The following is a 40,670-nucleotide window of genomic DNA, read 5'->3' as shown; positions in this document are numbered from 1 at the left end:
CCCCTATCTAGGATTTAATTATTTCCTTGTCCTAGATAGGGGTAGCATAGCATTGTCACAGCCTCGTGTATTAATCGTTCTTTTTGATACTTTCCGCTGCAAGTTTTCCAGAGGTCAATGCCCAAGCATTGTTTGCACCAGATGGAGAATCAGTCCCCATAACACCTCCGACCACTTCACCGGCGGCATAAAGTCCTTGGATCGGCTCCCCAGATTTATTGATTACATTTAGCTGATCGTTGGCGACCAAGCCACCCATCGTCGTAGCAAATCGTGGTTTTTGCTCGATCAAATAGTAGGGACCTTCACCTACAGGCTTCTTCATAAATTCTGGTTGACGACCGAAATCTTCGTCGACACCATTCTCAACAAATCCGTTATAGCGTGCCACTGTGTCTTCTAAGCTGCTCCCCGGCATACCAGCCCGCGCGGCTAGATCCAACAATGAATCTGCACGAAAGGCTTTTGGTGTGCCCATTCCGTTATTAGAGATCCAACGCTCTAGATCTTCGTTCGTGATTCCACCTTCTGCGACTGCCTCGCTGAATAATTCAAAATGCTCCTGATCCATTAAGATATACAGCATTTGTGGATTTTGTTCGAGCAATTTTTCTAAGACCTGCTTATTACTGGCGCGTTCGTTTACTACACGTTCACCGTCGATATTGACAAGTAGTGCATTCTCTTTCAAAACGGCGATATTTCCGCCGATCGTTGATTTTGCATACCCTTTTGAGACCTCAACCCCATTCGGATAGATCTTTCCATAGTCCATCAAACGTGTGGCCGCATCAATTCCTGGCGCAGTTGCCATCAATAAGCCGTCGCCTGTCGAAGATTTTGTTCCATAAAACAAGATCTTTTTTAGTTCCTTGCTCAGCAGGTTCGGATTGTTTCCATAGCCTCCAGTAGTTAGGATGACTGCTTTTGTGGAAATCTTATGCGTTTTTCCAGTTTCTTCTTTGGCGGTGATCCCGATGATCTTCCCGTTTTCATCCACTGACAATTCCTCAGCCTTTGTTTGAAGATAGATTGTTACGTTACTGCTATCTAAAGCTTTGCGAGCACTTGCTGCAAACCCATGGCCGCCATCTTCATAAGCCAGTTCACGGTTTTTACGATATTCGGCCAAAACGTGCAGGCCGCCTTCCATATCGTACTTAACACCCATATATTCATGAACCCAGTCTGTCGCTTCACCTACATTTTTCGCCAATAAGTTTAGCAGCTCAGGAACGTTTTTACCACTGCCGTTTTCCAAGAAATCTTCCACCATCAGCTCCACTGAATCATCCGTGACTCCCGCTTCAGCTTGCAGTTTTGATCCCATTACGACTTGGTTGCCTCCGCTAATCGAAATTGCTCCGCCGACGAAGCTCATTTTTTCAAGCATGATCGTCTTTAAGCCTAATTCATCCGCACGTAAGGCTGCAGAAATACCTGCCGCACCAGAGCCGACGACAACAACGTCTGCTTCTTCTTCAACAACTTCTTTGGACCAAACGATCGTCGGTTTTGGACGAGCCAGCAAGACTTCTGAACTAGCTCCAGCAAGCTCCACTGCTTCAGCGATCCCATCGATAACACCCTGACTTGAAGCAGAGGCACCAGAAATGACATCCACGTTCAGGGTTTGACCATCAATGATCTGTTGAGGCAGACGTTCAAATACTTGATCTGACAATCCTTCTGACTCTCCACCAGAATCAATCTCGATACTTTCGATCCGCTCTTTTGTGAAGATCACTTTCATTTCAATCTCGCTGTTATGCCCCTTAGCTGCCACTGTATAGGTGCCAGGTTTGTATTCCAGCTTCATTTTTTGTAATTCTTTTAATCGTTCATACTTCCGCTTTTCTTCTTCAGGGTCTTTGACCATTACCATGGAATCCATAAAATCCCACAATGGAGTTGGAATCAGCAATTCCTTTTGCTTGGCGATATGTGCGTATTCCGGAACTGGTTTGTTATCCTTGATCGTTTGTACCCAATTAGGTTCCACCAAGAAACCTTTTCCGACTGCTAAAAGATCATATCCCAGCTGCAAAGCAGCCTCAGCATCTTCTCGCTGCAGGATCGCTCCTACCCCCATGATCGGAATCTCAGCTAAATCAGGCGAACGCAGCGCCAAGTATTTCGTAATCAACGGTTCTGGATCATCCGATTCTACGATTGAAGGGCGTGTATAAACTCCCATAGAAAAATGGAAGTAATCTGGTTTTAGCGTAGCCAGCTGATTCAGTAAATACATCGTATCTTCAAAGCGAATTCCCGGCTCTTCCAATTCTTCAGGAGAAAAACGATAACCAACCACAAAATTCTCTGCCTTTTCTTCCGTGATGACTCGTTGAACTTCCTTCATCACTTCTAAACAAAAGCGCGCTCGATTTTCTCGACTTCCTCCCCATTGGTCATGGCGACGATTTGAATGCGGAGAAAAGAACTGCTGCAATAAGAACGTGTTCGCTCCGTGGATCTCTACGCCATCAAAGCCCGCAGCGATCGCACGACGTGTTGCATCTCCAAACAATTTGATCATTTCTTCAATTTGTTCAACAGTCATTTCTCTTGGCACAGGTGCTCCTGGCCGCAACGCAGCAACTGGACTTGCAGAAATCGGTACTGCACCACCGTTTAGTTCAGGCCATGCCATCCGTCCAGCATGATAGATCTGCATGATTGCTTGCGAGCCTTCTTCTTTGATTGCAGTTGCTAATTCTGATAGTCCTGCAATCTTCTTATCTGTATCTACACCAACAGCTCCTGGAAAGCCTCGTCCCTTATCTTCAACGAAGCAGCTTTCTACGATCACAGCTGCTGCATCTCCTGAACGGAATTTGTAATAGTCAATGATTTGTTGGGTAACCTCACCATCATAAAATGCTGATTGTGTCGTCATTGGTGACATAAACAATCGATTCTTAAATGTTGCACCTGAATTCAGCTGCACTGCGTCAAATAAATTTCTTGACATGTTTTTTTCCCCTTTCGATCTTTCGCCGATGAACGATTTCTGTATAGCTATAAATGAATTATCCGCAGAGGGATAATCTTGCCTAAATTAATTTTCAAGTCTGTGAACCTGATGTTGGATTTGATTTGAAATCATGATCTCACCTTTTTTTGTAATAATTATGCCATTCAATTGAGGTGACTGATTCAACCAAATTAACGCCTTTTCTGGTGATTGACTGAACAAGACAGTCGTCCAAATTTCTCCATCGATTGATTGATCCGACACGATGGTTAAACTAGCTATTTGATTGTTCACTGGATACCCTGTTGTTGAATCAAAAATGTGATGATAGGTCTGGTTACCAATTGTTAATGACCGTTCATAGATGCCAGAAGTAACCACCGATTGGTTTCGACTTTTTAGCACTGCTGATAGTCCCCCACGTGATTCGACGGGATTCTGGATACCGATCGCCCAATGACCATCTGCCGATTTCGGCGAGTCTCCGATCGTCAGTACATTTCCTCCTAAATCGATGATTCCTGAAGTCACGCCTTGAGACTGGAAAAAGGCTTTTAAACGATCTGCAAAGTACCCCTTTGCAATAGCTCCAAGATCAATCTCCATACCTGTCTTTGGTAGAAAAACCGTTTTCTTTTGAGGATTTAGTAAAATTTCTTCAGGATCGATCAACGGCAATGTCTGCAAGATCTCTTCTCTTGAAGGGACTTGTGCATCGTCAAACCCGATACGCCATTTTTTTACTAAGGCGCCGATTGCGATATTCAGCCGCTTATTGGAGGAGATTCCGATCTCTCGACCCTTTTGGATCAGATCAAACAAATCTTGATCCACCTTTACGGATGAAACTCCAGCGTATTGATTGATTTTCATTAAATCAGAATCAGGATCATTGGCACTGAAGCGTCGTTCAAAGTCCTCAAGCATTTGCTTTGCTTGTTTGATCAGTAAATCTGCGTTTGAATGGAAAATAGTTAACGTGATGGTTGTCCCCATCATATGAAAACTTTGATTGACTGCTTCCATTATTCAATCCCCACCTCAACGCTTGTTACCTTGTGAGCATTCCGGAATAAGACAATTCCTTTAGTACTTATTTATCACCGAAAACAAATCCGCATCCGATTTCACGGTCAGCACAGTTAATAAGTAATTTCACAAGATTTCATAGTTATTGTATAGAACCCAACCTATAAAATCTAATGCTTTATTTCAATAGCATTGATAAATCGTTTTTATCCTTAAGTTTGAGACTTCTTAAAAGGTGATTACCTCGGCCTTTCTTCGCCATCGAAAAACGAACACAGCAAAAAAGACACATTCTATTGAATTATTCAATAGAATGTGTCAGTTTTACCTATAGATTTCTACTACAATGGTAGGCTACATCATTCCGCCCATCATTGATGGATCCATAGCAGGTGCAGCAGGTGCATTTTCAGCTGGTTTATCTGCTACGACCGCTTCGGTGGTTAATAGCAATGCCGATACTGAAGCAGCATTTTGCAAAGCAGAACGAGTCACTTTTGTAGGGTCTACGATACCAGTGTCAATCATGTTTACCCATTCTCCGGTCGCTGCATTGAAACCAATGCCTTGTTCTGCGTTCTTCAATTTGTCGATTACGACAGACCCTTCATAACCAGCATTTTCCGCGATTTGACGAACTGGTTCTTCCAACGCACGTACAACGATATTGATACCAGTTGCTGCATCACCATCTGCTTCTAATCCGGCAACTTTCTTGATCACGTTCACTAGCGCAGTTCCCCCGCCTGAAACGATTCCTTCTTCAACTGCTGCACGAGTAGAGTTCAACGCGTCCTCAATACGCAATTTCAGTTCTTTCAATTCTGTTTCTGTAGCCGCACCAACTTTAACGACAGCTACCCCGCCTGCCAATTTAGCAAGACGTTCTTGTAATTTCTCGCGATCGAAATCAGAAGTCGTGTCCTCAATCTGACGCTTAATCAATTCAACACGTTCTTGTAATTTTTCTGATTCGCCAGCACCTTCAACGATCGTTGTATTGTCTTTATCAACAACGACTTTGCTTGCAGTACCTAAATTATCAACTGTGGTATCTTTTAATTCTAAGCCAAGTTCTTCAGTGATCACTGTTCCACCTGTCAAAATAGCAATATCTTCCAGCATCGCTTTGCGGCGATCGCCGAAGCCAGGTGCTTTAACCGCCACCACATTGAAGGTTCCGCGAATTTTGTTCAATACTAACGTTGGCAATGCTTCGCCATCAACGTCATCTGCAATGATCAGTAATGAACGAGATTGTTGCAGCACTTGTTCTAACAATGGCAGGATATCTTGAATGTTAGAGATTTTTTTGTCAGTAATCAAAATATATGGATTTTCTAAAGCTGCTTCCATTTTGTCATTGTCAGTGACCATGTATTGTGATAAGTAGCCACGGTCGAATTGCATTCCTTCAACAACATCTAATTCGGTATCGATCCCTTTTGATTCTTCAATCGTGATTACACCGTCATTGCCTACTTTTTCCATCGCTTCAGCAATCAATTTACCTACTTCTTCACTTCCAGAAGATACAGCAGCAACTTGTGCGATTGCGTCTTTTGAATCAACTTCTCGTGAGATGCTGTGCAGCTCTTCTACTGCTGTTTTGGTTGCTAGTTCGATTCCACGGCGGATACCCATTGGATTTGCACCAGCAGTCACGTTTTTCAAGCCTTCCCGTACGATCGCTTGGGTCAATACAGTGGCAGTTGTGGTTCCATCACCAGCGATATCGTTTGTTTTAGAAGCAACTTCTGAAACTAGTTTAGCGCCCATGTTTTCAAAGTGATCTTCTAATTCGATATCTTTAGCGATCGTTACACCATCATTGGTGATCAATGGTGAGCCATAAGATTTCTCTAAAACGACGTTGCGTCCTTTTGGTCCTAATGTTACTTTCACTGTATCTGCTAATTTGTCGACCCCGCGAAGCATTGCTGCACGAGCGTCTTCTGAAAACTTAATTTCTTTTGTCATGATTATTCACCTCAATGATTTTTTTATTCAACGATTGCCATGATGTCTTTTGCAGAAAGAATGAGATATTCTTTGCCGTCATATTTAACTTCTGTTCCTGAATATTTTTCAAACATTACTGTGTCGCCGACTGCAACTGGCATTGGACTTTTTTCACCGTTGTCTAAAACATTGCCTTCACCTACAGCCACAACCTTTGCTGTTTGAGGTTTTTCTTTAGCAGCAGAAGCTAGAACGATACCCCCCACTGTTTTTTCTTCTTCCTGAGCGACTTCAAGAATGACGCGGTCACCTAATGGTTTTAACACGATAAATCCCTCCAAATAGTAATGATAATAAATTGATTAGCACTCTTTAAGTTAGAGTGCTAACTCACAATTCATATAATACCCATTTTTAAATTCTTTTGCAAGTCATTCGGACAGTTTTTTTAAATTCTCTTAGACTATTTACTTTTATTTTTGTGTTATAATGTCAGTCACTACCAACGATTGAAGGGAACCTGTATGACAATAAAAAAATATAGTTTTTTTACCATCCTCACTTATGGTTTTATCCTGATTTCTCCAATTCTGCTTCAACCTCTTTTAGGAAATGATCCTCAACAAGTGATTCAAGTCTCTACATATAGTTTCATTGTAGGTGCAGCGGTTTTGGCTGTGTATCACTGGAAAAGCCGATCGTTATCAATCGAACACGTACAAAGAGGCGTACTTCCTTCTGCGCTTTTTGGAGTCGCAGGGATTCCAATGTCTATGGTTTTGCAGTTGCTTCTATTGCAAATCGAACAACGGATCAGCAATCAGCCTTTAGTATCGGAGAACACACAAAATATTGTTCAGTTGATATTGGAAAACTCAATATTTATCATTGCCACAACCATCGCTGGCCCCATCATGGAGGAATTTGTCTTTCGGCGTGCGATTTTTGGTGCTTTACGAGAGCGTTTCGGTTTCATTGTACCGGCTTTGATCAGTTCAATTCTATTTGCTTTTGCTCATCAGGACGGTCATTACCTGTTATATGGTGGTTTAGGGTTCTTCTTCTGTGGACTTTATGTCCTTACTGGTCGAATCTGGACATCCATGATCGCGCATGTTGGTATGAATCTCGTCGTGATTCTCGCTCAGTTAGCTGTACATCAAATGTAAAAACGAATCTTTTGCCTTTTTATCTGATTCCTCCTACACTGAGAGAGAATCAATAAGGAGGTTTTTTTGATGAAAATAGCAATTATCGGCGCAACCGGGCACGCAGGTTCACTTATTTTAAACGAGGCCATGGAACGACAAATCGATGTGACCGCGATCGTTCGCGACCCTAATAAATTAGTGGCAGATGTTCCATTTATCACTAAAGATCTTTTTGATCTGACACAAGAGGATCTGGCTGGATTCGACGTGGTGATCGATGCCTTTCGACCTTCGAATGGAAAAGAAGAAATGCACCAAACGTCTTTGGAGCATCTGATTGCCATCTTAGCTGGTACATCCACGCGGCTACTTGTTGTAGGAGGCGCCTCGTCGTTATATCTTGATGAGAAACGGACAACACGTATGATTGATATTTCAGACCCTAAAGCACCCTATTACCCAACTGCCTACAATATGTACCAAGGTTTCCTAACTCTGACCAAAGCCAAAAATCTTCACTGGAGTTATTTAAGCCCCGCCGCTAATTTCGTACCTGATGGAAAACGAACAGGCCGCTATCAGCTGAGTGATGACCTGTTAAAGAAAAATCACGCCGGTCAAAGTGAGATCAGTATGGCTGATTACGCCATTGCGATGGTAGACGAAGCTCTTCATAACCAATTCAACAATCAACAGTTTAGTGTCGTTAGTTTATAGGCATAAATGCCGATTTTATTTACTTAAAAATGCTCACCGATGCATCTGGTGAGCATTTTTTTGATAGTCGTTTTATTGATTTGGCATTTCTATATTTGGTATTAATCCTCGATCAGCCCCAAATGAACACAAGCCTTCCAAATGCCGTCTTCACCTGCACAATCTGTGACATGTTTTGCCTTATCCTTTACTAGCTTCGTCGCATTTCCCATAGCCACTGGCATTCCAACGACTTCAAACATCGTAAGATCATTTTCTTCGTCACCGAAAGCTACTGCTTCCTCAGGAGAAATATTTAGCAGCTGCAGCATTTCCTTTACTCCCGTTGCTTTTGAAACGTGTCCCATATGGATATTTGCTGCGATTGGTGCTACTTTTTCAGCAATAACTTCAGGCTCTTTTACATCGATATGCTTAGAGTCCGACACCCGACAAATCAATTGCAGAATTTGATTTGAATGTTCGACAATAAATTTTTGATGATCGACTTCATCAGCCAGTTGAACTTTTTCAGAGGTCTCAAAAAGAAATGTGATTTCCTTTTCCACCAGTTGCTGCACCAACCGTTCAACCAGTTGATCTGACATTGGATGCTTCGCCAAGACGTGATCTTCATGAGTAACATAGGCACCATTCGAAGAAATCAAACTTGTTACTCCAAGCTTGTGAGAAAAATCAGTAATAAACTTCATATGGCGACCTGATGCAATGACCGTGATGATGCCGTTCTCGCCTAATTTTTTTACCGCCTCTCTTGCCGATTGAGGAATACGGCGATAGATCCCCCATTCTCGAGGCAGCTCATTGTCAGCCAACGTACCATCGATATCAAAAAACGCAATTTTGTAGTTCCTCATAGACTCTCCTTTGAACTGCTAGAATACCTCAATTATACCATAGTTTTGAAACACGAAAAAAACTGTGAGACTAGTCCCACAGCTCGTTTAAATCGCAAATAGTTCAGTTGCACTGTCCGGATCAGTGTCATACACATGAAACTGGTGATTGACCCCTAAATCATAGCGCATCAGGGTTTCTTCCATTGTCATATGCGCCAATTCCTTCAAGTTGTTTTCTTTGCTTAAATGACCCAGATACACTCGTTTCGTATGATCACCAATAATATCAGTCATAACGATTGCACCATCTTCATTGGAAAGATGCCCACGGTCACCTAGGATTCGCTGCTTCAAGCTCCATGGATACGGCCCCATGCGCAGCATCTCAAGATCATGGTTGCTTTCAACTAGATATGCATCGGCATCACGAATGGTCCCGCGTAAATGATCGCTGGCGTATCCAGTATCCGTCAGCATCACAAATGAACGATCACCTTTATTGAAACGATAGAATTGGGGAGCAGCTGCATCATGAGAAACACCAAAGCTAACGATATCCATATCACCCAGTGTCAAACATTTTCCCATATCAAAGATGAATTTTTGTTCATCTGCTATATTCCCGATCAAAGGCGCCATCGCCTCCCAGGTTTTTTCATTGGCATAAACGGGAACTTTATATTTTCTTGCTAAAACACCGACACCATGGATATGATCCCGATGTTCGTGAGTGACTAATATGGCATCCAAATCCTCAGGTTTTCGATCTACTTCCGCTAGCAATGAAGTGATCTTTTTCCCACTTAATCCAGCATCGACTAACACTTTTTTTTCTGCGGTTTCCAAGTACAGCGAATTTCCGGTACTCCCGCTAGCTAAAATGCTGATATTAAAGGAATGGTTCATTTCTAACATAAGTCGTGATCCTCTCTTTGTTCAAACTTCCCCTAGTATACAACCCTTTCTACGGATTTTCCACCTTTGGCACCAAATTATTCGTGATCACCTGATTGCTGATGGCGTTAACCTTTTCTACTTGCACGACATTGTCGGGATTTTTGATCCGAACGAACCAGACAGGGACGTAAACATTCTTTTCGCGAACCTCCAAGGTTCGAAAATAACCTAAGTAGATTTCCTCAATCGTGGCTTTTTCTGGAATATTGTTATTGATATACAAAGTATTTAAAATTTCTTTTTCTGAATACAAACTCATTTTTTCTCGCAGAGGCTCGATATCTTTCAGGAGTGTCTGCGTATATTGCGAAACTTGTGAACCATCTCCGTTCTTTTCGATATCCATCGTGATTCGAGACGTTTCATCAATAAATGGAACGCCTTCGTAGGACTGTGATCCAACGATTTTCGAAGCTTCGCTGTCTTTTTTTGAAATACTAGGTACATATTGATACTCTGTTCCGGCCGCCACAAATCGTTGATCCTTCATCAATGCATTGAAGCTTTCCTTGATTTTTTTCATGTTAAAGGACTGCGGAGTGGTAGGCGTATTGGTCAATACTTTATCGGAAACATAAGCAGAATCCCGAAGTGACGAGTTTAGTTCTTCTGATAGATCGACCTGTTCTGCACTAAGATAATATCCTTCTAAGTGTTCATCTGAAATTTCACCTTTGTATCGAATCTCATCATTTGCTAAGCGCTGAGTCAGGTCGTCTCGCTGATTGGAGCTAGTCACTAGGCTTTGTTCATGCTGACTGCTCCAATAAATACTGAAAAGAAAAATGTTGATCCCTAGGAAGGCCAGAAAAAAGATCCATTCGATTTTTCTAAAATCCATCAGCTCGCCTCCATTTCAGGTGGCCCTTGCATCAATTCTCTCGCCGGATACCATTGATCGTTGTACTTTACATACCATTCAGGAGTCAGTGCGACCACCTTATTTACGCCATCCACATCCTGCCAGGTATAGCCGATGATATAGCTTTGAAGCAGACTAAGATCTATACCGACAGCCTGAAGATTTCCTTCCATGACTGCTGAACTTGGCAGTTCCACCTCTTCTTCAGAAGGGATCGGTACTTGGACAGTATCCATACTTGTCGAAATTTGAACCTTATTGTTTGAATTCCCCTGATCTTCTTCGATCGATACAGTCATTTTCCCTTTGGAAGATTGGCTGAAGATCGGATAGCCTTCAACAAAAATCCGATAATTGATTTGATTATTTTGACGATCGAAATAACGTAAATTCCCTACCGCAGTTCCTAATCGACTAACGTAGCTGAAGCTCTGATTGTATAGGCTTTGATTTTGAAGATCATCTGCCAGTTTACCGTTAAAGGTAACCGTTCGTTTTTCTTCGTCCATCACCATTTCTTCTTGCCCACTGATAAACGAACGCGCACCGTTATCCTCTTCTTCCCCACGAGCCTGTTCAGGGTCTTGGAAAAACGCATTTCTGAATAAGGAATAGGTCTGGGTCGTCAGGATATAACTATATTTTTTTAAACGCACGACCTCTTTTGTCTGCAGCAACCGAGGAATCAACTGCTGATCCGTCGTCATTGGTAGAAAACGTTGAGGATTTTCTGCATAAAGCTGCCCTATCTGTTTAAAGTCCAGCGACAGATCTGCTTGATAAACAAGATGTTTGCGAAAATTCAAGAACCGAATTTTTTGGTCTCCAAAATCAATTTGAATTTTATTAAACAAAATTTGTTGGCTATCCTTTAGATGCTCTAAATTCAACGGCATATCAAAAACCTTAACATATTCAGCCAACGAAAACGGACCTTCATAATTCAATTCCACTCCGTGAGACAGCAGATAATAAGGAATCATTTTTTCTTCATTGTCAGCTACTAATTCCAATTCCCCGTAAGTTCCCTCAGTTAGTCTTGCCTGGGCAGTCGCCAGCAGGTTCTCGCTGTTGGTTTGAAAATGATCCCCGTCAATATTCCAAATTCCCCGGATCGGAAGAAAGGCATCCGTTGCCTTCGCATAGTTTTGTTCACTCTGAACAACGTTCTTTCCAGAATCTAAGCTGCTCACATTTCCAGCCGGGCTGACCCAGATCGAATAAGTGAAAAAGAGACTCAGCAAAATTAGAAAGCCTAACGCGACTCGTAAAAGTTTTTCTGGAATCTTCATTCCCACCAATCCTCCTCGTACGGTTCATATGGCAAGGAGATGTAGAACGTGGAGCCCCTTCCTTCAATACTTTCCACCCAGATTGAACCTTTGTGAGCTTTAATGACTTCTTTGGAGATCGCCAAGCCCAAACCAGTTCCTCCTTGTTCTCTTGCGCGTGCCTTATCGACGCGGTAGAACCGTTCAAATACTTTATCAAGATCTTTTTTAGGAATACCCAACCCTTGATCCTTCACACTCAGAACAACATTATTGTGTGTTTCAACAAGATGGACAGTAATCTTTCCCCCGTCAGGAGAATACTTGATCGCATTGTTCATAATATTATCAATCACCTGCATGATCTTATCTGTATCAACTTCCACCCACAGGTCTCGCTCCGTAAAATCACGAATGATCTGATATTTTTTATCTTGGTTTGTCACCATCATGTCAAAACGATCCAACACGTAATCCACTAACTCATTAAAGTTGACGAATTCTAAGTCCAGTTGCTGATTTCCGGAATCCATCCGTGAGAGGTTCAGCAGATCATTGATCATGCGGATCATTCGGTCTGTTTCACCGAGAGTTACGTTGATAAATTGAGGTGCGATCTCTTTTTCTTGCCAAGCACCTTCGTCTAAAGCTTCTAAATAACTGCGTACACTAGTCAACGGTGTCCGTAGTTCGTGGGAAACGTTTGAAACAAATTGACGCCGTTCCTCGGCCGTTTTTTCCTGCTCGGTGACATCATGCAAGACGACTACCAATCCGCTGATAAACCCAGATTCCCGACGAATCATTGCAAAATCTGCGCGCAGAATCATGCGATCTTCATCTCGATCCGACTTCGAACGATCCAATTGCAGTTCTTCCTGTGCCTCTAAAAGTTTTCGCAGCGTGTATTCCTCTTCAAGATCCAGCAGTGTCAAAATGGAGGAGCCGATGGCGGTCTCATTGGTGACGTCTAGCAAAGATAAAGCCATCTCGTTGATCGTGATCACTTTTCCACGACGGTCAGTCGCAATTACTCCGTCTGTCATGTGGGTTAGGACACTATCTAAACGATTTCGTTCTGCTTCCATCGTATCCTGTGCGTCCTCGATTCGATCAGACAATTTATTAAACGTTTCTGCCAGTTGGCTCAACTCATCATGACCATGGACTTCCACTTTGTCCGAATAGTCTCCTTGAGCAATCCGAATCGCTTGTTTGCGCATTTCTTCAATGGGCTTTGTGATGGAGCGCGCTACAAGCAGCGCAACTACCATTGAAATCATTCCAGCAATCAATGATGCCGTGAAAAAAATGATTGCCGTATTGCTTATCTCGGTATATTTTTGCTCAATGTCGCTCTTAACATAAAGAGCCCCGATCACGGCAGAATCGCCTGTCGGGGACTGAATTGGCTGAACATTGATATATACCCGTTTATTGTTATCATCTAGTGCTACATATTGCTTGATGGAAAAATCATCAATATCGCTGTATTCGTTTTTCTTTCCGACAATCGAATCCTTCTGAGCAACATCATTGGTCGCCAAAACGATCCCTTTGTCATCGACCACCCACATCTCTTCAATGTCAGAAGCTGTGTTGTTCTCCAGCAAGCGCTGGATCATTTCAGCTTCATTTTCATTGTCTTCGGCCATCGTCGATCCTAGCGTCGTCGCCAAATAAGCGACGCGCTGATTCATATCTTTGGTAAACGTATTGATGGTTTCTTTTTCCAATCCACGAATAAAGTAAGCACCGATGATCTCGATAGAAATCAGCAAGATCAAGATGAAGGAAAAAGCAATCTTGAAATTGACTGACCGATAAAAACGGACTTTATTCTTCATGATTACTCCTGTTCAGGGTTACGTAGATAATAACCAACGCCTCGTCTGGTCACTAGGTACGTTGGATGACTCGGATTGTCTTCGATTTTCTCTCTGAGACGTCGCACCGTCACATCAACTGTGCGTACGTCGCCAAAATAATCATAGCCCCAGACCGTCTGAAGCAAATGTTCACGCGTCATTACTTGACCAATGTGTTTCGCCAAGTAGTGCAGCAGTTCAAATTCACGATGGGTCAATTCAATCGTGTCACCGCGCTTGGTCACCATGTAGGCGTCCGGATGAATCGTCAAATCACCAATCGTCAAATCACTTTGAGTGGTGTCTTCCTCTTCTTTTGGTGCTTGTCCGCGACGGCGCAAATTGGCTTTGACTCGTGCAACCAATTCTCGGTTGGAAAATGGTTTAGTGACATAATCATCTGCTCCCAATTCCAATCCCAGCACCTTATCGATCTCTGAATCTTTTGCAGTTACCATAATAATTGGCATGTCATGGGTCTTTCTAACTTCACGTGCTACCTCTAAACCATCTTTTTTGGGCAGCATCAAATCCAATAAAATCAAATCCGGCTGGACCTCTTCGACTTTCTCAAGAGCCTCTTCGCCATCATAAGCAGTAAAAACTTCATAGCCTTCCTTCGTCAGATTAAATTTAACGATATCTGAGATCGGCTTTTCATCGTCCACGACTAGAATTTTTTTCACTAAGATTCACCTCAAACTTTTCCATCATAATGTATATACCTTTTTATTATACATTATTTTTCTGTTGGTTTCATCCTCGCATGATCTGTTTGCTTGTTTCGCAAACTTCTTTTAACATCTAATAACATCTAAAAAAACCCACTAAAAAGTGAGTTTAGTTTAAAATCTGTACGGCAACGCCTAAGCTATTAGGGCCTGTGTGAACAGACAAAGCGGGAGAAACATTCCCAAAGTAAATTTGTTTAACCTTAGGAAATGATTCCTTCAGTCGAATACGCATTTTTTTTGCATTTTCCATCGCGTCCGCATGGGTCACCGCTAAATTAAAATGTTGATGGGTGCCTACATGCTCTTTGATCAACGCGATCGTTTTATCAAAGCTCTTGTTCAGGCCTCGTACTTTGGCAACAGAGTAATAAATGCCCTCTTCATTGCACGAGATAATCGGTTTTAATTTCAATGCACTTCCCAGCAAAGAAGCAACTAAACCGATTCGCCCGCCTCTTTGCAGATATTCCAGCGTATCGACGTTAAAGAAAATTTTAGTCCCTGGTAAATGGGCTTCCACTTCTTGGATGACTTGATCGAAAGAAGCGCCTTTTTCCACCAAATCGGCTGCTAGAATCGCTGAAAACCCAGCAGCAATCCCAATATTTTTCGTATCAACGCTATGAAACGTCAACCCTTCATATTGATTGGACAACACCCGCAACGCATTAAAAGTTCCACTCAAGCCGCTGGAGATGGTAATGATTAAAACATGTGTGAATCCTTGTGCTTTTATCTCATCTAACACCTGAACAATTTTTTCGCCATCCGGCAAAGAAGTCTTAGGCAATTCGTCTTTCAGCATTGGAAAAATCGTATCTGAACTGATCTCGATTCGATCAAGAAATTCCTTGTCTTTAAAAATCACTCGCAAGGAAACCATAAAAATGGGCGCACGGTCTACGACTTCCTGTGGGACATCCGTGCCCGAATCTACTAATATCGCAATTTTTTCTTTAGTCATTGTCTTCACCCTTTTTCAACTCGATTATTTTTTCTACCAACATTTTGTTGGCAAATGAAGAGATCGCACTCTCCATCGCTAAATAACGTGGATCTCTGACGGGTTCTTTCGGCAGGTCCTTGTCTTTTGCCAAAACCAGCTCAGCAATATGATGCACTGCTTCTTCTTGTTTCTGGCAAAAATTATTGTAAGCATTTTTTGGTTTTTCCATTTTTAACTGCAAAACGATCACTTCTTTTATATCAGGAATCGTCAACACTTGCTTTAATAATGTGATGGCGATCAAGTAGGCCAAGTGGTTTTTGTTGTAACGTTTTTTTTCTGGCGGAGGAACTAACTTGTGTTTTACATAGTTATTGACCATGGCACTTGATAAGAGATGGTGCTTGTCAGGCTCAATAAGCGGAGATAGATAACGATCAACTAAGGTGATCACCTGATCCATATACAATTCGAGCTCTGGTAGTTCTTCCCAAAGCGGCATATGAAAGTTTAATAATTCTTCAGCCCATTTTTTTAGTGCTTCAGTATTCATTAGAACGCTCCTTTCTACTCTATTATAATTTAATTTTTGTGATTATACAACATAGTTTTGATAACTAGATATTTTACATTCATTTTTCATAGGTTTCTTCTTGCATTTTCAATTTGCTAGTGCTAACATATTGAAGTAGCTTATTTGGGCCGTTAGCTCAGTTGGTAGAGCAGCTGACTCTTAATCAGCGGGTCGCGGGTTCGAGCCCCTCACGGCCCATTGGGTGCCAAACCCACGAGAATGGTACTCTGTCGGCGTCTTTGGACGTTTAGAAGACGGAGTACGCATTCTCTTTTTTTGTTTTTTAAGGACTGTTCAGCTGAGGATCAAGTCTGATTGTTTTTCATTTTCCAAGAAATCGCCTATCCTAAGAGAGAACAATCCTATGGATAACTTGCTTGTTTTCTGTAAATACTAACAGTCGTTTTCGCGAGGTGATTAACAATGAAAAAATCAATACAATGGACATGGCGAGATGTCGTAATTTTACTGATCGTTCCAGCAGAACTTTTATTAGGTTCACTTATCAACACTCTGGGGGTCACTCAAAACCAAATGATCGCCACGATTGCCGCTTTTTTTATCTTTTTTTCTGGTTTTTTAACAGCAGTATTGTTAAGAAGGGACTTATTAATCGCTGATTTTCGTAGATATAAACAGCATCTGCTGAAAAATATTGGTTTAAGTCTGCTTGGTGCAGTTTCCTTTGGCATAATAATCTTTTTAGGCCGTATGTTATTGATGAAACCAACAGGAAGTCTAGCTCTTGGATCGTATGCGGCAGCGATTAGTCCTAGTACCACCTTGTCGATTTTAATTTCTGGAGTTATTCCGGTCTTAGCGCCATTTACTGAAGAGATTGTATTTAGACATGAATTGTTTTACAAGTGGAAAGATTCAAAAAACCTGAGAGTAGTCATGTTGCTTGTTTCGTCCATTTTGTTTGGACTAGTTCATTACAATAATTACTCTGGCACTCCGATCATGATGATCCCTTTGATGGTCGCAGGATTAGCTCTGGCTGGACTTTACTATTGGAGTAAAAATATTTGGGTCAATATAATGGCTCATTTCTTTTACAATGCTGTGCTTTCACTGATACCATCAATTTTCTTGATCATTGTCCAACTGATCAGCGGATAAACCTATGACAAAAAGCCATCCTTTTTTAGGATGGCTTTTTGTCATAGGTTATACAAGTTCAAATGTATCTTGTGCAATCTTCAACTCTTCATTTGTAGGAATTACCATTACGTAAACGGACTTTCCATCTTTTTGGATGAATGATTGTCCCTCTTGATTGCGATTTTCATCTAATTCAATGCCTAAGAAAGCTAGATCAGAACAACACAGCTGGCGAATCTCAGCAGAGTTCTCGCCAATTCCCGCTGTAAAAATCACAACATCGATTCCGCCCATTTCTGCAGCGTAAGCTCCAATTGTCGTTTTAACTCGATTCGTAAAAATATCTAAGGCCAATCGTGCTTGTGGGTTGTCTTCACTTGCGGCCTTTAAAATATCGCGAGAATCGTTGGAAAGCTGTGAGACACCTAAAAAGCCTGATTGCTGATTCATCATTGCTTCAACATCTTCTGGTGTCATTTTTTTATTTTTTTGCAGATAAGTCAAGATTGAGGGGTCGATATCCCCGCAGCGCGTCCCCATCATTAGTCCAGCTAACGGAGTGAATCCCATGCTGGTATCGAACGATTTGCCATTTTTGATCGCACAAATGCTTGCGCCATTACCCAAGTGGCAGGAAATGATCTTAAGTGATTCGACTTGCTCCCCTAGCGCCTTCGCCGCTTCATCCCCTACGTATTGATGGCTCGTTCCATGAAACCCATACTTTCGAATCCCATCCTGCGTATAATAATCATAAGGGATTGGATAAATATAGTTTTTTGACGGCATCGTTTGATGAAAAGCTGTGTCGAAAACAGCAACCTGCTTAACCCCAGGAAGAGCCTCCTTAAAGGAACGGATCCCTACTAAATTTACTGGATTATGCAAAGGAGCCAGTTGACACAGCTCATCAATCACTGCTTCTTCTTGAATACCAATCACACACGAATGAGGAAAAGCCTCGCCTCCGTGAGCTACTCGATGTCCAACCCCTTTTAACTCTTCCAACGATGAAAGGATTTTTTTCTCAATCAAAAAATTCAATAGAAAATCTACCGCCTCTTTGTGAGAAAACCGGTTCAGTTCCTTTTTCTCCTTTGCTGTGCCAAACGAATAACTAAATACAGCGTTGTCCTGACTTCCCAGCCGTTCAAAAAGGCCTTTGGCAACTGTTTTTTCAGTCGGCATTTCAAATAATTGAAATTTCAAAGAAGAGCTTCCCGCATTGATGGACATAATTTTTGTTGGCATTCTGTCACCTCTAACTTACAGCTTTTACTAATAATGTTGCGATACAAGCACCAATGATCGGGCCCACGATCGGTACCCAAGCATAGCCCCAGTTTGCCCCGCCTTTGTTTGGAATCGGCATAATCGCATACATTAAGCGTGGACCAAAGTCACGACAAGGGTTGATTGCGTATCCAGTTGTCGATCCGAATGAAAAACCGATCCCAGCAACTACAAAGACAAGAATCAATGGCTGTACCCCAGGAGGAATATCCGCTGCTGGCATCAATTGGATCGCTAAAACAAAGAAACAAGTAGCGATAACTTCACTAATTACATTGAAAGGTGTATTTACGATTGCTGGACCTGTCGCAAAGATACCAACTGAATTGCCTTCTTCCACGGTTGTATTTTGAAAATGCGGCCAAAAATGAATCGCCGCAATCAGCGCCCCCACGAATGCACCTGCAATCTGGGCTAAAATAAATGGCAATACTTGTGCCCATTCAAAGCTCCCCGCAACTGCAAAACCGATCGTAACAGCTGGATTCAAGTGCCCTGGCGAACCAAATTGACCGCTGGCAAACACTCCCAGCATCACGGCGATCCCCCAGCCAAAAGCGATGTAAACCCAGTTTGCGCCAACAGCTTTTCCTAAAGCTCCTTTTAAGTTCGTTGAACAACCAACACCAGAACCAAAAGCAATTAGTACGATTGTTCCAAAGAATTCTCCAAACACTGGACTATTCATTTCAAGTCCTCCTCGCTCTTTATTATTTTTTTCGTTTGCTTCAAATGATGACGAACAACTCGTCAAGACTTGGCTGATACTTTAAATAATTTTTTTGTAGACTCGGATCAGGTCTTCCTTACTTGCCGTTATTGGATTAAATGGATAAGTGCTGTCGTTCAATGCATTTTGTGCAATGATTTCCGCACGCTCCTTAGCCTCTGTTGGATCAATCCCAAACTCTCTCAGGGTCATAGGACACTTGACTGCTTTGCAAAGCTGAATGATTTCTTTTTCCAGCTTCATCACTAATAGATCCTTACTAAGCGAAGGATTTCCCAATCCTAAATGAACAGCAATTTTTGCATAGGTTTCTTTTGCTCTTTTGTCTTTTCCGTTGAAATCAACGACATGTGGCAATAGCATCGCATTTGCCAATCCATGAGGCACCTTAAACTGACCGCCCACCTGGTGAGCGATTGCGTGATTGATCCCAAGACCGGCTGCATCAAACGCTAAGCCGGCTAAACAAGAGGCTTCATGCATTTTTTTACGTGCATGCAAATCTTCCCCATGTGTAAAGCAGCGTTCTAAATAGATTAATACAAAGCGAACGGCTTTTTCGGCCAAGGCATCTGTAAACGTTGTCCGATTTTTTGCCACCAACGCCTCTAACGCGTGAGTCAATACATCCAATCCGCTAAAGGCAGTGACAGAGGGTGGACTGGTCACGACCAATTGCTCATCCAACAATGCCTCGTCTGGAATTAAACGATCATCAAACACGGGGTATTTGATTTTCTCTTTGTTATCTGTCACCACAGAAGCGCTAGTGACCTCTGAGCCAGTTCCGCTGGTCGTCGGTATCGCTATAAAGCGCTGGATTTTGCCATATCCGGTAACCAGCATGGTAAACAACATCGCTTTAGCCGTATCGATGGCAGAACCACCTCCCACGGCTACTAAAACTGATGGCTGATGCTCCTGCATTCGAGCAACACCCTCAGCAACGACCTCGATCGGTGGATCTGGAACGATCTCCGAATAAGCCGTCACTTCATTTTTTTCTTCTAAATGAGACAATACTCGTTTTAAATTTTCACTGCCGATCAAAAAAGGATCACAGACTAAACACACTCGTTCATTTTCAAACTGCTCAAGTCTCGCTAAGCAGTCCTCCCCTGAATAAACCTGCGGCAGCATCCTCCATTTTTTCATTCTGCTGCCTCCTATCGAATGGAAAAGCCATCGGTCAATACACAGCGTCTCCGTCGAGCGAAGTCTTTCGCTGTAGTGGTACACTCTCCGGTAGGTGTTGCGATCGTAAAGGTTGTCGTTCCCTCACCACCATAGCCTAAACCAGCGAATGACGGACCATTTTTCACAAAGATTGATGTTTGCAATTTTTTGCCTGCTCTATTCAAGCGGCCAATATTTTGCGAATGCATCGTAGCTGTATGATGCAGCTTTTGTTCGACAGCAAGAGCAGTTTCCAATGCCTCATCAAAGTTTTCCACCGTTACAATCGGTAGAATCGGCATCAGCATTTCTTTGACGACGAATGGGTGATCTTTTGGCACGTCCATAATGATCACTCGTACATCATATTCGACTTCTACACCAGCTGCCTTCAAAATGCAATTGGCGTTCTTCCCAATAAACTCTCGACTAGGACTGCCGTTTTCCATCAACGTTGCCTGAAGCATCTTTTGAATGATCGTTGGATCATCTACATAATAGGCTCCATTTTTTTCCATTTGTAAAATCAAGTACGAAACAATATCTTTCACGGCAATGACACTTTTTTCGGCAATACATAAAATATTATTATCAAAAGCTGCTCCTGCAACGATATCAGCTGCAGCCTTTTCTATATTTGCCGTTTCATCAACGATTGCGGGTGGATTTCCTGCTCCTGCACCAATGGTCTTTTTCCCAGAGGTCATCGCTTGATGAACTACACCAGGTCCCCCAGTAACCACTAATAATGAAATATCAGGATGCTTCATCATGGCTTGAGCCGCTTCAATCGAAGGCTCTTCAATCGTCACGACTAGATTCTGAATACCGCAGGCTTGATAGACCAATTCATTCAGCTTTTCGATCGCCAACTTGGAAACCTTCTTTGCTCCTGGATGAACACTGAAAAAGATGGCATTCCCCGCTGCTAACATCCCGATCGCATTGCAAATCAAGGTTTCCACAGGATTGGTACTAGGTGTCACAGCACCGATCACTCCATAAGCGGACAACTCATACAATGTCATGCCATTGTCACCAGTCTCTGCCTCGGTTTTCAAGTCTTCCACACCAGGTGTTTTATCAATAGTTAATTGAAGTTTTAGGATTTTGTCTTCGTAACGGCCCATCCCAGTCTCTTCGAATGTTTTTTGGGCAAATTCCTTGACCAGCGGTTCCATTCCGCAACGAATTGTCTTGATCACCTTTCGTCGAGTCGCTAAGTCCATTTCTTCGTACTTTTCTTGTGCGCTTTTGGCAGCTGCGATTGCTTCGTCAACTGTTGCAAAAACGCCCGTCTGAGTGATTGGTGTTTGCAAACTAGTTGGATCAGCAACGTATTCTTGAAGCAGCTGCTTAATTAATTCTTTTATTTTATCGTCTTGCATAATCAATCTCCTTCATACGATCTAATCCAGCCTGTGCGATCAATTGATCCTCTGTCACGGATCCTCCGCTGACGCCAATTCCTCCAATTACACGATCCTGCTGGTCAAAAATCGGCAAGCCTCCGCCAAAGGTGACAATCTTTCCATCCGTTATGGTTTCAAGTTGGTAAAGGTCCCCTTCTGGAGCAACAATAGTAGACAACGCATGTGTGGGACTCTTCATTGCCACCGCGGTGTACGCTTTCTTTTTCGAAAGATCAATACTCACTAACAAAGAATCTTTCATTCGATAGGACCCCACTAGATTTCCCGACTGATCGACAACAGCAATCGTCACAGCGATACCTAACTCTTTGGCTTTTCTCACACAGCTTTCAAAAACCAATGTCAGCTTCTCCAAATCACCTGTTTCTTTACCTTCAAACAGTTTGGCTTGATAGCGTCGCAAGATGGTTTCTATCAGCTCATCTTGCTGCTGATTAAAGTCTTCCACTCTAGCAAGGACATATAAACAATCTGAAAGTCGATTCACAAATTGCAGCAATTCCGGACGAACATCCGCCTCCTCCGAAAGCTCGATCAGACGCCGTTCCCCCCGGCGACAAATCGTTCTGGCCACGTGCAATTGTGCACTGGATAAAAAGGATCCTGGCAGGATAAATTGATGAATCTCGGGCAATGTTGCCAGATAAGCATCGATCCAGCTTTCCAATTGTTCTGTATCTTTTTTTTGGATCAACGTGCTTTTTTCTTTTAATTTTTCTTTGTTTGCCGAAGTAGCGACTTCAGCATTCAATAAAAATAGTTTTTCCTGTATCCAGTTCAGTATTTCATCTAACTCCTGAGTGAAGAGCTGTTTTTGTGCCACACTAATTTGAGCGAGACATTCATCGAATGTGCCGTACGTGTCCACTCGTAACGAATATTTTTTTACCCGAACACTGTCAAATAAACTAGTACTCCCTTTGTCTCCCGTTTTGGTGTAAATGCTCATTGCCCCACCTCCTACAGGTCAAACGTATCAATAATTCCAACGATCGCGTAATCCACTGCATCTGAAGGTTCTTTGAACAGTCTCCGTGCTGCAGAACCGCTGGATAGCAATACATAGTCTCCGATACCGGCTCCGACCGTATCTGCCGCGACCTGCTGAAAACGAATATCCTGTTGTTCGCTGTTAATTGGTTGGATAATCATTAATTTTTTTCCAACGAGGGAGGGATCCTTTTGAGTGGAAACAACACTGCCCACAACCTTTGCCATTAACATAGCTAAAACCTCACGATCTGTTGAATTTTGTGTTTCTTTAAATAATCTTCCGCCACTGCTGTAACTTGCTGCTGGCGAAAACGGATTAGAAGGTCTGTCTGCTCTAGCAAAGCCACGTCTGAATAAGTGATAATCTTATTCGGAACAACCCTCAACCGCTTATTCTGGTTGATGTTCAACTGAATCGGCCATTCAAACAATTCATTAGGAATCAAACAAATTGCCGAAAAGCCTAAATGTAAAACAACATCACAGCCAAATTCCAAGCCGCTCAACAACCAAACAGTGAGCGGATCCTCGTCATCCATCCTAGCCAGTTTCGCCAATTGGATCGCCCCAACTTGATGAAGATGGATGGTTTGGTGCTGGATGAAGTCACGATCCGTTCGTTCATCGGTTTTAAAATCTTTACACGAGAGTGACAGTTCTTTCGTTTGCCGCTCAACTAAAATTTTGACAATTGCTTCTATCAGCTTCTCCATCCTATCCCTCCCCATAAATAATCGTTGAACTCATGGCGATCCCGATGGGTGTCACAAATTGAGGATAGATCGGTTTATACACTTCTTGATTTAAATAAACCGAAAATTCTTTTTCAATTTCTTCAAAGCTGGCGGCTCCACCGACAACGATCAGCGGTTCCGTCGGATATTTTGCAAGTGCGCAACGTGTAATCTCAGCCATTCGCTGTACGACCGGTCTTACGATAGTAAAATTCTGTCTTTCTTGCTTCTTGTCACGCTTGCGTTTCTCAGCTTCTTTCACCGTTTCTTGGTAATAACCAGCAATCACCAGCGTCATATGGGTTCCACCTGTTGGTTCATCGACAACATAGATTGGCGAACCCTCTTTAAAAACACTAATACCGGTCGTCCCGCCGCCTACATCGATAACGGCCCCCTCTGAAAGCTCTAGAAGCAAGGCAGCAGCAGTCGGTTCATCAATCAACTGATCTGCACGCATTTCAGCACTTTCGATGATATTGGCGATGACACGTTTATTATTCCCGACGGTTCCTGGCGGTACGGCTCCTGAAGCAGCGGCTAGAGAAAATCCTAAAACTTCTTCTGCCTGCTGCTTCAGACGCTTAACTATCTGTACCGATTGCTGATAATTGACTACTAATCCATCACGCACGACATCAGCAAATTCAAAAGCTCCAAAAACAGGCTGATTTCCAGCATCCAGTACCACAAGTACGATCGAAGATGTCCCTAAATCTACTCCAACTTTATAGCCCTCTTTAGGATCAATCGGATTGGTCGTGTTTGTATTGGCCAGCTGCTCAAATTCGGTCAATACTAAATTAGCCTTCTCTAGGGATCTCACTCTTTCTCATCCTTTCCTACCTGCGGATCAAGCTGCCTACAGTGTCTGGTTTGATATTTGCCGCATTTGCTTCGTCGGTATCTACATGCATTTCTAAGATAAATTTTTCTCCTGGACGTATCTCAACATCTTCAAATAGTGTCGTGCGTTCTTCCGTTTTTACTCTGACACTTACCGTGTCTCCCGCAGAAAGCTTGAAACGCGCCATATCTTTAAAGCTCATATGGATGTGCCGTTTGGCAACGATACAGCCTTTGATCGTCACACAATGCTCTCCATTTTTTAACGTTACTTCCGCAGCATCTTCCAAATGACCGGATAAACGAACAGGTGCTGGAATCCCAAGTGTCCGCGTATCCGTCATCGAAATTTCAGCCTGTGATCGTTTGCGAAAAGGACCGAGGATTCTGACCCTGCTTTGCTCACCTTTTGATCCAACGATCGTTACCGTTTGTTCTGCAGCAAATTCACCAGGCTGCTTTAATGGTTTCATCGGGGTAAGCGTTTCTCCAGGAAACAATTGCTGAAAGTCCTGCTCCGTCAAGTGAACGTGGCGATTGGAGATCCCAATCGGAATCGCCTCCAATTCGATCTCGTTAAGAACCTCACTGACGATTTGCTGGATCAGTTCAGGCGTTGCCTTATGCATCCTTGATCCCGGCTTCGATCATTTTATCGACATCCGTATGAGGCCGAGGAATCACATGCACAGAAACAACATCGCCAACTTTTTCTGCTGCTGCACTTCCGGCATCTACAGCCGCCTTTACTGCTCCGACATCTCCACGGACCATGACTGTCACTAATCCGGACCCAATTTTTTCAGTGCCTAATAAAGAAACATTTGCGGATTTGACCATCGCATCGGCTGCCTCAACCGCTCCGACTAATCCTCGTGTTTCAATCATTCCTAATGCATCATTCATTTGAGTTGCCCCCTATTTTTTCTTTGGATTTTTATTTTTTGGTTTTTTCTTTGCTTCTGGTTTTGGTTTTTGATCCTCCACGTCCTTGGGAGCTACCTTTTCCGTTTTTTCCTCTAACGTAAGCTCTTTCGATCCGTCAGTTGGTTTTGGTTCTTCTTTTGGTTCTTCTTTTGGTTCTTCTTTTGGTTCTTCTTTTATTGCTTCATCCGATTGCTTTGTTTCCTCCACAATTGGTGCTTCCGGTTTTGGATAATCGATTCGGTCGATCACGACCTTGTCTAAGGCAGTGGCTGGCCGAGGGATGACTAAGGCAGAGATAAATCCATTGACTTCACCGGCCTTGGCTTTTCCAGCATCAACAGCAGCTTTTACTGCTCCGACATCACCAGCAACTTCGACTGTCATCCAGCCATTGCCTCTTGCTCTTTGAACACCCAGCAATTCGACAGCTGCAACCTTCAGCATGGTATCTGCGATCGTAATTGCTGTTCCATATCCCTTTACTTCAATTAGACCGATAGCTTGATTCATTCTTTCACCTCCATCTCTTCCAGCGATTTCAACGGAATTCCTTTGATTAGTCGTGCACAATTCGATCCGAAGTCCTTTAGATGTTCATTGGGTTTCGTTTGATACCGATCGATGACCAAATAAGGCTTCTCTGGTTCAAGATTCTTGTAATGCAAAACAAGTGTTTGACCGTCACAGCCGACTCCTGTAATCAACGAGGAATCTTTTGCTGCTTGATATCCCGCCTGGACAGCGTCACGATGTTGCGTCGTTTTTACTTCAAAGGGGATCCCCTCTTCTTCAATTCCATATAACAAAAAAGGAATGCTTTTTTCCAAATCGGAATTGGTCAAATAGATAAATATTTTTGGCTGAATCGAAAAATCAAGTGCCATGGCTACCCCTCCTTATAAGAAAGGATCAATCCAGTGGCAACTGCGTTTCTTGGTCCCTCAACGCCACGAATATTTCCTCTGCCGGCAACTAATCCAAAATGCGACAAAGCATCTGTTACGATCTGCGGAATCTCAAAATCCAACGCTGAACCGCCAACAATAACGACAAATGGGATATCTCGAATATTTCCAGTCGGGCTGACGTATTCCAACGAGCGAATCGCATTCGTGACAAAAACCCGCGATTTTGCAGTTTGTCGGATGAATTTTACTCGTTCAATCGATACATCGCCAGGAATCGGAACAAACCCTTCCTCCTTAACGATGACTACCTTTGCGAATAAATGTGCCTCTAATGGTTTATCGAAAAATTGGACAGTTCCATCTTCATGACGAATATGAAAAACACTTTCCACTTTTGCCAATGGGTACTTTTTGATGTCTTCCGCCAAATAGCGATCCTCAATTCCTAGTTCAGAACCAATCAGCATCGTTACCATATCTCCTGCACCAGCTAAATGCGTTGCCACCATGTCCCCATTGTTTTTGATGATCGAGGCATCGGTAGATCCAGCTCCCAGATCAAGAATGGCCAGCGGCGTATTAGTCCCAGGCGTTGTCAGGGCGCCTAAGATCGCAGCCTCTGCCTCCGCCCCGCCAATTTCGACTGGAATATTCAAGTCTTTTTCGATTTCCTCAGCAATCCTCGACATTTGCAGATGGTCCGACTTCACCATCGATGCGATTCCCACCGCTTGCTCCATTGAGAATTCGCCGGCTAGCCCACCCTGAACCGAAGTTGGTACAAAGGTATCTACTGCCAGCAAATCTTGAATAAAGATTTCTGCTGGAGGACGCTCTGTCAGCTGTGCCATCGTATGCCTAACTTTTTCCAGCATCCCACCAACATTTGTGCCAGCTTCACCCGTGACATTGTCGATTTTTCGGAATTCTGAAATCAGCTCCATGATCTTCTCTGCACCCTCGGATACGCTGATTTTTTTTCTTTTATTGTCGCCGAGGACTTCGATATTTCCAGCAGGGATCGTTCGAGCCTTTACATCACCTTTCGGCGTTTTGATCACCACTGCAGAACGATTGCCGATCAAAGCTCTTGAAACAGGAACAATATTTTTAGTTTCTTCCGAACTAAGGTTGAATACTGTGGCTACCCCATAAGGATTAGACAATTGAGTAATTCCTCTTCCGGGGGGTGCAACTTCTACAGCTGCCAGCATTCCTAATGGCACTTTGTCAATGTAACCCACCTCATCAACGATCGGGATTTTTTTGTTTAATCGATTGTTAATCAGTACCCCGTCATCTGCTTGCAAAATAGCTGCTTCGATGGTATACCCTTGCTTTACACAGCGGTTGATTTGATTCGCAGCATCTTCAAAATCGATCGATTTATCTGCTACAACGATGTAAGGAGCTTCTAAAATGGAAATTTGTTCCAATTGATCCAGCGGCACAGTAATTCCCACACCTAATCCTAATCCGCCAGGGGTCTTAGGGTTATGTCCAATCATTGTCGATTCCGTGATGATTGTCTCCGTGATGGTCTCCATCGCCACATCGCCGATAACCGGGGTCGCTTCATTGATTCGAATCAAATCAATATCCGTCAGTTGCAGCTGGTTTTTCTGTACCACTTCACGCAATGCCTTGTAGATTCCAAATAAATTTTGCTTTGTCCCTTTGATTCCAGTTGTTTCTGTAATCGCTGAATCTAAAAAGCGACAGTTGGTCTTATTCTCATATTCGGCTAATGCTACTTCTGTCGAAGAGTTTCCGATATCTACACCTATGATTCTCTTCATAGTATTTGCTCCTTCAAGAGGAAACAATTCTAGATAGACCACTGCCAGTGGTCTATCTAAGCTTTAGTTATCCCCTTTTAGTTTCTTCCGCACTTCATAATTTTCAGCTGCTTCTCTAACAAAATCAGCAGAAATCTTGGCATTGTATTTGGTTTCTAACTCGTTTGCGATATCCAACAATTCTTGCTTGCTGGAACGATAAGGTCGCAAGGCATTGTACATTTCCAATACACGTGCATCTGGTACCGCTGTCAACTCTGCTGCACGGTCAAAATTGCGTGCAATCGTTGCTCTTCCTGCACTTGTTGCGATCTCACCCTGTGCTTTTAAAATGCTTGGGGTGATTTTTAGATCATCTGGGGTCAGACTACCGTTTAAAACATTTTCCAACGTAATGTCATCCATCGTTTTACCAGTCTTTGTTTTAATCCACTCTGGATGTTTTTGTGCAATCGGATAGTCTGCTTCAGTTGCTACCTGGGTTTGAGTATTTGAAGTCGCGCCAGAAACTGCGTCTGCGTTTCCACCGCCATTCATTTCCTTTAAAATACCTCTTACTAAGTTTTCAATGGATTCTTGACTCATTTTATGCACCTCACTATAATCTGATTGCAATTTCGTCAGCTGGTTTCCCAATGACAACATGCTTGGTTTCTTTAATGTGCAGCAGCGCAGACAACGCTTGGTATTTTGGTCTTGCCATTTGGTCGTTCATCATTGGTACTGGGTTTGGTGATTCGCCCTTCGCATACTTCGCAGCATTTTTCCCGATTGCGCGATAGGTTTCCAGATCGATCAGCGGTGCTTGCGGGAACAGTTCTAGGTTAGACAGAGGCTGCAGATCCTTTTGATGGATGATCGAAGTTCCTTTGGATTGCAATGACACACAAATGCCAGAGCCAGATAATTTGTCACCCTCCACTGCAACGAAGGCCACATCGGAAGAACGATATACTTTGACTACGCGAGCTTTCAATCCTTCCTCTTCGATTCCTGCAATCACTTGTCGAATGATATCCTTATGGGGAACACCAATAATGTTAGTTGTTTGAGATTCTGCAAACGCTGGTGCAACGGCAATCACCACTTCATCACTAGACGTTCCCGGTTGGGCAACCCCGATCGGTTGGAACCAGTCAGAAGAAGTCGCTGCTGTTTGCGTATTTGCTGCTTTAAAATCCACTTGAGTATCAGCGGTTTCTTGCTGCATTTCTTTTAGAACTTCAGCAATTACAGAACGTAATAATTGTTCATTTACTTCAGCCATTTTTCTATTCCTCCTTACACATCTTTCGGATTGATTGCACTAGGGATCGCTTTGACTTTTTCCCATTCTTCGCCATCTAGACGATACCCTGTACCTGGTCCTGCATAATCATTTTTGTCATTTACAGCAGAAATTACTTCCCAATCCGCATTGAAAATAGCAGAAGTTTGTAGGAAATCACCGGCAACCCGCTGTTTCAATAGATTCAATACACTTGTTGCTACGTCTTTATGCCCGCCGTCAGCAAGTCCTTTCACTAAATCAAGACCTGTTGATCCTCTTTCCAGAAGTTCTCCAGCCATCTTGATATCTTCAACCATGTCGCGTTCAGGCATATCCTTGGATCCATTTGCATAAGTTGCTGCTTGAACCTCTTCGTCTGTGATTTCAGGTAGGCCTAGTTGAGCAAACAAGGCTTGCAGTGCACGAGCTGCTTTATTACGAACCTCGATAACGTCCTCTTCATTAACTGGACGCAATCCGCCATCAACTCGCAGATCCCGCTGCATCACGTTGTAGTCGTCAAAATCAGTAGCATCAAAGTTTGAGCCGGCAAACATGTTGTCATAGTTTGGTGTTGAAGAATATCCAGAGGAAATGAAATCTGTTCCAGGCAAGAATTGCATCAACAAGCGTGCAGTCCGTCGAATGTCTGAATGTGAGAAGGTTTGGTCATTTCCTGAGGCAACCTCAAGATCCAGCATCATTGCCAACAGATTTTCCGCCAAGACTGCCCGAATCCCTGAAGGTACAGCACCGGGAACCCCGATACAGCTGATCGAGCCGTTCTGCAATCCTTGAACCCCAGCTGCTTTAGAAAGGAAAATACAGCGTGTTTCTAGATACAGCATCGATTTCCCTTCTGAATAGCCCATCTGTACTTCTGAACCAGTTCCTGATGTAAACCGCATTTTCAGTCCACGGGAAGCGTAACAAGATGCTAGGAAGCCTTTCGACCAAGGAGTATCATCTCCATCAGTAAATACTTGTTCTGTTCCGTAAACGGAAATCGTTTCAGCGTAGGCAGTAAAACCACGCATCCCCAAATCAAGCTCAGTTGCTTCTTCTAGTGAGCACTGTGTCAACACTCCTGGGCGTCCAACTTGCGAGCCTACCATGATTGCTACTGCATTGAATGGTGCATATCGAGCAACCGCCACCGTTGTTTCTTGTTCATCAAAGCCGCGGAGCGCACCTTCTGCTGCATCCGCTGCGATCTGAACCGGGTTATCCCGCACGTTGGTTACGTGGGATTGCGTTGTTGGACGACGACGTGCCCGCATTTTTTGAACAGCCATCATCATTTCCACCACGTTCATGTAACCGACTACTTCATTCAATTTACCTGGTGTACAAGAAGTTGTCAGATCAATGATTTCTTCACGACTGATGTTTGGATCAACGATTTTATTTGCTAACACCTTAGAATCAATGGCCATTGCTTCTTCAGCCTTGTCTAATTTGATTCCGTATTTTGCAATAAAGGAATCGATCAAATCAAAATCTTCTTTTTTCTTTCCATCTAATTCAACGACTTCACCATTGACGATTTTGATGCTTGGCGTTGGGTCATTCGGACTTTGCATGGCAATTAAGCCTTCTTCGATCCATTCATCGACAAAGCCGTCTTGGTTAACAGGGCGTTTTGCCAGTTCTTCAAAACGTTTTGATTTCATATGCTCTTTTCACTCCTATTCATTAAATGTATGAAGGTTGATCGTTTTTCGGTTCGCTTCCAAGCGTACCTAACAGTTTGAAACCAATCTCACGGGCAGAGATCACCGCTTGACGTACTGCGCCAGAATCTCCTGTGATCGTCATGGTTACCTCATTTGAGAAGCTTTGACCGTGCTGCGGAGTGGCATACCCAACAATCTCAACGTTTGCCGCCTTCAATGCGGTATCTGCCATAACGACACCGATCGCTGCTGGTGCCCCTACGATAACGCCAAAGGCTTTACCTACTGGCGTGCCCCAAACTTTATTACATGCATAGCTCGCACGTGCAGTATACTGTAACTCGATATGGCCAGCTTCATTGCCGTAAACATCACCAAAGGTACGAGTATCCACTTCTTTCAGCGTAACTTCTACTGCTCGTTTCACATCAGATACATCATCACCACCAAAAATGACGATCGAACCATGACCAGCTCCGCCCTTGGTATCGCGCGGCAGTTCAATCGAAATGATTTCTGTGTTTGTAGCCTTTACAGCTTCGTCTGCAGCAAAGATTTGTGGCCCCGCTCCTGTACGTGCGCCTATGATCCCAATTGAACGGTATTTTTTTTCTAACTCCATTTTTTCTAATAAACTGTTGTCAACATTTGCGATAACCAATCCGATCGTATCGCCAAATTCTGTTGCACCTACAAATTCAGTCAAGTTGCATGTTTTTTGGATCATTTTATTTTCCCCTCCATTAGTCGTTTCAGTTTGTTGCGTCGACGGAGCTTCAGCATCAAATTTGGCTAACACTCGCTGGATAATATCTTCCATCTCGAATTTGTTGTCATCCATTACTGGCTACCTCCTCCGTTATTCAGAAACTTTTGGTAAAAGCGATTCAACTTCTGTATGAGGTCTTGGAATCACGTAATTGGACACAACCTCTCCAACACTGTTTGCCGCAGAAACACCTGCATCCACTGCTGCTTTTACCGCACCAACATCTCCTCGTACCATGACAGTTACTAACCCGGACCCAATTTTTTCGGTACCGATCAACATGACATTTGCCGCTTTTACCATCGCATCTGCTGCTTCGATTGCGCCGATCAAACCACGGGTCTCAATCATTCCTAAAGCTTCTTGCTGCATGACTCATCCTCCTAATATAAAATAATTGATTGCTTACAGTTTCATCATACAAAAAATGGATAAAACATTATTGTTCTATCCATTTCCAAAAAAATATTCATTTATTGTAAAAAATTGTTCTAAATGGGATAATACCACGACAAAAAGCCTTTACCACAAGGGAAAAAGGCGAAATTTGCATAAACCAAGAATAGCAAAATATTGCTAAAAGCACACCAAAAATATGTAAGCGCTTATTTTGTTGTGTCAAACACCCCATAAATTTGATAAAATTATAAAAAAGTACATTACTTTTTTAAAATGCAACAAAAAGGGAGGCACATTATGGATAGGCTAACACCTGAATCAAGTACCAATGAGACCGTCATTTTGAACAACATCATGGAAGACTTTGCTTGTGCAACCGATCTTGGAGCAGTTATTGTAGATATTCGTGGAAGAGAATCTTCTTCCCTCTTTAATTTTTCCCCTTTTTGCCGGGCGATGCGCATGTACCCTGAATTTCACAAGCTTTGTCAAAAGTGTGATATGTATGGTGGACTAGAAGCGTCAAAAACTGGACGTCCTTGTATTTATCGCTGTCACGCCGGTCTAACCGATGTTTCCTTTCCCGTAATCGTCAACGACCAATTGCACGGGTTTCTTTTAATGGGACAAACGGAAGTCGATCCTGTCTATGGAGATGAATTCCCGATGATCCAGGAAATTCAATCCAATTGGCAAGCCTATCATGACTTGCGACAGGCACGCAAATCGATCACCACTCTTTCACCACAAAGAATGCGAAGTGCGGCCCGTCTGCTTGAAAAAATTTGTAACCACCATTCGGATGAATCACATCCAAGAGACAGGATCGTTTTCAAAGTAACACCAAAGCAATTAGATTCGCCAAATCCTGCTCAGCAAACAAACAAGGATGAAATTTACAAGGCTACACAATATATCCAGAAGAATATAACTAAACCGCTTACACTAGAAGAAGTCGCTAATCATGTTTATCTTAGTCAATACTACTTCAGCAAATTATTCAAAAAAGAATTAGGCATCAACTTTATCACCTATTTAAACCAACAGCGGATTGAACGGGCGAAAGCTTTGCTGAAAGAATCTCGATTAAGTATCGAAACGATTTCTCATAACGTTGGATTTTCGCAAGCCAGCTATTTCTGTAAAACCTTTAAACAATTCACGAATACAACGCCTGCGAAATATCGCAAAGAGCTGTTGCAAACTTCTCGATAGCCCTATTATTAAATCAATAAACGAAAAGACAGACCTTTCTTCAGAAAGATCTGTCTTTTTTCACAAAAGTATAGACTTATCGCGTCCAAAAACAGCTTTCCTTTTCCCGAAAAAGCAGATGGATGTGGTAATCAAGTGTCTGACTCAGTAGAACTCTACTTTACAGTTGCGGGTACAGCGCTGGGTTCTCACCAGCTTCCTTGATCGAACAAAATTCCTAGACCACTTATTTATATTAGCTAAATCATATCATATTCTCTTAGATATATCAAAATCCAGATTATTGAAAAAGATATTCCTCCAGTGCTTCCAGCCCTTCTTCAGTAACAATCGAAACCTCAAAAATCTCCTTCGCACCTGCCAAACGCAACCGTTTCTTTGCCTGCAGGATCATCTGTTCCTCCTCTGCTAAATCGATTTTCGAAATAATCCCGATAATAGGTTTTGTGAAACGCGATGAAAAGAAAGGTGGGAAATAATTCTGTGTGCCTTTGATACTTTGAACGAATGCTACGATTTGTGCGTCGACTGCAGCACTGACTAAAGCATTGTAATAAAATCGGTTTTCCATAAATTCACCTGGCGTGTCGATCGAATCATCAAAATAATAAACTTGCTGTGTCTTATGATAAACCTGTTCCTTGTTTTGCAGCCACTGTGACAAGCTGGTTTTCCCACAGCCCGTCTCCCCAATAAAAATCACTTTTCGCATAAATGCTACGACCTTGTGATTTCAGGAATATCAAAATCTAGTACATTGGCCAAGGTTTGAGTAACTTGTTTTAAAGCAAATTCCACTGAAGAAACCTCGCCTGTAATAACGACTGCTCCGCTAAAGCGATCCATGAAACCAATTGTGACACTCCCTGATTTTTTGGCAATGTCTGCTCCGATGATCGACGCCTCACTTGGCGTGATTGTCAAAATGCCGATCGCATTTCTTTCTTCCATCAGCCCCAGCTTTTCGAACACTTCAGGGTCGGCATTCGGGATCAAATGCGCCAATGTGACCTGCTTTCCTGGTACATACTCTTGAATCGAGCGTTCAATATTTTTTCGTTTAGACAATTGCCTCACATCCCCTGTTCCATTTTCATACATTTATTTTAGCACATGAAAATACAAGTTTTTTGCTCAAATCGATTGCTCCGCATTTTAAAAAGCAAAATTTTACTACTTTAGGAAGAATTCCACATAATTGTGTTATAGATTTTCCCTACTTTCCTCGTTAAACTAAAGAAAAGAGGGAAACCATTGAAAAGGAGCGTTTCTATGGACATTTCAGTAGAAACTTTACACGACTATTTAATAGAAAAAACTGATTTGTTTACTCCAGAGGAACCGATCGACATTCTTCAATTGACCAATGAAAACGACAGTTATATCGAGGGATATGTCAATTATTTATTTAAGGTTCGTCAGCATGGTCGATCTTACATTGTGAAACACGCCAAAGCCTTCATTTCCAGTGCAATAGATCTTGGAGAACTTGACCCTTCACGAAATTATTTGGAATATATGACCTATAGGTTGCGTAAAGGGCTGTCTCCGGAGGCTGTGCCGGAGGTGGTTTTTGTCGACGAGGATCACCACCTATTTATAATGGAGGATCTTTCTCAGCTCTCTGTCCTGCGCTTCTTTCTTTGCAAGGGGAAAAAGGCCCCTCTGTTGGGTAAACAGATTGGAGAATTTTTGGCAAATTGTCATTTTCATACTTCCGCCTTCAACCTAGACGAGCAAAAACAAAAAGATCTAGCTTATTATTTTGAAAACTCTGACATGCGGCGTGTGATCGTTGATTTTATTCTACAGCCCCATGAAAGCATGATTGCTGAAGCCAATAATTATGAAATCGCTTTACAAAGTATTCTTTTTTCTTTTAAAGAACAACCCGCACTTTGGGAAGACTGGCAACAGCTGATACGAGATTTTTCCCGACATTCGCAATGTTTGATCCATGGAGATTTTCATTCATCAAATATTTTTATTTCTCCTTCCCAATTGAAGGTGATCGATATGGAGTATACGATGATGGGTCCTTTTTCTTATGATTTAGGCTATTTTTTGGCGAATTTGGTTTCTCAATACGCTTGCTACAGTGTACGTTCGCTTCCTTCGAACGTTAAAAGAGAAAACATGACCGCTTATTTATTGTCAATGATAGAAAATGTGTATCAGTCTTACTTTTCTAAGTTTGAAGAGTGCTATCGAGTGAACAAAGGAAAACGTCAAAATTTAGAGGCACTTTTTCTTCAAATTTTCCAGGATTCACTTGGCTACTTGGCGATTGCCAACATCACTCGAACGGCAAATAATGGAACCTTCCCAGATTTTGACGTTATTCAAACGAAATCAGAGCACTTCATTGCTAAAGCTTTGTCCTTAAAACTGGCTGAGAGCCTACTAAAGAATCGCAAACGCTTGATCTCTCCTTCCGATATGACGCACTTACTGACTAAAGAAGGCAAACGATTTATGGCTGATATCGAAGCTCTGAATCATCAGCCATCGAAACTACTACAGAAATGAGGAACGTATTATGCTGTTGGAACAAATAACCTCTGCAGGAATCGTCGGTTGTGGTGGGGCCGGTTTCCCAACTGCTGCAAAGCTTCGTGCAGAAGCAGAATATTTCATTATCAACGCAGCGGAATGTGAACCTCTCTTAAAAACCGATCACTATGTCATGAATCATTTCGCAAAGGAATGTGTTCAGGCCATTGCAGAGGTAGGAAAATTATTAAAAGCCCAACATATCGTGATCGCTACGAAGGTCCATTACACAAAAGAGATTCGAGCTTTAGAAACCGCCATCGATGAGCTGCAGGTACCAGTGTCCATTTTCAAAATGGAGAATTACTACCCTGCAGGTGATGAACAAGCTATGGTGTTCGAAGTGACCGGACGAACGGTTCCACCAAGCGGCATTCCAATCGAAGTTGGTTGTGTGGTCTCTAATATTTCGACGATGTTGAATGTTTATCACGCAAAGCAAGATAAACCCTTTACCCATAAATTGTTAACGATCACTGGTGCGGTTAACAATCCGAAGATCTTACAAGTACCGATCGGGACCTCTTTTGCTGATTGTTTAGAAATGGCTGGGGGGGCGACTCTAGAAGAGTTTATGTTTATCAATGGCGGACCGATGATGGGTAGGGTTGGAACGAAAGAAGAGTTCTTCCAACAAGTGGTCACTAAAACTACCTCGGGAATTATCTTGACTGAAAAGCGAGATTTTTTGTATGAACTATTCGAAAAAGATATGCAGCAGGTCATCAATAAGGCACGCTCTTCTTGTATCCAATGTCGATTGTGCACAGAATTATGTCCTCGCTACCAGATCGGCCATCCGATCCATCCGCATCGAATAATGCGTCATTTAGCAATCACAGAGGTCCCTGAAGATATTTCAGATGATCCAATTTGGCAAGAGGCGCTGTTGTGCTGTTCTTGCGGAATATGCGAAGTCATTGCTTGTCCCATGGGCTTGATGCCGCGGCAGGTCAATAATTATGTAAAAGCTCGTCTAGCTGAAAAAGGAATTCGTTACCCTAAGAGCGAGCAGCCGCTCATTCCTTCCTTGATGAGAGATTATCAAAAGGTACCGCCTAAAAATATTTTGTTGAAAGATGGCTTGCAAGAATATGCTGAATTGAAAGTAGAGGAACTAGTAGCTTTCAAACCGGACACGGTTACGATCCCATTAAAAATGCACATTGGGGTACCTGCTCAGCCGGTCGTTGGCGTCGGTGATACCGTACAGGTCGGAGCATTGATTGGAAAAACGCCTGAAAAGGCCTTAGGCGCGGATATTCATGCGAGCATCGATGGCACGATCACTGCAGTAACGCCTGAAAAAATTACCATTGAAGGAAGGGCAATATAATGAAAGAAATGGATACGATCGGATTTTTAGAACTCAATAGTATCGCCAAAGGGATCGAGACCGTCGATTATATGCTCAAAGCAGCTGACACACAACTTTTGATGGCAAAGGCCAGCTGTCCTGGAAAGTATTACATTATGCTTTGTGGTCAGGTCGGGGCCGTTGAACGATCGATTAAAGTTGGGACAGAAATTGGCGGGCGTTATATTGTGGGAGAACTACTGATTCCACGTGTGAACCCAGCAGTGATCCAAGCGGTGAACATGTCTAAAATTCCAGATAAAGTGCAGGCTGTCGGTGTGTTGGAGTATTATTCTGCTACTGGTTCGATCATTGCTGCGGACTATGCTGTCAAAGCCGCTAATGTGGAATTGATCTCAATCCAGTTAGGCACAGGAATTGCCGGCAAGTCATTCGTGGTGCTGACCGGAGATGTTGCTTCCGTGAAAACAGCGGTTGAAGCTGGTTCGGAAGGCGCCAAGAAAAAGGCAATGCTGATCAACAAGATCGTTTTACCAAATCCTCAAAAAGAGTTAGTCGACAGCTTGATTCAATAAGCAATCAAAACAGACCCCGGTTGAGCCAGAATAGCAGCTCGACCGGGGTTATTTTGTCCAATAGCGGTTGAAAATTCGTTTAAAAGTTGGTTCCAATAATGGATAAAACAGAACATTTCCAATGCTGTGCAAAAAGTTGAAGCTGGATCCTTGCAAAAAATAAGGCCAAAAAGCTTTTATTCCATAAAATGGTACGTCCAGCAAAGCCGTTAAAAACCCATAGATAAAGCCAGCAAAACCAGCAAAAATAATCTGGCACCACAATTTTTTTCGAAAAAATGAATTGCGGCTTAACACGAAAAACAGCAGCAATACGATCATATAGGACAGAATTTGTGTAAACGTCCAAAAACCAAACCCCATATACATGTTAGTCAAAAAGATCGTCAAGGTAGATACCACAAGTGATTTAACAAATCCTTTATACAAACAAACGATCATGAAAATACTAGTGATCGGCTGAACATTGGGGATAAATTGAAGTGTTGTTCGACCAACAATACAAGCCGCTGTCAAAAGTGAAAGAAAACAAAGATCTTTGACTGTAAAACTTATCTTGTGTTTAAAATTTTCCGTAGGTAAAAACAATCTGGTCACCATCCTTTATGAAGGTTTCTTCAGCTCCCTTTTCGCCCCATTCATCATTGATCGTGAATGTCCAATAATAGCCTTTCCCTTCATCCTGACTCACGCCATTGATCGACACAATCAGTCCATTTTCAACTTCTACATCGAAATGTTTCTCTAGAATCGCCAATAATGATTGATCCGTATGGAAGCTGATTTCTTTAGATTCCAGTTGCTCCTCGTCTTTTTTGATCTCAAACTTGGCTTGAGCTTCTTGTGTAACGGTTTGGCTGGTCTCACTACTTGAGCCTCCTGGAGACTCAGACTGATTTTGACAGCCTGCTGTTGAAAACAGGCAAAATAGTATCATCGATAGTATCACTGCTTTTCTTTTCATTCCATTTCCTCCTCGATTCATTGATTCCAGTAACGGATTAAATAGCCATGGTCTGTCTTCTCTAAAAGCGTATAATTTCCTTGCTCCAACTCAATCTCCCAAAATGATTGATTCGTGAGTTCGCTTAAGAGAACACGCAGAACGCCTAAATGGCCCACAATTGCTAAATCCTTATCTTCTTGGAGCAAACGATGAAAACACGCCAATACTCGTTGTTTAAAAGAGGCAAATTCTTCTGCTTCTGGAGGTGTATATTCGAAGGGTTCATCCAGCCAAAGCTGCCATTCTCTAGGAAATCGCAGCTGGATTTGTTGCGCATTCATGCCCTCCCATTTACCGAAACCTTTTTCGTTCAATTGAGAAAGTGCCCTTATTTTCTGAGAAGGGAAAATCAATTCTGCTGTCTCGATAGTTCTTGACAGCGTGCTAGTGTAAACGTGGAGTTGATCGGACAAATCGAGTAACTTTTCCTTTAATTGCAAGGCTTGTTCTCTGCCCGTACTATTCAACGCTGCATCCGTCATACCATAAAACAGTTTTTGCTGATTATAGTCGGTTTCGCCATGGCGCATGAGGTAAATTTTCATAGCCAGCCCCGCAGCCCCAGCAGACTCAGCAAAAAAACAACCTGTGCAATTGGTGAACAGGCCCCCAAGGTATCGCCGTTGAACCCGCCGATTTTATTCATAACCAATTGCCGATAGCCTAGAACACTCACCAAATGGATTGCAAAACAACCTGCACCCGCTCTTCCGAAGAACAGCAGCAGCATTGACAATGTGAACAACTGGCAAATTCCAATATCGACTGGTTTAACATTTAGAAATGTCGTTCCTACCCCTTCAGGATTTTTTCCTGCGTAGTTCATGTGATAAAACAAGACACTGATTCCGTTTTTTCCAACAACATTCAAGAGCAATACCACAGCAACTCGTTGAAGCACAGCCAATTGGGGCAGCAGTGTATAAAAGGTAAAAATCATGAACAAATAATAGAAAACAATTGCCAGAACACCGTTGCTGCCTACGCGACTATCCTTCATGATTTCCAGCATCCGCTCTGGTTTGCGCGACGAAAATAATCCGTCTGCCATATCAGACAGCGCATCCAAATGAAATCCTCCCGTCAGCAGCACATCAAAAAACAACACCATGATCCAAGCAATTCCTGGATTTAACATTTGATGCAGCACATAATAAATCAAGAGCTCCAGTAATCCTAACAATAAACCGAACAAGGAGAAAAAGCGAACCCCGCTGCGCATCTTTTCTTCAGGTTCATCGATCGGTACCGGAATAGGAATTCTCGTAAAAAATTGAAAATACAATAGTAAGCTATCGATCATTTTAATTTCAATGGAATGCTGGCAACTACAAGGAAAGCCGCATCCGCTTCCTTTCCTAAGTATTGATTTACCCTCCCGAATACATCTCTAAACCATCGAGTGAAGGCATCTTCTGGAATGATTCCGAGCCCGACCTCATTGGTCACGATCACAAGTTCTGATTGTTTCTCTTTTGCTGCGGTAATGATCGCAGACCATTCAGCCAGAATTTCTGCTTCGATTGCTTGTTTTTCTCCTTCAGAAAATTGCGCGATCTGCTGATCTATCAGTTGATAGTTTTCTCCGAAGCGTTTTTTCATCAGGTGATAAAAATAGTTGGTAGTCAACATGGTGGCACAATCCAATAAATAAGCAGCCGCACCTTTTTGCTGAATGAAGGAAGGGATCTCTAGGTAAGCTTCGTGAGTCGTCCAATGAACCGGCCGTCTTTTTTGGTGAAGTAGGACTCGTGCTTGGGTTTCGTCATCTTGTACCAAGCCGTTTGTCGCAATATAACAAATGGGTTCCTGCTCGTCAAAGAAGCTTTCGGCAAAACGTGATTTACCGCTTCTTGCTCCTCCTGTAATCAGCGTGATTTGTCCCAACTTCGTCATCTCCTTACAAACGTACCGATTTTTTTTAACTCCGGATATTTTTGACTGATCGCTTTTTGATCTGTTTTACGAACTGCTGCTAACACGACTGTCGCCGGACCCGCAGAACGATCCAGTTCCTCCTCTTGATCAAAATGGACATGGTAATCCGTTCCTTCTGTCA

General features: G+C 42.7%; 45 protein-coding genes, 1 tRNA gene and 1 riboswitch (1 of these 47 only partly in view). Of the genes, 8 read left to right on the top strand and 38 right to left on the bottom strand.

Translation table 11 applies throughout. The features are described 5' to 3' along the window. Positions 1–70: 70 nt before the first annotated feature. From NRIC_RS15685 to groES, 4 genes are all read right to left on the bottom strand, one after another. The gene (locus NRIC_RS15685) at positions 71–2,974 is read right to left on the bottom strand and encodes an NADH-dependent flavin oxidoreductase (protein WP_146623654.1); all 2,904 of its coding nucleotides are present in this window, start codon (positions 2,972–2,974) and stop codon (positions 71–73) included. Positions 2,975–3,061: 87 nt separating this feature from the next. Then, positions 3,062–4,003, bottom strand: a complete 942-nt coding sequence (locus NRIC_RS15680) for an FAD:protein FMN transferase (RefSeq protein ID WP_146623653.1) — start codon at positions 4,001–4,003, stop codon at positions 3,062–3,064. Between the two features lie 357 nt (positions 4,004–4,360). Further along, positions 4,361–5,986, bottom strand: coding sequence for a chaperonin GroEL (groL, locus tag NRIC_RS15675; protein WP_146623652.1), 1,626 nt, complete (start codon positions 5,984–5,986; stop codon positions 4,361–4,363). A 23-nt stretch (positions 5,987–6,009) separates the two neighbouring features. Further along, on the bottom strand, positions 6,010–6,294 hold the full coding sequence (groES, locus tag NRIC_RS15670) for a co-chaperone GroES (protein ID WP_146623651.1): 285 nt from the start codon (positions 6,292–6,294) through the stop codon (positions 6,010–6,012). Between the two features lie 198 nt (positions 6,295–6,492). Between groES and NRIC_RS15665 the strand changes: the two genes are divergently transcribed. After that, entirely contained in the window at positions 6,493–7,137 is a 645-nt protein-coding gene (locus NRIC_RS15665; protein ID WP_146623650.1) for a CPBP family intramembrane glutamic endopeptidase, read from the top strand. A gap of 69 nt (positions 7,138–7,206) precedes the next feature. Beyond that, complete coding sequence (locus NRIC_RS15660; RefSeq protein WP_146623649.1) at positions 7,207–7,836, top strand: NAD(P)-dependent oxidoreductase; 630 nt, start codon at positions 7,207–7,209, stop codon at positions 7,834–7,836. 101 nt (positions 7,837–7,937) lie between these two features. Here NRIC_RS15660 and NRIC_RS15655 read toward each other — a convergent pair whose 3' ends face one another. The 8 genes from NRIC_RS15655 to NRIC_RS15620 form a co-directional block, all read right to left on the bottom strand. Beyond that, complete coding sequence (locus tag NRIC_RS15655; RefSeq protein WP_146623648.1) at positions 7,938–8,693, bottom strand: HAD family hydrolase; 756 nt, start codon at positions 8,691–8,693, stop codon at positions 7,938–7,940. 87 nt (positions 8,694–8,780) lie between these two features. Then, positions 8,781–9,590, bottom strand: coding sequence for an MBL fold metallo-hydrolase (locus tag NRIC_RS15650; RefSeq protein WP_146623647.1), 810 nt, complete (start codon positions 9,588–9,590; stop codon positions 8,781–8,783). 49 nt (positions 9,591–9,639) lie between these two features. Continuing rightward, positions 9,640–10,473 (bottom strand): two-component system regulatory protein YycI, encoded by an 834-nt coding sequence (locus NRIC_RS15645; protein WP_146623646.1) that lies wholly within the window; start codon positions 10,471–10,473, stop codon positions 9,640–9,642. After that, a complete protein-coding gene (locus tag NRIC_RS15640) occupies positions 10,473–11,786 on the bottom strand; it encodes a YycH family regulatory protein (protein ID WP_146623645.1) in 1,314 nt (437 codons plus the stop codon). Before NRIC_RS15640 ends, NRIC_RS15645 begins: the two co-directional genes overlap by 1 nt. Next, positions 11,783–13,612 (bottom strand): cell wall metabolism sensor histidine kinase WalK, encoded by a 1,830-nt coding sequence (gene walK / locus NRIC_RS15635; RefSeq protein ID WP_146623644.1) that lies wholly within the window; start codon positions 13,610–13,612, stop codon positions 11,783–11,785. Before walK ends, NRIC_RS15640 begins: the two co-directional genes overlap by 4 nt. Before the next feature lie 2 nt (positions 13,613–13,614). Further along, entirely contained in the window at positions 13,615–14,319 is a 705-nt protein-coding gene (gene yycF / locus NRIC_RS15630; RefSeq protein ID WP_146623643.1) for a response regulator YycF, read from the bottom strand. A 154-nt stretch (positions 14,320–14,473) separates the two neighbouring features. Further along, positions 14,474–15,331: a DegV family protein gene (locus tag NRIC_RS15625; protein ID WP_146623642.1), complete on the bottom strand. Its 858-nt coding sequence runs from the start codon at positions 15,329–15,331 to the stop codon at positions 14,474–14,476. Further along, positions 15,324–15,866: a DUF1836 domain-containing protein gene (locus tag NRIC_RS15620; protein ID WP_146623641.1), complete on the bottom strand. Its 543-nt coding sequence runs from the start codon at positions 15,864–15,866 to the stop codon at positions 15,324–15,326. Before NRIC_RS15620 ends, NRIC_RS15625 begins: the two co-directional genes overlap by 8 nt. Before the next feature lie 146 nt (positions 15,867–16,012). Between NRIC_RS15620 and NRIC_RS15615 the strand changes: the two genes are divergently transcribed. Then, a tRNA-Lys gene (locus tag NRIC_RS15615) sits at positions 16,013–16,085 on the top strand. Positions 16,086–16,310: 225 nt separating this feature from the next. After that, positions 16,311–17,009 carry a CPBP family intramembrane glutamic endopeptidase gene (locus NRIC_RS15610; RefSeq protein ID WP_146623640.1) on the top strand — a complete coding sequence of 233 codons (699 nt, stop codon included), beginning with the start codon at positions 16,311–16,313 and terminating at the stop codon, positions 17,007–17,009. A 48-nt stretch (positions 17,010–17,057) separates the two neighbouring features. Here the strand turns inward: NRIC_RS15610 and NRIC_RS15605 are convergent, their stop codons facing one another. From NRIC_RS15605 to NRIC_RS15520, 18 genes are all read right to left on the bottom strand, one after another. After that, positions 17,058–18,242 (bottom strand): acetate/propionate family kinase, encoded by a 1,185-nt coding sequence (locus NRIC_RS15605; protein ID WP_146623639.1) that lies wholly within the window; start codon positions 18,240–18,242, stop codon positions 17,058–17,060. 10 nt (positions 18,243–18,252) lie between these two features. After that, entirely contained in the window at positions 18,253–18,972 is a 720-nt protein-coding gene (locus tag NRIC_RS15600) for an MIP/aquaporin family protein (RefSeq protein ID WP_146623638.1), read from the bottom strand. A gap of 81 nt (positions 18,973–19,053) precedes the next feature. Continuing rightward, complete coding sequence (locus NRIC_RS15595; RefSeq protein WP_146623637.1) at positions 19,054–20,169, bottom strand: 1-propanol dehydrogenase PduQ; 1,116 nt, start codon at positions 20,167–20,169, stop codon at positions 19,054–19,056. A gap of 11 nt (positions 20,170–20,180) precedes the next feature. Beyond that, positions 20,181–21,578, bottom strand: a complete 1,398-nt coding sequence (locus NRIC_RS15590; protein ID WP_146623636.1) for an aldehyde dehydrogenase family protein — start codon at positions 21,576–21,578, stop codon at positions 20,181–20,183. After that, the gene (locus NRIC_RS15585; RefSeq protein ID WP_146623635.1) at positions 21,565–22,572 is read right to left on the bottom strand and encodes a cob(I)yrinic acid a,c-diamide adenosyltransferase; all 1,008 of its coding nucleotides are present in this window, start codon (positions 22,570–22,572) and stop codon (positions 21,565–21,567) included. The genes NRIC_RS15590 and NRIC_RS15585 overlap by 14 nt, the downstream gene beginning before the upstream one ends. Before the next feature lie 11 nt (positions 22,573–22,583). Then, entirely contained in the window at positions 22,584–22,847 is a 264-nt protein-coding gene (locus NRIC_RS15580; protein ID WP_146623634.1) for a EutN/CcmL family microcompartment protein, read from the bottom strand. A 2-nt stretch (positions 22,848–22,849) separates the two neighbouring features. After that, on the bottom strand, positions 22,850–23,329 hold the full coding sequence (pduM, locus tag NRIC_RS15575) for a PduM family microcompartment protein (RefSeq protein ID WP_175580129.1): 480 nt from the start codon (positions 23,327–23,329) through the stop codon (positions 22,850–22,852). 1 nt (position 23,330) lies between these two features. Further along, complete coding sequence (gene eutJ, locus NRIC_RS15570; RefSeq protein WP_146623632.1) at positions 23,331–24,176, bottom strand: ethanolamine utilization protein EutJ; 846 nt, start codon at positions 24,174–24,176, stop codon at positions 23,331–23,333. A gap of 16 nt (positions 24,177–24,192) precedes the next feature. Then, on the bottom strand, positions 24,193–24,825 hold the full coding sequence (gene pduL, locus NRIC_RS15565) for a phosphate propanoyltransferase (protein WP_146623631.1): 633 nt from the start codon (positions 24,823–24,825) through the stop codon (positions 24,193–24,195). Continuing rightward, positions 24,818–25,102, bottom strand: coding sequence for a BMC domain-containing protein (locus NRIC_RS15560; RefSeq protein WP_146623630.1), 285 nt, complete (start codon positions 25,100–25,102; stop codon positions 24,818–24,820). The genes pduL and NRIC_RS15560 overlap by 8 nt, the downstream gene beginning before the upstream one ends. Positions 25,103–25,114: 12 nt before the next feature. Then, on the bottom strand, positions 25,115–25,633 hold the full coding sequence (locus tag NRIC_RS19795; protein WP_146623629.1) for a BMC domain-containing protein: 519 nt from the start codon (positions 25,631–25,633) through the stop codon (positions 25,115–25,117). Further along, positions 25,630–26,007, bottom strand: coding sequence for a glycerol dehydratase reactivase beta/small subunit family protein (locus NRIC_RS15550; protein ID WP_146623628.1), 378 nt, complete (start codon positions 26,005–26,007; stop codon positions 25,630–25,632). The genes NRIC_RS19795 and NRIC_RS15550 overlap by 4 nt, the downstream gene beginning before the upstream one ends. A 2-nt stretch (positions 26,008–26,009) precedes the next feature. Then, a complete protein-coding gene (locus tag NRIC_RS15545) occupies positions 26,010–27,830 on the bottom strand; it encodes a diol dehydratase reactivase subunit alpha (RefSeq protein ID WP_146623627.1) in 1,821 nt (606 codons plus the stop codon). A gap of 63 nt (positions 27,831–27,893) precedes the next feature. Beyond that, a complete protein-coding gene (locus tag NRIC_RS15540) occupies positions 27,894–28,415 on the bottom strand; it encodes a diol dehydratase small subunit (RefSeq protein ID WP_146623626.1) in 522 nt (173 codons plus the stop codon). Between the two features lie 13 nt (positions 28,416–28,428). Further along, positions 28,429–29,097, bottom strand: coding sequence for a propanediol/glycerol family dehydratase medium subunit (locus tag NRIC_RS15535; protein WP_146623625.1), 669 nt, complete (start codon positions 29,095–29,097; stop codon positions 28,429–28,431). A 14-nt stretch (positions 29,098–29,111) separates the two neighbouring features. After that, complete coding sequence (locus NRIC_RS15530; protein ID WP_146623624.1) at positions 29,112–30,773, bottom strand: propanediol/glycerol family dehydratase large subunit; 1,662 nt, start codon at positions 30,771–30,773, stop codon at positions 29,112–29,114. A gap of 22 nt (positions 30,774–30,795) precedes the next feature. Continuing rightward, the gene (gene pduB, locus NRIC_RS15525) at positions 30,796–31,617 is read right to left on the bottom strand and encodes a propanediol utilization microcompartment protein PduB (protein WP_146623623.1); all 822 of its coding nucleotides are present in this window, start codon (positions 31,615–31,617) and stop codon (positions 30,796–30,798) included. Positions 31,618–31,635: 18 nt separating this feature from the next. Further along, positions 31,636–31,917 carry a BMC domain-containing protein gene (locus NRIC_RS15520; protein ID WP_146623622.1) on the bottom strand — a complete coding sequence of 94 codons (282 nt, stop codon included), beginning with the start codon at positions 31,915–31,917 and terminating at the stop codon, positions 31,636–31,638. 324 nt (positions 31,918–32,241) lie between these two features. On the opposite strand from NRIC_RS15520, the gene NRIC_RS15515 reads away from it, so the two are divergent. Beyond that, positions 32,242–33,159, top strand: coding sequence for a PocR ligand-binding domain-containing protein (locus NRIC_RS15515; RefSeq protein WP_146623621.1), 918 nt, complete (start codon positions 32,242–32,244; stop codon positions 33,157–33,159). 113 nt (positions 33,160–33,272) lie between these two features. Beyond that, positions 33,273–33,392, bottom strand: a riboswitch (cobalamin riboswitch). Between the two features lie 47 nt (positions 33,393–33,439). Here the strand turns inward: NRIC_RS15515 and NRIC_RS15510 are convergent. Together NRIC_RS15510 and NRIC_RS15505 are read right to left on the bottom strand one after the other, a co-directional pair. Continuing rightward, complete coding sequence (locus tag NRIC_RS15510; RefSeq protein WP_146623620.1) at positions 33,440–33,871, bottom strand: EutP/PduV family microcompartment system protein; 432 nt, start codon at positions 33,869–33,871, stop codon at positions 33,440–33,442. 5 nt (positions 33,872–33,876) lie between these two features. Further along, positions 33,877–34,260 (bottom strand): BMC domain-containing protein, encoded by a 384-nt coding sequence (locus NRIC_RS15505; protein WP_146623619.1) that lies wholly within the window; start codon positions 34,258–34,260, stop codon positions 33,877–33,879. Positions 34,261–34,431: 171 nt separating this feature from the next. Between NRIC_RS15505 and NRIC_RS15500 the strand changes: the two genes are divergently transcribed. From NRIC_RS15500 to NRIC_RS15490, 3 genes are read left to right on the top strand one after another with little or no spacing between them, the layout of a single operon-like run. Then, a complete protein-coding gene (locus NRIC_RS15500; RefSeq protein WP_146623618.1) occupies positions 34,432–35,688 on the top strand; it encodes a phosphotransferase in 1,257 nt (418 codons plus the stop codon). Between the two features lie 10 nt (positions 35,689–35,698). Next, complete coding sequence (locus NRIC_RS15495) at positions 35,699–37,048, top strand: 4Fe-4S dicluster domain-containing protein (protein ID WP_146623617.1); 1,350 nt, start codon at positions 35,699–35,701, stop codon at positions 37,046–37,048. After that, complete coding sequence (locus tag NRIC_RS15490) at positions 37,048–37,605, top strand: BMC domain-containing protein (protein WP_146623616.1); 558 nt, start codon at positions 37,048–37,050, stop codon at positions 37,603–37,605. The genes NRIC_RS15495 and NRIC_RS15490 overlap by 1 nt, the downstream gene beginning before the upstream one ends. A 48-nt stretch (positions 37,606–37,653) precedes the next feature. Here NRIC_RS15490 and NRIC_RS15485 read toward each other — a convergent pair whose 3' ends face one another. The 6 genes in view from NRIC_RS15485 to NRIC_RS15460 are tightly spaced (at most 17 nt apart) and all read right to left on the bottom strand, a layout consistent with a single transcriptional unit that may run on beyond the window. Further along, positions 37,654–38,193, bottom strand: a complete 540-nt coding sequence (locus NRIC_RS15485; RefSeq protein WP_175580128.1) for an ECF transporter S component — start codon at positions 38,191–38,193, stop codon at positions 37,654–37,656. Further along, the gene (locus NRIC_RS15480; RefSeq protein ID WP_175580127.1) at positions 38,168–38,569 is read right to left on the bottom strand and encodes a DUF4430 domain-containing protein; all 402 of its coding nucleotides are present in this window, start codon (positions 38,567–38,569) and stop codon (positions 38,168–38,170) included. Before NRIC_RS15480 ends, NRIC_RS15485 begins: the two co-directional genes overlap by 26 nt. Before the next feature lie 17 nt (positions 38,570–38,586). Beyond that, complete coding sequence (locus NRIC_RS15475; protein WP_146623613.1) at positions 38,587–39,156, bottom strand: histidine phosphatase family protein; 570 nt, start codon at positions 39,154–39,156, stop codon at positions 38,587–38,589. Next, entirely contained in the window at positions 39,153–39,914 is a 762-nt protein-coding gene (gene cobS / locus NRIC_RS15470; protein ID WP_146623612.1) for an adenosylcobinamide-GDP ribazoletransferase, read from the bottom strand. The genes NRIC_RS15475 and cobS overlap by 4 nt, the downstream gene beginning before the upstream one ends. Continuing rightward, complete coding sequence (gene cobU / locus NRIC_RS15465) at positions 39,911–40,507, bottom strand: bifunctional adenosylcobinamide kinase/adenosylcobinamide-phosphate guanylyltransferase (protein ID WP_227873827.1); 597 nt, start codon at positions 40,505–40,507, stop codon at positions 39,911–39,913. The genes cobS and cobU overlap by 4 nt, the downstream gene beginning before the upstream one ends. Beyond that, positions 40,504–40,670: the final stretch of a hypothetical protein gene (locus tag NRIC_RS15460; RefSeq protein ID WP_146623610.1), read on the bottom strand. The gene runs 571 nt beyond the window's last position; only the last 167 of its 738 coding nucleotides appear in the window; the start codon falls outside the window, past its right edge — the gene reads right to left on this strand; it ends in the stop codon at positions 40,504–40,506. The genes cobU and NRIC_RS15460 overlap by 4 nt, the downstream gene beginning before the upstream one ends.

It is taken from the genome of Enterococcus florum (assembly GCF_004309355.1).
Lineage (GTDB): Bacteria > Bacillota > Bacilli > Lactobacillales > Enterococcaceae > Enterococcus_A > Enterococcus_A florum.
This window is presented reverse-complemented; position numbering and strand designations above follow the sequence as displayed.

What these genes read in the sequence shown, in the direction of transcription:
- NRIC_RS15605 (WP_146623639.1), bottom strand. Translation starts at nt 18,242, where the DNA reads ATGCCAACAAAAATTATGTCCATCAATGCGGGAAGCTCTTCTTTGAAA.
- cobS (WP_146623612.1), bottom strand. Translation starts at nt 39,914, where the DNA reads ATGATCGATAGCTTACTATTGTATTTTCAATTTTTTACGAGAATTCCT.
- NRIC_RS15480 (WP_175580127.1), bottom strand. Translation starts at nt 38,569, where the DNA reads ATGAAAAGAAAAGCAGTGATACTATCGATGATACTATTTTGCCTGTTT.
- NRIC_RS15545 (WP_146623627.1), bottom strand. Translation starts at nt 27,830, where the DNA reads ATGAAGAGAATCATAGGTGTAGATATCGGAAACTCTTCGACAGAAGTA.
- NRIC_RS15515 (WP_146623621.1), top strand. Translation starts at nt 32,242, where the DNA reads ATGGATAGGCTAACACCTGAATCAAGTACCAATGAGACCGTCATTTTG.
- NRIC_RS15520 (WP_146623622.1), bottom strand. Translation starts at nt 31,917, where the DNA reads ATGCAGCAAGAAGCTTTAGGAATGATTGAGACCCGTGGTTTGATCGGC.
- NRIC_RS15625 (WP_146623642.1), bottom strand. Translation starts at nt 15,331, where the DNA reads ATGACTAAAGAAAAAATTGCGATATTAGTAGATTCGGGCACGGATGTC.
- NRIC_RS15500 (WP_146623618.1), top strand. Translation starts at nt 34,432, where the DNA reads ATGGACATTTCAGTAGAAACTTTACACGACTATTTAATAGAAAAAACT.
- NRIC_RS15685 (WP_146623654.1), bottom strand. Translation starts at nt 2,974, where the DNA reads ATGTCAAGAAATTTATTTGACGCAGTGCAGCTGAATTCAGGTGCAACA.
- NRIC_RS15560 (WP_146623630.1), bottom strand. Translation starts at nt 25,102, where the DNA reads ATGAATGATGCATTAGGAATGATTGAAACACGAGGATTAGTCGGAGCG.
- NRIC_RS15580 (WP_146623634.1), bottom strand. Translation starts at nt 22,847, where the DNA reads ATGTTAATGGCAAAGGTTGTGGGCAGTGTTGTTTCCACTCAAAAGGAT.
- NRIC_RS15680 (WP_146623653.1), bottom strand. Translation starts at nt 4,003, where the DNA reads ATGGAAGCAGTCAATCAAAGTTTTCATATGATGGGGACAACCATCACG.
- NRIC_RS15595 (WP_146623637.1), bottom strand. Translation starts at nt 20,169, where the DNA reads ATGAAAAAATGGAGGATGCTGCCGCAGGTTTATTCAGGGGAGGACTGC.
- NRIC_RS15660 (WP_146623649.1), top strand. Translation starts at nt 7,207, where the DNA reads ATGAAAATAGCAATTATCGGCGCAACCGGGCACGCAGGTTCACTTATT.
- NRIC_RS15590 (WP_146623636.1), bottom strand. Translation starts at nt 21,578, where the DNA reads ATGCAAGACGATAAAATAAAAGAATTAATTAAGCAGCTGCTTCAAGAA.
- NRIC_RS15475 (WP_146623613.1), bottom strand. Translation starts at nt 39,156, where the DNA reads ATGAAAATTTACCTCATGCGCCATGGCGAAACCGACTATAATCAGCAA.
- pduM (WP_175580129.1), bottom strand. Translation starts at nt 23,329, where the DNA reads ATGGAGAAGCTGATAGAAGCAATTGTCAAAATTTTAGTTGAGCGGCAA.
- NRIC_RS15640 (WP_146623645.1), bottom strand. Translation starts at nt 11,786, where the DNA reads ATGAAGATTCCAGAAAAACTTTTACGAGTCGCGTTAGGCTTTCTAATT.
- cobU (WP_227873827.1), bottom strand. Translation starts at nt 40,507, where the DNA reads ATGACGAAGTTGGGACAAATCACGCTGATTACAGGAGGAGCAAGAAGC.
- pduB (WP_146623623.1), bottom strand. Translation starts at nt 31,617, where the DNA reads ATGGATGACAACAAATTCGAGATGGAAGATATTATCCAGCGAGTGTTA.
- NRIC_RS15645 (WP_146623646.1), bottom strand. Translation starts at nt 10,473, where the DNA reads ATGGATTTTAGAAAAATCGAATGGATCTTTTTTCTGGCCTTCCTAGGG.
- NRIC_RS15490 (WP_146623616.1), top strand. Translation starts at nt 37,048, where the DNA reads ATGAAAGAAATGGATACGATCGGATTTTTAGAACTCAATAGTATCGCC.
- NRIC_RS19795 (WP_146623629.1), bottom strand. Translation starts at nt 25,633, where the DNA reads ATGAATCAAGCTATCGGTCTAATTGAAGTAAAGGGATATGGAACAGCA.
- NRIC_RS15535 (WP_146623625.1), bottom strand. Translation starts at nt 29,097, where the DNA reads ATGGCTGAAGTAAATGAACAATTATTACGTTCTGTAATTGCTGAAGTT.
- walK (WP_146623644.1), bottom strand. Translation starts at nt 13,612, where the DNA reads ATGAAGAATAAAGTCCGTTTTTATCGGTCAGTCAATTTCAAGATTGCT.
- NRIC_RS15510 (WP_146623620.1), bottom strand. Translation starts at nt 33,871, where the DNA reads ATGCGAAAAGTGATTTTTATTGGGGAGACGGGCTGTGGGAAAACCAGC.
- NRIC_RS15655 (WP_146623648.1), bottom strand. Translation starts at nt 8,693, where the DNA reads ATGAGGAACTACAAAATTGCGTTTTTTGATATCGATGGTACGTTGGCT.
- groL (WP_146623652.1), bottom strand. Translation starts at nt 5,986, where the DNA reads ATGACAAAAGAAATTAAGTTTTCAGAAGACGCTCGTGCAGCAATGCTT.
- NRIC_RS15550 (WP_146623628.1), bottom strand. Translation starts at nt 26,007, where the DNA reads ATGGCACTTGATTTTTCGATTCAGCCAAAAATATTTATCTATTTGACC.
- NRIC_RS15620 (WP_146623641.1), bottom strand. Translation starts at nt 15,866, where the DNA reads ATGAATACTGAAGCACTAAAAAAATGGGCTGAAGAATTATTAAACTTT.
- pduL (WP_146623631.1), bottom strand. Translation starts at nt 24,825, where the DNA reads ATGCATAAGGCAACGCCTGAACTGATCCAGCAAATCGTCAGTGAGGTT.
- NRIC_RS15610 (WP_146623640.1), top strand. Translation starts at nt 16,311, where the DNA reads ATGAAAAAATCAATACAATGGACATGGCGAGATGTCGTAATTTTACTG.
- NRIC_RS15600 (WP_146623638.1), bottom strand. Translation starts at nt 18,972, where the DNA reads ATGAATAGTCCAGTGTTTGGAGAATTCTTTGGAACAATCGTACTAATT.
- NRIC_RS15540 (WP_146623626.1), bottom strand. Translation starts at nt 28,415, where the DNA reads ATGAGTCAAGAATCCATTGAAAACTTAGTAAGAGGTATTTTAAAGGAA.
- NRIC_RS15665 (WP_146623650.1), top strand. Translation starts at nt 6,493, where the DNA reads ATGACAATAAAAAAATATAGTTTTTTTACCATCCTCACTTATGGTTTT.
- NRIC_RS15495 (WP_146623617.1), top strand. Translation starts at nt 35,699, where the DNA reads ATGCTGTTGGAACAAATAACCTCTGCAGGAATCGTCGGTTGTGGTGGG.
- NRIC_RS15505 (WP_146623619.1), bottom strand. Translation starts at nt 34,260, where the DNA reads ATGTATGAAAATGGAACAGGGGATGTGAGGCAATTGTCTAAACGAAAA.
- NRIC_RS15650 (WP_146623647.1), bottom strand. Translation starts at nt 9,590, where the DNA reads ATGTTAGAAATGAACCATTCCTTTAATATCAGCATTTTAGCTAGCGGG.
- NRIC_RS15530 (WP_146623624.1), bottom strand. Translation starts at nt 30,773, where the DNA reads ATGAAATCAAAACGTTTTGAAGAACTGGCAAAACGCCCTGTTAACCAA.
- NRIC_RS15585 (WP_146623635.1), bottom strand. Translation starts at nt 22,572, where the DNA reads ATGAGCATTTACACCAAAACGGGAGACAAAGGGAGTACTAGTTTATTT.